Raw genomic sequence first — 56044 nt, 5'->3', positions numbered from 1 at the left:
CGGCATCTTTCGCTTCGTCAGTCAAGCCAACGAACAGATCCAAATGCTCAGTCAAGATTTTAGCGCCGAGGCTTACAGCCTCTTCCGGACGAATACTGCCATCAGTCCAAACTTCCAGCGTAAGTTTATCATAGTTAGTCACTTGACCAACACGAGTATTCTCCACACTGTAATTTACACGTGTAATTGGCGTGTAAATCGAATCAACCGGGATAACTCCAATCGGTTGATCTTCCCTTTTGTTACGGTCCGCTTGCACATATCCGCGTCCCCGATTAGCAAAAACACGCATATGGAGCCGCGCGCCGGAGGCCAAGGTGGCGATGTGAAGATCAGGGTTCAAAATCTCGACATCGCTGTCAGCACGAATATCGCCCGCCGTAACGATTCCTTCGCCTTCAGCGTCGATTTCCAAAACCTTCTCTTCATCGGAGTGGATTTTCAACGAGAGGCCCTTCAGGTTCAGAATGATTTCAGTTACGTCTTCCATCACTCCTGGAACTGTAGAGAACTCGTGAAGCACTCCGTCGATCTGAACGGAAGTAACAGCTGCACCTGGCAAAGACGACAACAAAATTCGGCGAAGCGAATTTCCAAGCGTCGTGCCATAGCCACGCTCGAGCGGCTCAACAATGAACCGTCCGTAAGTCCCATCCTCGTTCAAATCCACGGTCTCGATTTTCGGCTTTTCGATCTCAATCACTAATAGTACCCTCCTTCAAACGTCGCTCCGTTACCATACCGTATCTTAAGTCAAATCTCGTAGTATGCCAAACCTTCACAACCATTATTCACAAGTTGCTGTCATTTGATACCACAGTGGATCCAACTATACGCGACGACGTTTTGGTGGACGGCATCCGTTATGAGGCACTGGAGTAACGTCTTTAATCAGGTTAACTTCTAGACCTGCTGCTTGAAGCGAACGAATAGCTGCTTCACGACCAGCGCCTGGACCTTTAACCATAACCTCAACGGTTTTCATGCCATGTTCCATAGCTGCTTTAGCTGCAGTTTCAGCTGCCATTTGAGCTGCGAAAGGTGTGCTTTTACGCGAACCTCTGAAACCCATGTTACCGGAGCTTGCCCAAGAGATTGCATTGCCGTGAGGGTCCGTAATTGTAACAATCGTGTTATTGAATGTCGAGCGAATGTGAGCGACGCCAGACTCAATATTTTTCCGATCACGACGTTTTGTACGAACGACTTTTTTCGGTTTTGCCATTATCCTATTTCACCTCTTCTTATTTCTTTTTGTTAGCTACAGTCCGACGAGGACCTTTACGCGTACGCGCATTTGTTTTCGTGCGTTGTCCACGAACAGGCAATCCACGACGGTGACGAACACCACGGTAACATCCGATTTCAATCAGACGTTTGATGTTAAGCGAAATTTCACGACGCAAGTCGCCTTCCACTTTAACTGTTTTGTCAATTGCTTCACGAATTTTCGCAAGCTCATCTTCCGTCAAATCACGAACACGAGTGTCCGCGTTAACGCCAGTTGTGCTCAAGATTTTTTGTGAAGTCACTTTGCCAATACCGAAAATGTATGTCAGAGCGATTTCGACGCGCTTATCACGCGGCAAGTCTACACCAGCTATACGTGCCATAGGCCGTTATCCCTCCTTCTATCCTTGTTTTTGTTTGTGTTTCGGATTTTCACAAATCACCATAACGTTGCCTTTGCGACGAATGACTTTGCATTTTTCGCAAATCGGCTTAACCGAAGGTCTAACCTTCATTGTGATTACCTCCCGAATCTTTCGCTCGCAAACCGCAATGCGGCCTACTTACGATAGGTGATGCGCCCTTTTGTTAAATCATAAGGCGATAACTGTATAACCACCTTGTCTCCTGTCAGAATACGAATAAAGTGCATTCTGAGCTTACCGGAAACATGTGCGAGAATTTGATGACCGTTCTCCAGCTCCACCTTGAATGTGGCATTCGGCAACGGTTCAATCACCGTACCTTCGACCTCAATGATGTCTTCCTTAGCCAACCGTCATTCTCCTTTCGCATGTGCAAACTTCTGTATAACATAACGTAACTTGGTATTGGTCACCCTGCCTGATTCAAGCAAGCTGTTTACAACTTCGCTGCTTATCACAGGCTGTAACTCGAGATGCAGAACGTTCTTCTTCTTTGGCGAGTCGAAGCGCCGCTTATCGCCATCTACAATCATAACGAAACGTTCGTCAATGACGGATATGACCACCGCATAGCTGTCTTCATCCTTGCCCCGAAGCACTTTGACAATTTGGCCTACCTGCGGGAACTTATCCATCTCTGGCTCAGTCCGCCTGTGGCTTCGAAAGCGTCAAAATTTCAAAACCATTCTCCGTTACGGCAACCGTATGCTCAAAATGGGCACACATTGAGCCGTCTTCCGTTACGACCGTCCAATTGTCTTCAAGCGTGCGGACATATCGTTCACCGATGTTCACCATAGGTTCGATGCAAAGCACCATTCCTGGCTCTAGCTTCGGTCCGCGACCTGGCATACCATAGTTCGGAATTTGCGGCTCCTCATGAAGCTTCGCTCCAATTCCATGACCAACAAATTCGCGTACAACCGAAAAGCCAGCCGCTTCGACAACTTGTTGAACAGCATGGGATATTGTAAATAGCTTCTCATTCGGACGGATGAGATTCACGGCCGCATAAAGCGACTGCTCCGCTACATCCAGCAGCCTTTGTACTTCAGGCGTTACTGCGCCGACCGGGTAGGTCCAGGCAGAGTCGCCATGATAGCCATTGTACTGCGCTCCGATATCGATACTAATAATATCGCCTTCGTTCAACTTCCGAGGTCCTGGAAAACCATGTACCAGCTCGTCATTTACAGAAGCGCAAATGCTGGCGGGAAAACCATTGTAACCTTTAAAAGAAGGCACGGCTCCTTGACTGCGAATGTAGTCTTCAGCTAGTTGATCAAGCTCCATGGTAGTAATACCCGGCTTCACCGACCTCGCCATCAACTGATGGGCATCCGCAACAATTCTGCCTGCTTCTCTCATATAGCGCAGCTCCGATTCGGATTTGCGTATAATCATTACAATGAACCTCGCAAGATGGAAGTAATGTCGGCCGTTACCGCATCAATTTCCTTCTCGCCATCGACTTCGCGAAGAAGACCTTTATCACTGTAATAGTCAAGAAGTGGAGCAGTTTTGGAAATGTACTCATCCAGACGCGTTCCAACCTTCTCCTCCGTATCATCCGAACGCTGATACAATTCGCCGCCGTCTTTATCACAGACGCCTTCTTGCTTCGGCGGATTGAACAGAATGTGATACGTCGTTCCGCATGTTTTGCAAATGCGTCTTCCAGTTAGGCGTGCCAAGAGAAATCCACGATCAACCTTTAAATTAACGACATGGTGAATGCCTCGGTCAAGTTCCTTGAGCATGCCATCAAGCGCTTCGGCTTGTTGCAATGTCCGAGGAAAACCGTCCAGCAAAAACCCTTTATTGCAATCGTCTAGTGCAAGACGTTCTTTTACGATACCGTTCGTAATCTCATCGGGTACAAGCAGTCCTTTATCGACATACTCTTTCGCTTTGAGACCGAGCGCAGTGCCTTCTTTCATAGCAAGGCGGAATGCATCGCCTGTCGAGATGTGTGGTATACCAAACTCGGAAACGATTCGTTCAGCTTGCGTTCCTTTACCGGCTCCCGGAGGGCCCATGAATAAAATGTTCATTCGTGTTCCTCGCTTTAAACACAATAGGCTCATGCGGGTCCGTACCATCGCAAGCGACGTCACGGAAGCCCGAACAGAACCTATTGTTATTTATTGATAAACCCTTTGTAATGGCGTTTGATCAACTGGGTTTCGATTTGCTTCATCGTATCAAGCGCAACGCCGATAACGATCAGAAGCGAAGTTCCTCCAAGTTGCACCGTACGCGGCAATCCTGCAAGCGTTCCGAAGAGCACTGGCAAAATCGAGATAACCGCTAGGAAAAGCGCGCCCGTCAATGTAATACGTGACATAACGCGAGTCAGATAAGAAGAAGTTGGTTTACCCGGGCGAATACCTGGAATGTAACCACCGTTCTTTTTCATTTGATCCGCCATTTGTACCGGATTTATTTGAACGAAGGTATAGAAGAAAGTGAAACCGATAATCAACAGTACATACAAGACCATACCAAGCGGTTTGTCATAATACATATTATTGATAATCCAGTTTGCCCATGCCGATCCATTCCAGAACTGAGCAATCGTAACTGGGAACATCAGAAGCGATACCGCAAAAATAACCGGAATAACGCCTGCTCCGTTTACTTTCATCGGGATATGAGTCGATTGTCCACCGTACATTTTTCTGCCCACTACGCGTTTAGCGTATTGAACCGGAATTTTACGAATCCCTTGCTGAACAAAGATAACACCGACGATAATGGCAATGATCGCAATAAGGATCAGAACCATTTTACCGATATTCCAGAACAAAGCAGCTTCTTGACCAATAAATTGATCTTGCCAAATTGTACGGATGTGGCCTGGGATACCAGCAGCGATACCTGCGAAAATCAGGATCGAAATACCGTTACCAATACCACGCTCAGTAATTTGCTCGCCAAGCCACATCAAGAAAGCAGTACCTGCAGTCAAGATGATAGCAACAACCAAATAATCAACGAAGGTCGCTCCAGGAATCATCTCATTGCCATATTGGCGGTTGAAGCCGATTGCTGTTGCAAAACCTTGAACCAAACCAAGAATAACCGTGCCGTAACGAGTAATTTGCGCGAGCTTACGTTTGCCGTTCTCGCCTTCCTTCGCCCACTCTGCAAATTTAGGAATAACATCCATCGATAACAGCTGCACGATAATCGAAGCCGTGATATATGGCATAATCCCAATTGCAAAGATAGAGAATTTGAAAAGCGCTCCACCAGAAAACGTGTTAAGCAAGCCGAACAAATCTGCACCTGCGCGATCAACTTGTTTGAACACTTCTTTATTGATGCCCGGTACCGGAATGAAAGAACCAATCCGGTAAATGAGCAGGATGAAAAGCGTAAATAGAATGCGCGAGCGCAAATCCGCTACTTTCCAAATGTTGGACACGGTTTTGAACAATTAGATCACCTCGGTTTTACCGCCGGCAGCCTGGATTTTCTCTACCGCAGATTGAGAGAACTTGCTTGCTTTTACAGTCAGTTGGACGTTGATTTCACCGTTACCCAAAATCTTAATGCCTGCCAGTGGATTTTTAACAATCCCTTGCTCAAGAAGAACTTCTGGAGTGACTTCGGTGCCTGCTGCAAAGCTGTTCAGCTCTTCAATGTTGATTATGGCATACTCTTTACGGAAACGGTTGTTAAATCCGCGTTTCGGTACACGACGGTACAATGGGTTTTGACCACCCTCGAAACCAGGACGAACACCGCCGCCGGAGCGAGCATTTTGACCTTTGTGACCACGTCCAGCTGTTTTACCGTTACCGGTACCAATACCGCGACCTTTACGTTTTGGTGTTTGCTTGGAACCTGGTGCTGGTGCGAGTTCATGCAATTTCATCGTTCTTGCACCTCCTTGTTTATTTCTTTGTAGGAATGACTATCTTATACTTCTTCGACTTTAACCAAGTGGCTAACATGTTTAACCATGCCGCGAATAGCTACAGTATCGTTCAATTCAACGGTTTGACGGATTTTACGAAGTCCCAGCGATGCTACAGTAGCACGCTGTTTCTCGTTACGGCCGATCAAACTGCGAACGAGGGTGATTTGCAATTTTGCCATCGTATGCCCCTCCTTAACCTAACAGCTCTTCGACAGTTTTACCACGAAGCTTCGCAACATCTTCAGCACGTTTCAAACGTGAAAGACCTTCGAGCGTTGCGTTAACCATGTTCATGGAGTTCGAAGAACCGAGGGATTTCGTCAAAATATCGCCAACGCCAGCAAGTTCAAGAACTGCACGAACTGGGCCACCAGCGATAACACCTGTACCTTCGGATGCCGGCTTCAGGAGAACTTCTCCAGCGCCGAAATGTCCTAGCACAAGGTGAGGAATTGTTGTACCAACGATTGGTACATGAATCAGGTTTTTCTTAGCATCTTCGATACCTTTGCGGATTGCATCAGGTACTTCGCCTGCTTTACCGATTCCTGCGCCAACATAGCCGTTGCCGTCGCCTACTACTACCAATGCACTAAAGCTGAAGCGGCGTCCGCCTTTAACAACTTTGGCAACACGGTTGATGTTGACAACTTTTTCAGTAAGTTCTAACGTATTCGGATCTATACGCAAGTCGTTTAACCTCCTTATAAGTAAAGTCGATTAGAATTCCAGACCAGCTTCGCGAGCTGCATCAGCAAGCGCCTGAATTCTTCCGTGATACAAGTAACCACCACGATCAAATACTACTTGGTTTACACCTTTCGCTTGAGCGCGTTTTGCAAGCAATTCGCCGACTTTGCGAGCAGCTTCAACGCTGCCGCCGTTGCCGATAGCTTCAGTCAGCTCTTTGTCTTGAGTAGAAGCAGCAGCAAGTGTTACTCCTTGTACATCGTCGATCAATTGAGCATACATATGCTTAGCGGAACGAAACACAGACAGACGTGGGCGTGCAACCGTTCCATTGATTTTTTTACGAACACGCAAGTGTCTTTTCAGACGTGCCTTGTTTTTATCGCCTTTCGTAATCATTCAAGGTTCACTCCTTTCCAATTCCTCATACCGCTATGTTAAGCAGCCATGTCAGACTGCTTATTTCTTCTTACCAGCTTTACCTTCTTTGCGGATAATGCGCTCGCCTTCGTACTTGATACCTTTACCTTTATACGGCTCAGGCTCACGTACGGAACGGATTTTGGCAGCAAATGCGCCAACGAGTTCTTTATCGATTCCGCGAACAGTAATTTTCGTGTTCGCAGGAACGTCGAATTCGATTCCGCCTTCAGGAGCGATTTCCACTGGGTGAGAGTAACCAACGTTAAGAACGATTTTCTCACCATTTTTGCTTGCACGATAACCTACGCCAACGAGTTCAAGATTTTTCGAGAATCCGTCAGTAACTCCGCTCACCATGTTAGCGATGATGCTGCGAGTAGTACCGTGCAAAGAGCGATGCAATTTATTGTCAGAAGGACGTTCAATGACGATTTCAGTTTCACTCACATTGACTTTCATATCTTTGTGAAATTCACGGGAAAGCGTTCCTTTAGGTCCTTTAACAGTAATAACTGTGTTTTCCAAGTTGATTGTTACGCCGTTAGGCACTTGGATTGGTTTGCGACCAATACGGGACATCGTTACACCTCCAATCTTTGTGACTTGTTAATTACCAAACGTAGCAGACGACTTCGCCGCCAGCTTTGCCTTGACGTGCTTCTTTATCAGTCATAATCCCTTTGGACGTGGAAATAATAGCAATTCCCAGACCGCCCAGTACACGAGGGATCTCATTAGATTTTGTATAAACGCGAAGACCTGGTTTAGAAATACGTTTCAGACCAGTGATTACGCGCTCTTGGCTCGGGCCGTATTTCAAGAAAATACGGATAATCCCTTGCTTGTTATCCTCGATATATTCAGCATCGCGGATGAAACCTTCACGCTTCAGAATTTCAGCGATTTCCTTCTTCACTTTCGAAGCGGGCATTTCAACGGTTTCATGACGAACAACGTTCGCGTTGCGAATGCGTGTCAGCATATCTGCAATCGGATCAGACATAACCATTTGTGTTAACCTCCTTCCCGAACTAGGCTTATTACCAGCTTGCTTTCTTAACGCCAGGGATCTGGCCTTTGTATGCTAACTCACGGAAACAAATCCGGCAAATTTTAAACTTTTGCAAAACAGAGTGCGGACGGCCACAACGTTCACAGCGCGTGTACGCACGCACTTTAAATTTCGGTGTACGTTGTTGCTTCACTTTCATCGAAGTTTTTGCCACTGGGTATTACACCTCCTAAAAGTGGATTACTTCGCAAACGGCATACCCAATTGGGTGAGCAATTCGCGAGATTCTTCGTCCGTTTTTGCCGTCGTCACGATGACGATATCCATACCACGAACTTTATCAACTTTATCGTATTCAATCTCCGGGAAGATCAATTGCTCTTTCAAACCCAGTGTGTAGTTACCGCGACCATCGAATGCTTTCGATGATACGCCACGGAAGTCACGTACACGTGGGAGGGAGATGTTGAACAGCTTATCTAGGAAATAATACATACGCTCGCCGCGCAGTGTTACTTTAACCCCGATTGGCATGTTCTCACGAAGTTTGAAGCCGGCAATGGACTTCTTCGCGCGTGTTACAACCGGTTTTTGACCGGCGATTTGACGAAGCTCATCAACAGCAACATCAAGCACTTTCGAGTTAGCAACCGCTTCGCCGACACCCATATTGATGACGACTTTCTCGATTTTAGGCACTTGCATAACTGTTGTATAGTTAAACTTCTGCATCAGAGCAGGAGTGATCTCGTTAAGAAAACGATCCTTCATTCTTGCAGCCATGATTCATGGTCCTCCTTCCTACAGTAACGTTAGTCGATTACTTCGCCGGAACGTTTTGCGATCCGAACTTTTTTGCCGTTATCAAGCACTTTGTATCCAATGCGAGTTACTTTACCGCTCTTCGGATCAATGTGCATCACGTTCGATACGTGAATCGGCGCTTCTTGCTCGATGATACCGCCCTGCGGGTTAGCCTGCGATGGACGAGTATGCTTTTTAACCATATTGACGCCTTCTACAAGTACGCGGTTTTCACGCGGATATGCAGCGATTACACGGCCTTTTTTGCCTTTATCCTTACCGGAAATGACGATGACCGTATCATCTTTTTTAACGTGCAATTTATTGTTATGCGATTCAAGAATTTTTTTCAATCTTGGCATGAGTTACACCTCCTGCATGCTTGATGATCAAGCTATTGCAATCCCTTGGGGACTTTTATTAGATAACTTCTGGTGCAAGCGATACGATTTTCATGAAATCTTTATCGCGAAGCTCACGGGCAACTGGTCCAAAAATACGAGTACCACGTGGGCTCTTGTCTTCCTTAACGATTACAGCTGCATTTTCGTCAAACGCGATGTAGGAACCGTCTTTACGACGAACCGTACGCTTTGTACGAACGATAACTGCTTTAACAACATCACCTTTTTTGACAACGCCGCCTGGTGTTGCTTGTTTAACGGAACAAACGATCAAATCGCCGATAGCCGCTACGCGACGACCAGTTCCACCAAGTACACGGATACACATCAGTTCTTTTGCACCTGAGTTATCAGCGACACGCAAACGGGAAAATGGTTGAATCATGTCAACGTCCTCCTTTCGGACAAAACTAGATTACATTTTCAAACTTAAAGGACAATCGCTACTTCAACAATCTCCACGAGTCTGAAGCGTTTGTCTTTCGAAAGCGGACGAGTTTCCATAATTTTTACAACATCGCCGATTTTAGCTTCGTTGTTCTCATCATGGGCTTTGAACTTTTTCGTGGATTTAATGCGTTTATGGTACAGGTTGTGTTTTTTATATGTTTCAATAGCAACAACAACTGTTTTATCCATTTTGTCACTCACCACTTTACCGACTAACACTTTGCGGGCATTACGTTCGCTCATGTTCTTCCTCCTTCCTTAAACCTTGGCAATTTTTCCTTAGTTAAGGACTACTATTTAGCTGCTGATTCCGAGTTCTCTTTCACGCAAGATGGTTTTAGCACGAGCAATTTCTCTCCGTACGTCACGAATCCGTGTCGGATTGTCCAGTTGGCCAGTAGCCAATTGGAAACGAAGGTTGAATAGCTCCTCTTTAAAACCATTTACCTTTTGTTCGATCTCAGCAGAGGTTAGGTTACGAAATTCACTAGCCTTCATTTGCTTCACCACCTACTTCTTCGCGTTTCACGAACTTCGTTTTAACAGGCAGTTTGTGTGACGCAAGACGCATTGCTTCGCGAGCAACCTCTTCAGGTACTCCAGCAAGCTCAAACATAATTTTGCCTGGCTTAACTACAGCAACCCATTTCTCAACGTTACCTTTACCGCTACCCATACGAACCTCGAGAGGCTTTTGAGTGATTGGCTTAGCAGGGAAAATCTTGATCCATACTTTACCACCACGTTTGATGTAACGAGTCATAGCAATACGAGCCGATTCGATTTGACGGTTCGTAATCCATGACGGCTCAAGCGCTTGAAGACCGTATTCTCCGAAAGAAACTTCAGTACCGCCTTTAGCGCGACCTTTCATATGTCCGCGTTGTTGCTTGCGGTGTTTGACACGTTTAGGTACCAACATGATTAGTTGCCTCCTTCCTGGGGAGCTTTCTTCTTAACCGGAAGGACTTCGCCACGGTAGATCCAAACTTTTACACCGATACGACCATAAGTCGTATGCGCTTCAGCTGTACCATAATCGATATCAGCACGAAGGGTATGAAGTGGAACTGTACCTTCGCTATAGCCTTCTGAACGAGCAATTTCAGCACCACCGAGACGTCCGCTAACAGCGGTTTTGATCCCTTTAGCGCCAGCACGCATCGAACGTTGGATCGCTTGTTTCAAAGCACGACGGAAAGAAACACGACGCTCCAGCTGTTGTGCGATACTTTCTGCTACAAGAATAGCATCCATATCTGCTTGTTTAATTTCAGAAATATTGATGTGAACTTTTTTGCCTTTAGTGATCTTGCCAAGCTCCGTGCGCAGGTTCTCCACTTCAGAACCGCCTTTACCGATAACCATACCCGGCTTCGCAGTTTGAATCGTCACGTTAACACGGTTAGCCGCGCGCTCGATTTCGATGTGGGATACTGCCGCATCCTTAAGTTTGTTCTTCAGGTATTCACGAATTTTTACGTCTTCAATCAGAAGATCGCCGAAGTCTTTGCCTGCGTACCATTTGGATTCCCAATCACGGATAATCCCAACACGAAGACCGACCGGATTTACCTTTTGACCCACACGTTATCCCTCCTTATTTCTCAGATACCACCAAAGTGATGTGGCTGGTTCTTTTGTTGATTTTGCTTGCACGTCCCATTGCACGTGGGCGGAAACGTTTCATAGTTGGACCTTGGTTAACGAAAGCCTGGGAAATAACCAGCTTGTTAACGTCCAATTGATAGTTATGCTCAGCGTTAGCAATAGCAGAGTTCAGCAGCTTCTCCAAAATCGGGGAAGCAGATTTTGGCGTGTGACGCAGAATCGCGATTGCTTCGCCAACCTTCTTGCCACGAATCAAATCCGCAACGAGTTGAGCTTTACGAGGAGCAATACGTACGAATCTCAAATGCGCTTTAGCTTCAGACATGTGTGAACCTCCTTTCAATCGATAAAGATCTTATAGGCAAAATTATCTTCTGCCCGTCTTCTTATCGTCATCATGACCTTTGTACGTACGAGTTGGTGCAAACTCACCAAGCTTGTGTCCAACCATATCTTCCGTTACGTATACTGGCACGTGCTTGCGACCGTCATAAACGCCGAAAGTGTGACCAATGAATTGTGGGAAAATTGTCGAGCGACGGGACCAAGTTTTGACCACGACTTTTTTGTTTGCTTCATTCAAATCCTCGACTTTTTTGAGCAGGTAACCGTCAATAAACGGCCCTTTTTTCAAACTGCGACCCATTTGGAGTCCTCCCTTCGCGGAAACATAGCGTGACTCAAGGTCACGCAGCTTCTATTAAGCAGTTATTACTTCGTACGACGACGAATAATATATTGGCTCGAAGCTTTTTTCTTCTTGCGGGTTTTGTAACCAAGTGTTGGTTTGCCCCAAGGAGACATTGGCGATTTACGACCGATCGGAGCGCGACCTTCACCACCACCGTGTGGGTGATCGTTAGGGTTCATTACTACGCCGCGGACTTCTGGACGTCTGTTCATCCAACGGGAACGGCCGGCTTTACCGATTTTCACGAGTTCGTGATCTTCGTTACCAACAGAACCGATTGTTGCACGACAAGTTTTCAGAATGCGACGAACCTCACCGGAAGAAAGACGGATCGATACGTAAACTTCTTCTTTACCAAGAAGCTGAGCTTCTGTACCAGCAGCACGAACCAATTGTCCGCCTTTGCCTGGTTGCAATTCAATGTTGTGGATAACCGAACCAACAGGAATGTTACCAAGTGGAAGAGTGTTACCTACTTTGATATCAGCAGTAGGGCCGGACATTACTTGATCTCCAACTTTAAGACCTTTAGGAGCGATAATGTAGGCTTTCTCACCGTCAGCGTAGTGGATTAGAGCGATGTTGGAAGTACGGTTCGGATCGTATTCGATCGTTGCCACTTTACCAGCAATTCCATCCTTAAGACGCTTGAAGTCGATAATCCGATATTTACGTTTGTGTCCGCCGCCTTGATGACGAACCGTAATTTTACCTTGGTTGTTACGACCAGCTTTTTTGAAAAGTGGTGCTAGCAACGATTTCTCCGGTGTGTCTGTTGTGATCTCTTCGAAAGTCGAGACCGACATACCACGACGTGCAGGAGAGGTCGGTTTATACTTTTTAATTGGCACTTGAATTTCCTCCTTTTCTAAACAGACGTTTCAAAGAACTCAAGTTCTTTGCTATCATCGCTCAGTTGAACGATTGCTTTTTTCCATTCGGATCTATAACCGCTATATTTACCATAGCGCTTAGGTTTGCCAGCAACACGCATTGTGTTAACGCTAGTAACCTTAACTTTGAAAATTTGCTCAATAGCGTTTTTGATTTCTGTTTTGTTAGAGCGAAGATCAACTTCGAACACGTAACGTTTGGAAACCATGTATTCGCTAGTACGTTCTGTAATAACAGGACGTTTAATAATATCGCGAGGGTTTTTCATTACGCAAACACCTCCTGTACTTTCTCTACAGCATCTTTAGTGATGATGAGCTTGTCATATACAAGTACATCCAGAACATTAATGCCGTCAGCTGCGACGAATTTCACACCTGGGATGTTACGAGCAGACAATGCTACATTGTCATCATAGCTAGGCAAAACAACAAGCGCTTTACGAGCCACTTTCAGATTGTTCAGAATCGCTACGAATTCTTTCGTCTTAGGAGTCGAGAACGACAATTGATCTAGAACGATAATTTCGTTAGCGATCACCTTCGAAGATAGAGCCGATTTGATTGCCAAACGGCGAACTTTCTTAGGAAGCTTGAAACCGTAAGAGCGTGGAGTCGGTCCAAATACTGTACCGCCGCCAACCCATTGCGGGGAGCGAATGCTACCTTGACGAGCACGGCCAGTTCCTTTTTGTTTCCAAGGTTTACGACCGCCACCACGTACTTCAGAGCGTCCTTTAGTTTTGTGAGTACCTGCACGCTCAGCAGCTTGCTGAAGCGTAACAGCGCTGTGTAGAACGTGTTTGTTAGGCTCGATACCGAAAACGCTATCTGCCAATTCAACCTCGCCTACTTGCGAACCGCTCACATTGTATAATGATACTTTAGGCATTTATTGTTCCTCCTTTCTTCTAAGAATTTATTTCTTAACGGTAAGTTTAACTTTCACAAAACCGTTTTTAGGGCCTGGTACAGAACCTTTAACTAGCAACACGTTACGCTCAGCGTCTACGCGAATAACTTCAAGCTTTTGAATCGTGATAGCGTCAGTACCCATGTGACCTGGAAGGCGTTTGCCTTTCGGTACGCGGTTCGCTTGAATCGAACCCATGGAACCTGGACCGCGGTGGTAACGGGAACCGTGAGACATAGGACCCGTGCTTTGTCCCCAACGTTTAATAACGCCGGCAAAGCCTTTACCTTTAGAAATACCTGTTACGTCAACGAATTCGCCTTCTGCGAAAAGGTCAGCTTTAACCACTTGACCAACTTCGTAGTCACCCAATTGGATGCCGCGAATTTCACGAACGTAGCGCTTAGGAGTAGCTCCCGCTTTTTTAGCGTGGCCAATTTCCGGCTTAATAGTTCTGCTTTCTTTCTTGTCGGCAAAACCGAGTTGAACAGCTTCGTAACCATCAGTTTCCTGGTCTTTCTTCTGCAAAACGACACATGGTCCAGCTTCGATAACAGTAACCGGAATTACATTACCTTCAGCAGTAAACACTTGAGTCATTCCAAGTTTTTTACCTAAGATACCTTTCATGTTGACACCTCATTTCCCTTCTATATCACATATACTGGTGTTGCTTTTACAGTTTGATTTCGATATCTACACCGGATGGTAAATCCAGGCGCATCAACGCATCAACCGTTTGCGGCGTAGGGTTAACAATGTCGATCAAGCGTTTATGTGTACGCATTTCGAATTGCTCCCTCGAATCCTTGTACTTGTGCACCGCACGGAGAATGGTGATGATTTGCTTTTCCGTTGGAAGCGGAATCGGCCCGGAAACACTCGCTCCGGAACGTTTTGCAGTTTCCACAATTTTCTCTGCGGATTGATCAAGAATCCTGTGATCGTACGCTTTCAAGCGAATACGAATCTTTTGCTTTGCCATATAAGTCCCTCCTTCTATCGCCCAATTTATTATCGGACATACTCCATGAGAAAACCCGGCACATGCCCCATGGCAAAGGGGCCGGGTGTGTCGGCAACCTCTCACATCATCGCAACGTCACAGACCAACAGACATTATTATAACGAAATGAATAGGCAAATGCAAGCAGAACTTTGCTTTCATGCTATTTTCAATTAAATTAGTGGTCTTTCATCCTTTTAGGCAAGAATATAGCGCCTTTTAGGTTATTAGCTTCGACACATTGCCCGCTTCATAAACAAAACGATTGCTGTGTCTTCTATATATAATAGAAGAAACTCACCTGAATACCTTCAACTAACGGCTGCAAACCGCTAAAACAGCAGAAGATCGCTCTTCTATCCGTACATCGGCAAGCTTTCACCCATGACCCGATAGAAAAGCGATCTTCTTTGCTTTATGGACAATGTGTTACTACTACTCTACTCACTAAACTTTACTCTAAACTTATTAACCTAGCACAATCCGGTCGTCAGCCAGCTTCTTGCCGCTAATTTGCTCAAACTCGTTAAGCAGCTGCGCTACCGTGAGATCCTTTTTGCGGTGTTCATTTACATCGAGAATAATACGACCCTTGTCCATCATAATAAGACGGTTGCCTAGACGGATCGCCTGCTCCATATTATGCGTCACCATCAGCGTCGTCAGCTTCATCTCGTGTACAAGCGAATCCGTGAGCGCTGTAATCAGTTCTGCACGCGAAGGATCAAGCGCCGCCGTGTGCTCATCAAGTAGCAAAATCTGCGGCTTCGTAAAGGTCGCCATCAACAGGCTAAGCGCTTGCCGCTCTCCACCGGACAAAAGTCCAACCTTCGCGCCCAAGCGATTCTCAAGCCCAATGCCGAGCCTAGAAAGCTGCTCCTTGAAAAAAGCGCGCTTAGCTGGCGTCACACCTATCAATAGTGTACGTGGCTTGCCTCTTTTATAGGCCATAGCCAGGTTTTCCTCAATCGTCATGCGCGGCGCTGTACCCGCCATAGGATCTTGAAAGACTCTCCCAATCCACTTGCTGCGTTTAAATTCGGGCAGCAGTGTCATTTTATCCCCAGCTATTTCAACATCGCCGGCATCTGGACGCATGACTCCCGATATAATGTTCATTAAAGTAGACTTCCCTGCACCATTGCTTCCAATGACCGTTACAAAATCGCCCGGCATCAGATGCAGATTAATATTAATCAAAGCTGTCTTTTCATCAACAGTTCCTGGATTAAACAGCTTGGACACTTTTGAAATGTTCAGCATTACTGGCCACCTCCGCGTTGTACAGGATCAGTCAGCAGCTCCGCCGAGCGTTTGCGTGCCATTTTTTTCTGCTTAAACGATTTCTGAATGGTCGGAACGACAAGGGCAACAATAACGATTACCGCTGTAATCAGCTTTAAATCGGAAGCTTTGAGCCACTCAACCCGATAGGCAATCGTAATGATGATCCGATACACAATGGAACCAAGAACAACCGCCAGCGTGGCCCAAAACACCTTCCGGGCTCCGAAAATAGCCTCACCAATAATAACCGATGCCAAGCCGACGACGATAACGCCGATCCCCATAGAAATATCAGCAGCAGTTGACTGCTGTGCGAATAAGGCTCCAGACAAAGCAACAAGTGCATTGGAGAGGGAGATACCGATAATTTTAGTCGTATCCGTGTTGGAGCCAAAGCTCCGAATCATCCGCTCATTATCTCCTGTTGCACGCAAGCTTAGCCCTAAGTCCGTATGCAGAAACAAATCCAACAGCAGCTTGGTCACAATAACCACGATTACGACAATAACAAGTACGTTGCTAGTCGTAAAAATCGTATCCATCCCATATACCGACACATTCGGCTTGCCCATAATTCGCAGATTAATAGAATATAGGGCAATCATCATAATAATGCCGGAGAGCAGCCCATTTATTTTGCCTTTCGTATGCAAAAGCCCGGTAATGGCTCCCGCAGCCGCACCACCGCCAAAAGCAGCAATAGTAGCCACCCAAGGCGACATGCCATTCGTTATCAAAATCATTGCAATGCCGCCGCCTGTAGTGAAGCTGCCTTCCACGGTCAAATCGGGAAAATCTAAAATACGATACGTAATGTAGACGCCCAGCGCCATCAACGCATAAATTAAGCCAAGCTCAATTGCACCAGGCATCGATTTCAACAAACTAAGCAATAGGAAACCTCCTCATAAAAAACGGGCCAATTGTAAACGGCTACTGCCGTCTAATGGCGACAATAGCCGTTACGTTACTTTTTTTTAAAAATCCCGTTAAGTTGCGAACTATTCAATAATGTTGGAAGCAGCATCCTTGACTTGATTTTTCATCTCATCGGTTACCGTAATGCCTTGTTCCTTAGCTGCCTTCATGTTCAAAATTAGATCCAGCTTGTCCGGCACCGTTACTTTCATCTCGCCCGGCTTCTTGCCGTTTTTCAAAATATCCACAGCCATTTGGCCTACTTGGTATCCATGATCATAATATTTGAAGCCAATAGTTGCAAAGGCACCACGCTCAACCGTATCACGATCACTTGCGAAAAACGGAAGGTCATTATCATTAGCTACTTTAATCAATGTATCCAGACTGCTCACTACTGAATTATCCAATGTAATATACAGTGCATCTACTTTACCCACAAGGGAAGCAGCTGCCTGCTGTACTTCTGATGTGTTACTCACAGCTGCACGAACGAGCTTAATATCATGCTTAGCGAGCGCTTCTTCTGCAATTTTAGCCATAACCACTGCATTAGGCTCACCTTCGTTAATGACAAGGCCAACATTTTTCACTTTCGAAAAATTAGCAGCTACAAAGTCCATAAGCTCTGTAATTGCTGCTGGATTTGTATCCGACGCTCCTGAAACAAGACCACCTGGCGCATCAAGATTTGTAACGAGTTTCGAATCAATCGGATCAGTAACAGCTGCGAACAGCACAGGACGATCAGTCACTTCTTTCACAAGCGCTTGTGCTGATGGTGTAGCAATACCTAACGCCAAATCACTTTTATCAGCTGCGATCTTTTGAGCCAACGTTTGGTTGTTTGCTTGATCTGCTTGAGCTGTATTAAAATCAATGGTTAAATTCTGTCCTTCAACCAATCCCGCATCCTTCAAGGCAGCAATAAATCCTTCTCTTGTTGCATCAAGCGACGGATGCTCTACATATTGCGAGATTGAAATTTTATAATTTTCTTTCGCCCCACTGTCCGTTGCTTCAGCAGAACTGCTTGGTGCAGTTGAAGCCTGTTCCCCTGTATTGCCGTTTCCTTTGCTGCCCCCACATGCCGAAATGACCAAAACGAGGACCAGCATTAATCCTACCCACATATTTTTTCTCATCTTCTGTAAAACCTCCCCTACATAATAAGCTGCTTCTGTCTTACGTTCCCATAAGGTTTCCCTCTATCGCAGCTGTATACATCTTCTCTCATATTAAAGGCGATGCAGCAGCCCCGTCAATGACTTGTCCATGGAAAATAAAAAACCTCTCACCGAGGTGAGAGGTTTGATTCGTGCGCGGCTTAAAGCCGCACGCGATTATTTTTGGATAGTTGCTACAGCGCCAGCGCCTACAGTACGGCCGCCTTCACGGATGGAGAAACGAGTTCCCTCTTCAACCGCGATTGGAGCGATAAGCTCAACAGTAACTGTGATGTTGTCGCCAGGCATAACCATTTCAGTACCTTCTGGCAGGTTGATGATACCAGTAACGTCAGTTGTACGGAAGTAGAACTGTGGACGGTATCCAGTGAAGAAAGGCTTGTGACGGCCACCCTCTTCTTTAGTCAGAACGTAGATTTGTGCAGTGAAGTTAGTGTGTGGTTTAACCGAACCCGGTTTAGCCAATACTTGTCCACGCTCAATATCTTTACGGTCTACACCACGAAGCAATGCGCCAACGTTGTCGCCTGCTTGAGCGGAGTCAAGCAATTTACGGAACATTTCAACGCCTGTTACTACGGATTTGCGGGACTCTTCAGCAAGACCGATAATTTCGATCTCGTCGCCTACTTTGATAACGCCACGCTCAACACGGCCAGTTGCTACTGTACCACGGCCAGTGATTGTGAATACGTCCTCGACAGGCATAAGGAAAGGTTTTGCAACATCGCGCTCAGGAGTTGGGATGTAAGTATCAACTTGCTCGAAGAGCTCGATGATTTTTTCAGCCCAAGGACCATCAGGGTTTTGCAAAGCTTCACGAGCTGCACCACGGATGATTGGAGTGTCGTCGCCTGGGAACTCATACTCGGAAAGAAGGTCGCGAACTTCCATCTCAACCAGTTCAAGAAGCTCTTCGTCTTCAACCATGTCGCATTTGTTCAGGAATACAACGATGTAAGGAACGCCAACTTGCTTGGACAGCAAGATGTGCTCACGAGTTTGTGGCATAGGGCCATCAGCTGCGGAAACTACTAGGATTGCTCCGTCCATTTGTGCAGCACCAGTGATCATGTTTTTTACATAGTCGGCGTGACCTGGGCAGTCAACGTGAGCGTAGTGACGAGCTGGCGTCTCATACTCAACGTGAGCTGTCGAGATCGTGATACCACGCTCGCGCTCTTCTGGAGCTTTATCGATTTGGTCAAAAGCGATAGCAGCACCGCCGTATTTTTTGGAAAGTACAGTAGTGATTGCTGCAGTCAGAGTCGTTTTACCGTGATCGACGTGACCAATAGTACCGATATTAACGTGCGGTTTGTTACGTTCAAATTTAGCTTTTCCCATTGAACTTAATCCTCCTCAATATTTAAAAGGTTTTATATAGTGGCTGAACACTTGCTTGCTTAGCAAGCTGTAATGCCAACCGGAGTAAAAAAGACTAACCTAGACAAAGGCAAATATTATTCGCCTTTGTTTTTAGCAATAATCTCTTCAGCAATCGATTTAGGAACTTCTTCATAGTGAGAAAGCTCCATCGAGAATACACCGCGTCCTTGTGTACCAGAACGAAGTGTTGTGGAATAACCGAACATCTCGGAGAGAGGCACCTTAGCACGGATGATTTGCGCACCTGCGCGAGTATCCATACCTTCAATGCGACCACGACGGGAGTTCAACATACCCATTACATCGCCCATGTACTCTTCAGGAACAGTAACTTCAACTTTCATGATTGGCTCAAGCAGAACTGGCTTACATTTTTCTTTGGCAGCTTTAAGCGCCATCGAACCTGCAATTTTAAACGCCATCTCCGAGGAGTCAACATCATGATAAGATCCGTCGAAAACAATCGCTTTAACATCAACGAGCGGGAATCCAGCGATAACGCCGTTTTTCATCGACTCTTCGATACCAGCTTGGATTGGAGCGATAAATTCACGAGGAATCGATCCACCCACAACTTTGTTTTCGAACACGAAGCCTTCACCCGGCTCTTGTGGAACGAATTCAACCCAGCAATGGCCATATTGACCTTTACCACCGGATTGACGTACGAATTTACCTTCGACTTTTGCAGCTTGACGGAACGTCTCACGATAAGCAACTTGAGGCTTACCAACGTTTGTCTCAACCTTAAATTCACGAAGCATACGGTCAACTAGAATCTCAAGGTGAAGCTCACCCATACCAGAGATAATCGTTTGGTTTGTTTCTTCATCCGTATGCGCACGGAATGTAGGATCTTCTTCCGCAAGCTTGGAAATCGCGATACCGAGTTTGTCTTGGTCAGCTTTCGTTTTTGGTTCGATAGCAACCGAGATAACTGGCTCAGGGAAATTCATCGACTCAAGAATAATCGGATGTTTTTCATCACAAAGCGTGTCACCTGTAATGGTATCTTTCAAACCAACTGCAGCTGCGATATCTCCGGAGTAAACTTCGGAAATCTCTTGACGGCTGTTCGCATGCATTTGCAGAATCCGACCAATACGCTCACGTTTGTTCTTTGTACCATTCAGAACATACGAACCGGATTTCAGGACGCCAGAATACACACGGAAGAACGTCAATCTACCTACATAAGGATCCGTCATGATTTTGAATGCCAGAGCCGAGAACGGTTCTGAATCCGAAGATTGACGAATTTCCTCACTACCGTCATCAAGCATACCTTTAATAGCTGGTACATCAAGTGGCGATGGAAGATAGTCAACAACAGCATCCAACATCATTTGAACGCCTTTGTTACGGTACGAGGAGCCAACGATAACTGGGAAGATTTTAACTTCACAAACGCCTTTACGAAGCGCTGCTTTAATTTCTGGAATCGTAATTTCTTCGCCTTCCAGATATTTCATTGTTAATTCTTCGTCCAGCTCGGCAACTTTCTCGATCAATTCCGTACGGAGTTCTTCGACTTGGTCGGCGTACTCAGCAGGAATTTCGATTTTCTCAGGGTCTTTTCCGAGATCATCTTTGTATTTGTAAGCTACGCGTTCAACGATATCGATAACGCCTACGAAATCACTTTCAGCGCCAATCGGAATTTGAATCGCAACAGCATTTGCTTGTAGACGCTCGCGCATATCCTTGATAACGTTCAAGAAGTCTGCACCGATAATGTCCATTTTGTTGATATAAGCGATCCGAGGTACACCGTAACGGTCTGCTTGACGCCATACGGTTTCGGACTGAGGCTCAACGCCTTCTTTTGCACTGAAAACGCCAACTGCCCCGTCCAATACGCGGAGGGAACGTTCAACTTCTACTGTGAAGTCAACGTGTCCTGGGGTATCGATGATATTGATGCGGTGACCATCCCATTGAGCAGTCGTCGCGGCAGACGTAATCGTAATACCGCGCTCTTGCTCTTGTTCCATCCAGTCCATCGTAGCGGCGCCTTCATGCACCTCTCCGATTTTGTGAGTACGGCCTGTGTAGAACAAGATACGCTCAGTTGTAGTGGTTTTACCCGCATCGATATGCGCCATAATCCCGATATTCCGTGTATTTTTCAAGGAGAACTCTCTAGCCATGAACTGATCTCCTCTCATTAAATGAGATTATTTGTTGATTCAGCGTTAGCCGAATCCTACCAACGGTAGTGAGCAAACGCTCTGTTTGCTTCTGCCATTTTGTGTGTATCTTCGCGCTTCTTAACGGATGCACCAGTGTTATTGGAAGCATCAGTAATTTCAGCAGCCAAACGCTCTACCATCGTTTTCTCACCGCGGTTACGTGAGTAGTTCACGAGCCAACGGAGACCAAGCGATGTACGGCGCTCAGGTTTAACTTCGATCGGCACTTGATAGTTGGCACCGCCGACACGGCGTGCTTTAACCTCAAGTACTGGCATGATATTTTTCAAAGCTGCTTCGAACACTTCCATCGGATCTTTACCCGTGCGTTCTTGGATCAGTTTGAAGGCATCGTACAACAGCGTTTGAGCTGTTCCGCGTTTACCGTCGATCATAATGCGGTTGATGAGTCTCGTTACCAGTTTGCTATTGTAAACCGGATCCGGAAGCACATCGCGTTTTGTTACAGGACCTTTGCGTGGCATGAGAAAGTCCCCCTTTCTTGAATGATAATTTCATTAGTGGTAAAACCATTTTTATTTCTTAACTTTAGGACGTTTAGCACCGTATTTCGAACGAGCTTGGTTACGGTTGTTAACACCCGCTGTATCCAAAGCGCCGCGAACGATATGATAACGTACACCCGGAAGGTCTTTTACCCGTCCGCCACGGATCAATACGACACTGTGCTCTTGAAGGTTATGTCCGATACCCGGAATGTAAGCTGTAACCTCTACGCGGTTAGTCAAACGTACACGCGCGTATTTACGAAGTGCAGAGTTCGGTTTTTTCGGAGTCATTGTACCTACACGAGTGCACACACCGCGTTTTTGCGGAGCACTGATGTTTGTAGCTTCACGTTTCAAGGCGTTGAAACCTTTTTGCAAAGCTGGCGATTTCGATTTTACGACTTTAGCTTGGCGTCCTTTACGGACTAGCTGGTTAATTGTTGGCATGTTGCCACCCCCTTCCGTTATTCATGTCATTTAATATGGTAGACATTACACCTAATTTTAAAGCCCACAGATCCAGGTGGTTCATAAAAGAACAAATAAAAATTCTTACCAGTCCATCATCAGGTTGAAGTTGCACCAGCAAAAATGCTTTTTTCCTTTATTCATCATCGGTTACGAGCGCTGCCATAGCAGCTCCGACATCAATTCCACAGGTTTTCCCAAGGTCTTGCATCGTTTCTACCCATTTGACCGGGATACTCGACCGCTCACACAAATGAATAACTTTCTCTTTCATTCGCGGATCTGCATCTTGAGCAATGTAGACTTCGACTGCTTTATCTTGCTCAAGCATCTTCGTCGTCTGTTTCGCGCCAACTTTAAACTGCATGGAATCACCTATCCTTTAGCGGTAGAAGATCACACAATTAGGCACACTTCGATATAGTATCACCTGTACACCTAGAGTGTCAAGTAGCTTTATCAGAAAAACCGCAAATGCTAGTCTTTACCTCTTCTGAAAAGCTGCTATAGCCTCGATGTACGCATACGCAGACAGCTTCCCCTCAATTACTAGGGGAGGCCGCCGCCGCATGCATGCTTCAAGCTTTAGTCAACGGTAACTGCTTCTGATTCCAGTTCGCCTTGGTTTACAACAGTTTCCTGCTCATCCTCAAGTCCTACCAGACGGATATTGCGATAACGCGGCATACCCGTACCAGCTGGAATCAACTTACCGATAATAACATTTTCCTTCAGACCAAGCAATTGATCGACTTTGCCTTTAATAGCAGCGTCAGTCAAGACGCGAGTCGTTTCTTGGAAAGAAGCTGCCGACAAGAACGAATCCGTCTCAAGAGACGCTTTCGTAATACCGAGCAATACCGGTTTGGCTACTGCTGGCTCTTTATCAGCAAAGATCGCTTCGCGGTTGGCAGATTCATATTCATGAATGTCTACGAATGCGCCTGGCAGAAGCTTCGTTTCTCCCGCATCAACGATACGGATTTTGCGGAGCATTTGCTTAACCATGACTTCAATGTGCTTGTCATTGATTTCTACCCCTTGGTTCCGGTAGACGCGCTGTACTTCCTGCAAAATATAGTTTTGAACGCCGCGGATACCTTTAATCCGAAGCATATCTTTAGGGTCAATCGAACCATCTGTCAGCTCGTCGCCGGCTTCAAGATGCTGACCTTTTACAACACGGATACGCGAACCGTAAGTGATCGCATAAGTTTTGGATTCCGCTTCACCTTGAACTTCGATTTCACGGCGATCCTTCGCTTCACGAATTTCTTTGACCACACCATCAAGCTCGGTGATAATCGCTTGACCTTTCGGATTACGCGCCTCGAAAAGCTCCTGGATACGCGGCAAACCTTGCGTAATATCGTCTCCGGCAACACCGCCGGTATGGAATGTACGCATCGTGAGCTGTGTTCCTGGCTCACCGATGGATTGAGCGGCAATGATACCTACTGCTTCACCGATTTCAACATGCTTGCCTGTTGCCAGGTTGCGGCCATAACAAGTTTTACATACGCCATGACGAGCGCGGCAGCTAAGCACGGAACGGATTTGCAGTTTTTCAATACCCGCATCAATAATCGCATCGGCTCTGTTCGAGTCAATCAGATCATTGCGGCTGACGATAACTTCGCCAGTCTTCGGATGACGAACCGTCTCGAAAGCGTAACGGCCTTCAATACGATCGTACAGATCCTCAATAACCTCTTTACCGTCTTGAATTTTGCTCACGGAGAAGCCTTTATCGGTTCCGCAATCTTCTTCACGAACGATAACGTCTTGTGCAACGTCAACGAGCCTACGAGTCAGGTAACCGGAGTCAGCTGTACGAAGAGCTGTATCCGCGAGACCTTTCCGCGCTCCATGCGTCGAGATGAAGTACTCGAGTACCGTCAGACCTTCGCGGAAGTTCGATTTGATTGGCAACTCGATAATCCGGCCCGATGGGTTGGCCATCAGACCACGCATACCGCCCAGCTGGGTGATTTGCGATTTGTTACCCCGTGCCTTCGAATCAACCATGAGCATAATGTTGTTGTAACGATCCATGGACTTCATCAAAATTTCCGTCAGCTCGTCTTTACATTTGCTCCAAATGCTAATAATCCGGTCATAACGCTCTTCGTTCGTAATCAGACCACGACGGTACTGATTCATAACGATAGCAACCTGATCATCCGATTTTTTAAGAAGCTCTGTTTTCTCCGGCGGCACGATAACGTCCGATACGGCGATCGTAATACCTGCACGCGTGGAGTAAGTGAAGCCGAGCTGCTTGATACGGTCAAGGATGACAGCCGTCAGCGTCGTATGGTAGTTTCTGAAGCACTCAGCAATAATATTACCGAGATAATCTTTACCTACACCGCCTGCTATCGGCAATTCTTCAATGATTTTTTTCAAATCACTGCCTTTTTCGTATACAAAATATTTATCCGGCGTACCGTTCAAGAGGTTCGTTTTCGTAGCCTCGTTGATATACGGGAAATCTTCCGGGAAAATTTCGTTAAAAATAACTTTACCAACCGTCGTTGACATCAACGACTGCTGTTGTTTTTCGGTGAACACAGTCTTTTTCAAAACTTTCACCGGAATAAAGATCCGTGCATGCAGCGAAACAATACCGCGTTGGTACGCCGATACCGCTTCATTCACCGTTGCAAACACCGAACCCGTACCATGCGCTTCCTTGTTGTCCATCGTCAGATAGTAACTGCCGAGAACCATATCCTGGGAAGGCGTAACGACTGGCTTGCCGTCTTTAGGGTTCAAAATGTTGCCCGATGCAAGCATGAGCAAGCGAGCTTCCGCTTGTGCTTCTGCAGACAAAGGTACGTGAACGGCCATTTGGTCACCGTCGAAATCCGCGTTATAAGCGGTACATACGAGCGGGTGAAGCTTGATGGCGCGGCCTTCAACCAAAATCGGCTCAAATGCTTGAATACCGAGTCTGTGAAGGGTCGGGGCACGGTTAAGAAGAACCGGGTGCTCCTTAATTACTTCTTCAAGAACATCCCATACTTCAGGGCTTACACGCTCAACTTTGCGCTTCGCGCTCTTAATGTTGTGCGCAAGTCCTTTGTTGACGAGTTCTTTCATAACGAATGGCTTAAACAGCTCAAGCGCCATTTCCTTCGGAAGTCCGCATTGGAACATCTTCAGGTTCGGTCCTACTACGATAACGGAACGGCCAGAGTAATCGACACGTTTACCGAGCAAGTTTTGACGGAAACGTCCTTGCTTACCTTTAAGCATATGGCTGAGCGATTTGAGCGGACGGTTACCCGGTCCAGTCACTGGACGACCACGACGGCCGTTATCAATCAGCGCATCAACTGCTTCTTGAAGCATACGTTTCTCATTTTGCACGATAATGTCAGGAGCACCCAGATCAAGCAGGCGCTTTAGACGGTTGTTACGGTTGATTACACGACGGTACAGGTCATTAAGGTCAGACGTTGCAAAACGTCCGCCATCCAGTTGTACCATCGGGCGAAGCTCAGGAGGGATAACTGGAAGCACATCGAGAATCATCCATTCCGGCTCATTGCCAGAATTGCGGAATGCTTCGATAACTTCAAGACGCTTGATGGCACGGTTACGACGTTGGCCCTGAGCCGTACGAAGCTCTTCTTTAAGCTGTTCCAGCTCTTTCTCCACTTCAATGTCCTGCAGCAGTTTTTTGACTGCTTCAGCACCCATTCCAGCGTGGAAGCCGTAGCCATATTTCTCACGGTAGCTGCGGTATTCCTTTTCGGACAGCAGCTGCTTTTTCTCCAGCGGCGTATCACCAGGATCAGTTACAACATAAGATGCAAAGTAGATGATCTCCTCAAGCGAACGAGGCGACATATCCAATGCCAAGCCCATGCGGCTAGGAATCCCTTTGAAATACCAGATATGGGATACAGGAGCTGCAAGCTCAATATGTCCCATACGCTCACGGCGAACTTTCGCACGTGTTACTTCAACGCCACAGCGATCACAGACGACGCCTTTATAGCGAACGCGCTTGTACTTGCCGCAGTGACACTCCCAGTCTTTGGTAGGACCAAAAATTTTCTCGCAGAAGAGGCCTTCCTTCTCCGGTTTTAACGTCCTATAGTTGATCGTTTCCGGCTTTTTAACTTCTCCGCGGGACCAGGAACGAATTTTCTCAGGCGAGGCAAGCCCAATTTTCATATACTCGAAGTTGTTCACGTCCAACAAGGAGCAACCCTCCTTCGTCATGTATGGCTATTTCATGCATACTAGCGGCTGCGTATTCGCTAGAAGCGTACACGCAGCTGGGCTAGGTTTTTATTCAAGAGCGCCTACTTCAGCGCCTTCTAAATTAAGATTCAGCTTATCTCCTGCTGCGTCATCATCGTCATCCGACTCTCTCAGCTCGATCTCTTCTTCATTTTCGGTCAGGATTTTGACGTCCATACCCAAACTTTGAAGTTCTTTGATCAATACTTTGAATGACTCTGGTACGCCCGGCTCTGGTACGTTCTCGCCCTTAACAATCGACTCATACGTCTTCACGCGACCAACAACATCATCGGATTTGACTGTAAGAATTTCTTGCAAGGTGTAAGCAGCACCATATGCTTCAAGCGCCCATACTTCCATCTCACCGAAACGCTGTCCGCCGAATTGAGCTTTACCACCCAATGGCTGTTGCGTAACGAGCGAGTAAGGACCTGTGGAACGAGCATGGATTTTATCATCAACCATGTGCGCGAGTTTGATCATGTACATGACGCCAACAGTAACTTCACGTTCGAAGTTTTCACCCGTACGACCATCATAAAGTACAGTCTTACCATTACGCTGCATGCCTGCTTCTTCCATGGCATCAAAAACGTCATTCTCCCGCGCGCCGTCAAATACAGGCGTCGCAGCATGCAAGCCAAGACGTTTACAAGCGAGACCCAAGTGAACTTCCAGCGCTTGGCCGATGTTCATACGGGAAGGTACGCCCAGTGGGTTGAGAACAACTTCAACTGGTGTGCCATCTGGCAGGAACGGCATATCTTCTTCCGGCATAATGCGGGCAATAACCCCTTTATTACCGTGACGTCCGGCCATTTTATCACCCTCGGAAATTTTCCGTTTTTGAGCGATATAAGCACGAACGAGTTGATTTACACCAGGAGGCAGCTCATCGCCGTTCTCGCGGGTAAATACTTTTACGTCCACAACGATTCCGTCAGTACCATGCGGTACGCGAAGCGAAGTGTCTCTTACTTCACGAGCTTTTTCACCGAAAATCGCATGAAGAAGACGCTCTTCAGCTGTCAGCTCTGTTACACCTTTAGGTGTTACTTTACCAACGAGAATATCGCCTGCACTGATTTCTGCACCAACACGGATAATACCGCGCTCGTCGAGATTTTTCAGTGCTTCTTCGCCGACATTCGGAATGTCGCGTGTAATTTCTTCTGGTCCAAGCTTCGTATCACGGGCTTCCGACTCATATTCCTCAATGTGGATCGAGGTATATACGTCTTCTTTAACAAGCTTCTCACTAAGAAGGATAGCATCCTCATAGTTGTAGCCTTCCCATGTCATAAAGGCAACGACCACGTTGCGGCCCAGTGCCAATTCGCCTTGCTCAGTTGACGGTCCATCAGCGAGAATATCGCCTTTTTGGATAACGTCGCCTTTGTGTACAAGCGGACGCTGGTTAATGCATGTTCCTTGGTTGGAACGCGTAAACTTATGAAGCTTATGCTTAACGAGATCGCCAGTTACCGACTTGCCGTCAATTTGCTCTACACGGCGCAGCCAAATCTCATTGGCAGATACTCGTTCAATAATTCCATCATGTTTGGAGACAATACATACACCGGAGTCTTTAGCCGACTTATGCTCCATACCCGTACCGACAAGCGGTGCTTTCGGGATCAAGAGAGGTACGGCTTGCCGCTGCATGTTGGAACCCATTAGCGCACGGTTGGAGTCATCGTTTTCCAGGAACGGAATAAGCGCCGTCGCAACCGATACTACCTGTTTAGGAGAAACGTCCATGTAGTCAACGCGCTCGCTTGGCATCGTAAGGATGTTGTCAGCTTGCTTGTTGTAACGAACGATAACGCTGCTCTCTTCGAATGTTCCTTCTGGAGTCAGCTTCGCATTCGCTTGCGCGATTACATAGTTGTCTTCTTCATCTGCAGTCAAATACGAAATTTGTTCCGTTACAATTCCTGTCTTCGCATCTACCCAACGATAAGGAGCTTCAATGAAGCCATATTCGTTAATGCGGGCAAAGGAGGACAAGGAGTTGATCAGACCGATATTCGGTCCCTCTGGCGTCTCGATCGGACACATCCGCCCATAGTGGGAGTGATGGACGTCACGGACTTCAAAGCCCGCGCGCTCACGCGTCAAACCGCCGGGTCCGAGTGCAGACAGACGACGTTTGTGCGTCAGTTCAGCAAGCGGATTCGTTTGGTCCATAAACTGCGAGAGCTGTGAGGATCCAAAGAACTCTTTAATCGAAGCTATAACGGGACGAATGTTAATCAGCGCCTGCGGCGTAATCGCGTTAGCATCCTGAATCGACATCCGTTCACGCACAACTCTTTCCATACGGGACAAACCGATACGGAATTGGTTTTGCAGAAGCTCCCCTACAGAACGCAGACGACGGTTGCCCAAGTGGTCAATGTCATCCGTGCTTCCTACACCTTGAAGCAGGTTAAGGAAATAGTTAATGGAAGCAATAATATCTGCCGGCGTGACGTGCTTCACTGTTTTATCAATAATTCCGTTCGCAATGACCTTAATCACTTTGGATTCGTCAAGCGGCGAGAATACACTGATTGCTTGCAGTGGAATACTATCTGCATCAAGTACGCCATTGGCGACGTGATACGTTTTGAAGCCGACATTCGTTTCAAGCTTCTCCAAAATGTCATCCAGCAAGCGGCGGTCAATCATTTGACCTGCTTCGGCAATGATTTCACCTGTCGAAGGATCGACAAGCGTTTCAGCCAAGCGCTGGTTGAATAGACGGTTTTTGATATGAAGCTTTTTGTTAATCTTGTAACGTCCTACATTTGCTAGATCATAGCGTTTCGGATCAAAGAAGCGTGCTACGAGCAAGCTCTTCGCGTTATCAAGCGTAGGCGGCTCACCTGGACGAAGGCGCTCATAAATTTCGATCAGCGCTTTCTCGGTAGAATCCGTGTTGTCTTTATCAAGCGTATTGCGAATATACTCGTCATGGCCGAGCAATTCCAATATTTCAGCGTCAGTGCCGAAGCCTAACGAACGCAAAAGTACCGTAACCGGAATTTTCCGAGTGCGGTCGATACGAACGTAGACAATATCTTTAGCATCCGTCTCCAGCTCTAACCAAGCTCCACGATTCGGGATAACGGTCGCTGTGTAGTTTTTCTTCCCGTTTTTATCAACCTTCGTGCTGAAGTACACACTTGGGGAGCGCACCAATTGGCTGACAATAACCCGTTCCGCTCCGTTAATGATAAACGTGCCGGTCTCTGTCATCAGCGGGAAGTCACCCATGAAAACTTCCTGTTCCTTCACTTCGCCCGTCTCTTTATTAAAGAGACGCACTTTCACGCGTAGTGGAGCAGCATACGTCACATCGCGTTCTTTTGATTCATCGACCGAATATTTCGGTTCGCCCAAGCTGTAGTCGATAAACTCAAGCGATAGATTGCCCGTAAAGTCCTGAATCGGCGAAATATCTTGGAATAACTCAATTAAATCTGTTTCCAAGAATTTTTCGTACGATTTTTGTTGGATTTCAATCAGGTTCGGGACTTCCAGCACCTCGTTGATTCGGGCATAACTTCTCCGCGTGCGCCGACCATACTGAACAAGTTGTCCTGCCAACTTAACCTCACCCCTCATGTCTGTCTCACAGCAACGAAACGTACTGCGTAACTGCTTACTTATTCAAATAAAGAAAAGCCCTTATCGAATAGTTCGAAAAAAGAGCATGTTCCACGAGCCAACCATACGCAGCGCAAGCGTATAGAATCCATATCAAGTAATTTTGCCCAAAATGTAAACATTATACGTCAACTACGCATTCTATATGCATTTTGCGCTAAAAATTCGCACTTGACATTTTAGTTGACTAAAGAGATTTAGCCCAATTTAATGCTGACATTTTATAATCTTACCACATATAGAAAGTCAAGTCAAGGAATCAAATGACTCATTTAACAGCTTTGTAAATTCGATAGCCCTTATCTTTCGTCACTTCGATTACTTCACTGAACAACGTCTCAAGCTTCGCTTCCGCTGATGCGGCGCCCTGCTTTTTCTGAATGACGACCCACATCGTTCCGCCAGGAGCCAATAGCCCATAGCCTTCTTCAAAAATACGATGTACAATCTCTTTCCCAGCCCGTATAGGAGGGTTAGTGACGATCATATCAAATGTGGACTGCCGAACCGCTTCATACACGTCGCTTTGATAAACCGTTATATTCTTTATGCCGTTGTTGTGCGCGTTTTCTTTGGACAGCTCTACCGCTCTTTCATTCACATCTATCATCGTTACATGGCTTTCCGGAGCAAGCCGAGCAATGGTAAGACCGATCGGCCCGTATCCGCACCCGACATCCAATACGCTGCGTTCGCCCTTCAGCTCCAGTGCATCCAGCAGCACACGCGTGCCGTAATCGACACCCGTTTTCGAAAAAACGCCAGCATCCGTCATAAATTTCAATTCAAAACCGCGCAGCTTTTCTTCGTGAATGCGCCGGTCACTTTTCACGCCGGGGCTTGGCGAATAGTAATGGTCTGACATGCGAATCCCCCCTGACCTGATAAGGTCGAACCTTATACTTTCATAGATTCAAGCGTAAACGGCTGTTGCCGTCCTCTGGTGGCAAAGCTTCCGTTTCGCGATGAAATAAAAACATTTATAAGTGTCTAGCTTATAAATATTTTTATTTTAAACATAGAACGAACCCCTTGAAACGTAGCGTTTCAAGGGGCCCGCTATCTTCTAAAGAAGAGATATTACTTAACTTCTACAGCTGCGCCAGCTTCTTCAAGCTTAGCTTTAACTGCTTCTGCTTCTTCTTTAGCAACGTTTTCTTTGATTGCTTTAGGAGCGCTATCAACCAGATCTTTCGCTTCTTTCAGGCCAAGACCTGTGATTTCGCGAACGACTTTGATAACGTTGATTTTGGAAGCACCAGCGTTGTTAAGGATAACAGTGAACTCAGTTTGCTCAGCTTCAACAGCTGCGCCGCCGCCAACAGCAGCTACAGGAGCAGCAGCAGTAACGCCGAATTCTTCTTCGATTGCTTTAACAAGATCGTTCAGTTCAAGAACGGTCATAACTTTAATGGCTTCCAAGATTTGATCTTTAGACATGGTTATACCTCCAGAAGTGGGTTTAGTTTTTTTAAGCTGCAAGTTTAAACGAGCAGCAGATTCGATACGTGTGAAAAAAATTAAGCTTGAGCTTCTTTTTGCTCGCCAACTGCTTTAACCGCAAGCGCGAAGTTGCGCACTGGGGCTTGCAATACGCTGAGGAGCATGGAAAGCAATCCATCGCGGGACGGAAGTTCCGCCAGCGCTTTGATTTGATCCATATCAACGATTTTACCTTCAACAACGCCGCCTTTAAGTTTCAGAGCGTCGTTCTTTTTAGCGAAATCATTAAGAATTTTTGCTGGAGCAACTGCATCTTCGTTACCGAAAGCAATAGCTGTCGGTCCAGTTAGAATCTCATTCAACTCAGAAAGACCAGCTGCTTCAGTAGCACGGCGAACTAGCGAGTTTTTCAAAACTTGAAACTCGATGCCAGCCTCACGCAGTTGTTTGCGAAGTTCTGTAACTTGCGCAACGTTCAATCCGCGATAATCGGCAACGACAGTGCTGGAGCTATCACGAAGCTTTGCTGTAATAACTTCAACCGCTTGTTGTTTCTCTTGGATGATTTTTGCGTTTGCCAAACTGTACACCTCCTGTATTATTTGTACATTCCGTTATTTGACGAGTCAGATCTCTTGCCGCGATGCATGAGAAAAGCCTCCGCTATTAAGTAGCGAAGGCCATGATGGTTCGTTAGTACGACCCAAGGCCGCACACAAACGCTTTATCATAACACCTCGGTAGGAAATTAAGCCTTTCGGCACCTACTGTCTACGGTATGCGTGTTCGATTTTAGTTCCGTTCCTTGCTATTAGCGGTAGCTAGCAGCGGAGACGCGAGCGCCAGGGCCCATTGTCGAGGAAACGGCGATGTTTTTCAAGTATACACCTTTAGCTGCAGCTGGTTTAGCACGAACCAAAGCTTCTACAAGAGCGCGAAGGTTAGCATCAAGCTTATCAGCATCAAAGGATACTTTACCGATTGGAGCATGGATTTGACCAGCTTTGTCCAGACGGTATTCAATTTTACCGGCTTTAATCTCTTGCACGGCTTTAGAAACGTCAAACGTTACTGTGCCGGCTTTAGGGTTAGGCATAAGGCCTTTACCACCGAGAATACGACCAAGTTTACCAACTTCAGCCATCATATCCGGCGTTGCTACGCAAACGTCGAAATCGAACCAGCCTTGTTGGATTTTGTTAATCATGTCTGCGTCGCCGACAAAATCAGCGCCAGCAGCTTCTGCTTCCTTCGCTTTGTCGCCTTTTGCGAATACGAGGACGCGTTTAGTTTTACCAGTACCGTGCGGAAGTACAACGACGCCGCGCACTGCTTGGTCTTGTTTACGAGGGTCTACACCCAGACGTACAGCAACTTCAACGGATTCGTCGAATTTAGCTGTTGCTGCTTTTTTCACAAGCTCAATCGCTTCTAACGACTCGTAAGTCGCTTCGCTATCGATCAGCTTGGAAGCTTCTACATACTTCTTGCCATGTTTAGCCATTGTAAATATCCTCCTCAAGTGGTTATAGCGGAAAATCCTCCTAGGGAAAATCCTCCCACAGTGAAGCCTAAGCTTCACAGTCCGAGCATCCTTGTAACAGTCAGCCCTTCGTTTGTTATCCTAACGGATCAAACGCAATTAGTCAACGATTGTAACGCCCATGCTGCGTGCAGTGCCTTCGATCATAAGCATTGCTGCTTCAACGGAAGCTGCATTCAAGTCGGGCATTTTTTGTTCCGCGATTTCACGGACCTTAGCGCGATTAACGGTAGCTACTTTCTTCTTGTTCGGCTCGCCTGATCCTTTTTCGATACCTGCTGCTACGCGGAGCAATACTGCTGCCGGTGGAGTTTTAGTTTCGAATGTGAATGAACGATCCTCAAATACGGAAATAACAACCGGAATAATCAAACCTGCTTGATCTGCTGTACGAGCGTTAAACTCTTTACAGAACGCCATAATGTTAACGCCTGCTTGACCGAGCGCCGGACCGATAGGTGGAGCTGGATTCGCTTTACCTGCAGGAACTTGCAGTTTGACCATCTTGATGACTTTCTTAGCCATGACTATACACCTCCTTACCCTGGTAATCCACAACATACAACTAACGAGTTTGGTGCTTCTGCATCCCCCCAGCAAGCTGGCGTTCTACAGAAATACCGGAACTAGATCTTTTCCACTTGAGTATAATCCAACTCAACTGGCGTTTCTCTGCCAAACATGTTGACATGAACCTTGAGCTTCGCTTTGTCCAGCAAAATTTCTTCTACTGTACCAACGAAATCCGCGAACGGACCTTCCTTGACCCGTACAGTTTCCTTCAGATCGAATTCGATCTTCGGCTTCGGTTCCTCCATACCCATATGCTTCAAAATCTGTTCGACTTCGTCTGGCATAAGAGCGATCGGCTTCGAGCCTGATCCTGTCGATCCTACGAATCCTGTAACACCCGGCGTATTGCGAACAACATACCAAGAATCGTCAGTTTGAACCATTTCTACGAGAACGTAGCCTGGATAAACTTTACGTTGAACGGTTTTTTTCTTGCCGTCCTTCTCGACCACTTCTTCTTCCATCGGAACTAGTACGCGGAAGATCTTGTCTTCCATGCCCATCGATTCCAAACGGCGTTCCAAATTGGCTTTTACTTTGTTCTCATAACCGGCGTAAGTGTGTACGACATACCATCTTTTTTCCATTTCAATTCACCTTTGGACCCTTCTTAAACAATCAGTTCAACTAGAGACGAGATCCCGATGTCAAGAAGCCAAAAGTAAATCGTCACAGCCGTAATCGTCAAAACGACAACGATAGAATAGCTTGTCAACTCTTTACGGTTTGGCCAACGAACCTTTTTCAGTTCTGCCCAGCTGTCAGCAAAGAAACCAAACGTTGTTCCGAAGCTTTGCTTCACTTTAGCCAAAAATGCCACGGTCACACCTCCATTTGACTATCTCGTCTCGCGATGAGGAGTCTGCTCGTTACAAAACTTGCAAAACTTCTTCAACTCGATGCGGTCGGGGTGATTGCGTTTGTTCTTGCTGCTCGCATAGTTTCTCTGTTTGCAGTTTGTGCATGCCAACGTGATAATAACCCGCATTGAATTACACCTCCCGAACTGCTACTAAATACCTGTTCACCCTGAAACATGCAGTACCTCAAGATGAAATGAAGGCCAACACGAAAAAAAACCTCATATTTAGGCCTACCCGAACACTTTATCACACGACATACTGGATGTCAATGTAAAAGATAGAATGCGAGCTTGTACAAAAGCTGGAAACAAGGCGGCATCGGGTCCGCCCTGTTTCTACAAGTATAGGCAGCATTTTCCGATTTAAAACGGAAATGAAGCCATCCTCTTCTACAATTACAGAGAAAAGGACAGCTTCTGCATTCTCACTTAAGCTATAAGTATGATGACACTGTTACCCGCTTATGTCCCGGACTTCCAAATAACGTTCAAGCTTCCGCTTCACGCGCTGTAGTGCATTATCAATAGACTTCACATGACGATCCAGATCAACTGCTATTTCCTGATAGGACCTTCCATCCAAATAAAGCATGAGCACCTTGCGTTCAAGATCACTCAAAATTTCGGACATTTTGTCTTCCAGACCGCTAAACTCTTCCTGGTTAATGATCAACTCTTCCGGATCTGATACCCGGGTCCCGCATATGACATCAAGCAAAGTACGATCGGAGTCTTCATCGTAAATGGGCTTATCGAGCGAGACATAGGAATTGAGCGGGATATGCTTCTGCCTGGTGGCCGTCTTAATCGCCGTTATAATCTGCCGCGTAATGCACAGCTCTGCAAATGCTTTAAAGCTTGCGAGCTTGTCCCCTTTAAAGTCGCGAATAGACTTATACAGTCCGATCATGCCTTCCTGCACAATATCTTCCCGGTCCGCACCGATAAGAAAATAAGAGCGTGCTTTAGCTCGAACGAAATTCTTATATTTGTTAATCAAATATTCGAGCGCCAGACTGTCGCCATTGCGAACCGCTTCTACGATTTCCTCGTCCGTACTGCAGTCATATTCGAGCGTACTCCATTCTTTGAGGTCGATGCTCACAAACTATCCCTCCGGCCTGCAAGGCGTACGCCGCTAGATTCATAGCCAGCAAATATAGAGCCAGTATACATTATGTAACCTGACAACGTCAACCGATTTAGACCCCGAATCGATAACAAAACCTATTCAAAGTGTCGAAAATTTTACAGATACATCCAGAAATAATTCACCGCAGCCTTAGGGCGCACTGTTATTTCTTGCCTCGCCTAAGCCTTTCCAGCTGCATGCGAATTTCAAGGCTAAGACTGTTGTCCACCGTATTGCGGCGGCTCTTCGTTTCTTCCCTCAGCGTAAGCTCAATTTGCTTGCGGTTCTGCTCAATTTCAATTAACAGCTCTCGTGCCGAGAGGCGAAGCGCCCCATGGGCGAAAGCGACATGCTGTTCTACGAGATCAGAAGTAGCGACATACAAATGGCGTCTTTTTTGAAACAGCTCAACTACCATGCGCTCAATGCATTCATCCGCTGTTTCCTTTTCCTTCGTATACACAATTGTCAGCTTGTGGTGCTTGAAGGTCGCTCCAAGCCCAGGCACCTGATGCGCATCGAAAATGACATAGACCGCCATGCCGGTAAACCCCTGATAATCCGCGAGCATATCAAGCAGCTTGTCCCTTGCTTCCTCGAGATCGATGGCTTTCAGCTTTTCCAGCACGGGCCAGGCCCCAATCATGTTGTAGCCATCCACTAGCAAAATATCGTCACGCCGTTTCATGCTTTAAACGCTCCGGCGCTGTCTAACCACTTCGTACATGAACACGCCCGCAGCAACGGAGGCATTCAGCGAATTAAGCTGGCCCTGCATCGGAAGCTTCACCAGAAAATCGCATTTTTCTTTGATGAGGCGGCCAATCCCTTTGCCTTCATTGCCGATGACGACAGCAAGCGGCATGTCGAATTTCATCGAATAAATTTCCTGCTTGGCACTGACATCCGTACCTGCTATCCATATGCCTTCTTCCTTGAGCCGATCGATCGTTTGCGCCAGGTTTGTCACGCGGGCAACGGGCACATATTCCGCCGCTCCCGCCGACGTTTTGGAGACGGTAGCCGTTAATCCGACCGCGCGGCGCTTCGGAATAATAACGCCATGAACGCCGGTGCATTCCGCGGTCCGCAGAATTGAGCCCAAATTATGAGGGTCCTCAATTTCATCCAGCAGCAAAATAAAAGGCGTCTCATTGCGGCTGCGCGCCGCTTCTAATATTTCTTCAATCTCGGCGTAGCGAAAAGCAGCCGCCTGCGCAATAACGCCTTGATGCTGAACGCCCTCGGCCATGCCATCAAGCTTCCTTTTATCGACAAATTGCACGATAATTCCGCTTTTTTTCGCCTCTGCCGTAATCGGCTGTGTCATGCTCTTCTGGGCGCCTTCGGCGATCCAAATTTTATTGATTTCACGCCCGGAACGAAGCGCCTCCAGTACGGGATGCTTGCCAGCAATAATTTCATCTTGCGGGGTAGTCTCAGTCATTATTCGCCCTCCTTTGTTTTCTTGGCTGCGGTGGAAGGGGCGGCTGGCTGTGCCGGCCGTTCCTCTCCGTCTTCTCTTGCTGCAATCGCACAGGCGAATAACTCATGCAAGCGCTGAATGCGGCCTTCATAATATAAATACCCAACGAGACATTCAAGCGCGGTTGCTTGACGATAATCGGCGGGGTCAGCATTTTTAGGCGGCGCACCTGACTTCGTATTGCGTCCGCGCCGCACCACATCTGCCTCTTCCTCCGTCAGCAGCGGCTGCCAGTGCTCCAGCAAAATCCGCCGCTGCGCCTTGGCCGAGACGATGCCCGTCGCTTCGCGGTGCAGGTGATGCGGCTTATGGTTCGGCAGGGACACCAAGTATTGGCGGACCAGCAGCTCGAACACACTGTCGCCCACATAGGCGAGCACGACGGGATTCAGCAGATTTGTTTTTTTCGAAGGCGAGTAAAACAATAAATCGTTCGCTAGCGCCTCGCTGTTATGCGGTTCACTCATAGGCGGCGCCAACGGATGCCTTGCGGCGTATCCTCAAGAGCGATGCCTTTCTCTGTCAGCAAATCGCGAATTTCGTCTGCTCTAGCCCAGTTTTTCGACTGGCGCGCTTCCGTTCTTTCGACAATCAGCTGCTCAATTTCCTCATCAAGCAGATCCGCTTCGGCCGACTGTGGCGGAATTAAGCCAAGCACCTCGTCCATTTGCTCCAGCACATCCAGAAAAGCCTGCACGCCCTCGGCACTCACATCTGCGCGATTCAAATATTGATTCGCTTCGCCAACCAGATCAAAGACCGCGGTAATCGCATCCGGCGTATTGAAGTCATCGTCCATTTTCGCTTCAAATACGCTCATAATTTCCGCCAAGCGAGTATCAAGCTCGAACGCCGCAACCGCAGCTCCCGTCTGCTCCTCGCTCTCCAGCACTTGCAGGCGATGGCGCAAATTGGACACGCTGTTCGCGATGCGCTCCACGCTGTTTGCCGCTTGCTTTAGCGCTTCTTCGTTGAAGTTAAGCGGACTGCGATAATGTCCAGACAAAATAAAATAACGAATCGCTTGCGGCTTCACCTGCTTCACCAGCTCATGCACCGCAATACCATTGCCCAGCGATTTGGAAATTTTCACATTATCAATGTTAATATAGCCGTTATGCATCCAATAATTCGCCAGCGGTTTGCCCGTCAATGCTTCCGACTGTGCGACCTCGCACTCATGATGCGGGAACTGCAGGTCCTGTCCGCCGCCATGAATATCGAGCGTGTCCCCGAGATGCTTGCGCGCCATTGCCGAGCATTCGATATGCCAGCCTGGACGGCCCGGTCCCCACGGCGTTTCCCAGAAAATCTCGCCCGGCTTTGCGCCTTTCCACAGCACAAAATCCTTAGGACTCTCCTTGCGATCGCCTACTTCAATCCGGATGCCGAATTGCAGCTCCTCCAGATTTTGATGAGACAGCTTGCCGTATTCCTCGAACCTCGCGGTGCGGAAATAAATATCGCCTTCGCTCTCATAAGCAATGTCCTTGTCCAGCAGGCCTTGAATAAAATCGACGATTTCCGTAATATGCTCCGTTACGCGTGGGTTCAGTGTTGCCTTATGCACGGCAAGCGCTTCGAGATCCGCATTGAATGCCGCGATAAATGTCTCCGCCACTTCTGGAACCGTAGATCCCAGCTCCTCCGCTTTGCGGATCATCTTATCATCCACGTCCGTAAAGTTGACGACATAATTCACCTCATAGCCTGTGCTCTCCAAATACCGCCGAACGACATCGAAGAAAATAAACGGCCTTGCATTTCCAACGTGAATATAATCGTATACCGTCGGCCCGCATACGTACATTTTAACTTTCCCTGGCTCCTGCGATTCAAAAGCTTCCTTCGTGCGGGTCAATGTATTATACAGATGTAGCGTCATTTTCGTAAATCCCCTCCAGTTACAGGCTCCCTGAGCTCTTTCAACTCTGTTTTCAAACGATCAATTTCTTTTTGCATATCACGCAGCATTTCGATAACCGGGTCAGGCAGCTGGTTGTGCTCCAGTCTGTCCTTCACCCGTTCGCCATTTCGTTTCACCACTCTGCCGGGGTTGCCTACAACGGTACAATTAGGCGGCACCTCGCGCAGCACAACCGCATTCGAGCCTACATTTGAATTATCGCCAATTTTGAACGATCCCAGCACCTTCGAGCCCGAGCCAATAACGACATTGTTGCCGATGGTCGGATGGCGCTTGCCCTTCTCCTTGCCCGTACCGCCAAGCGTAACCCCTTGATAAATGACGACATCATTGCCAATTTCGCATGTTTCGCCGATGACAATGCCCATACCGTGGTCAATAAACAGCCGCTCGCCGATCGTGGCCCCTGGATGAATTTCAATGCCCGTCATAAAACGGCTGAATTGAGATATGATACGCGCAACCGTAAACCATTTGTGACGAAAAAAATAATGCGCTGCCCGATGCGCCCAAATCGCATGCAGGCCGGAATAAGTGAAGACGACCTCAAAGCGACTTCTGGCGGCCGGATCATTTTCGAATACCGCTTCAATATCTGAACGTATATGGCGAAACATCAGCTTATCTCCTCTCAAGCCAGCAGGCCGCTGCCCCTCTTAGAGACTGCGACGAAATGAAGTACCGCTAATTTCCTCGCAGCTCCTTAGTCCTGCCTAGCTGGCCGCCGCATATCCATATAAAAAAGCCCCCACAGCATTTGCATGCTGCAGAGGCGTGTGTTCAATCGCGGTCCCACTCTGCTTGAATAGCCTGACAACATATCTGCGCCGCTCGCAGCAAGCTTCGGCATGTCTGCCTTCGCCCACTTCAACCTATGGCTGCCAGATAGCTCAGCTGCTATCCATCTCAAAGCCTTTAACGCAGGCTTACGTTGCCGCCTACCCCACAAGCGCCGCCGACGCAGCATGCGAACGAAACTTCTCTCGTTCCATGACAGCTGTTCGGGCCTCTGGCTCGGAACAAAGCTCCCAGGTGCAATTTTCCGCCCGCCGAATTAGACAACTTGCAGCTACATTGTCCAATAGCCGCGGGTAACCCGGCCTGGATGCAATGACGGTTGTCCTCTCTGCAAATCCAGCAAAACGTACTTTTCCTGTTCATAGCTTGTTAATTGTAAACTTCCTAATAGTAGCCCTAGTATACCCAATCCACCCTTATGTGACAAGAGGCATTGTGTCCGGGCGTAATCGTACGGTGAAAAAGAGCACGCCCAGCGCGAATACTCGCGCCACGGCCCTCTCCCCATGCAGCAAGCCTAGCGGCCCAACCGCTCGTTCAGTCTCGCGATGACTTTCGCTTGGCCAAGCAGCACGATGGATTGGTTCAAGTCCGGTCCATGCGTCTGTCCGGTCAACGCGGCACGGATAGGCATAAACAGCTGTTTGCCTTTGAAGCCGGTATCCTTTTGCACTGTTTTAATGGAAGCCTTCACGCTACCTTCATCAAATGCCTCGGCTGGTGTTGCTTCTACTTGTGCGAGGAAAGCCGCAAGCACGACAGGCACCTGCTCTTCTGCAAGCACAGTTGTCGCTTCTTCTTCATCTTGGGCAGCCTCTTGGAAGAAAATCTCGGTATGCGGTACGATTTCCGCTGCATAACGCAGCTTGTCCTGGTACAACGCCACGAGACTGCTCACCCATGCGCGGCCAGCTTCATCCAATGGCTCAGATACGCGGCCAGCTTTAACCAAATGCGGCAGGCACATCTCGACGACGCGCGCCAGATCTGTTTTTTTCAAATATTCATTGTTCATCCAGCTCAGCTTCTGCGTATCGAATACGGCCGGGCTTTTGCTGAGGCGCTCAGCATTGAATACTTCAATCAATTGCTCACGGGTGAAAATCTCCTGCTCGCCTTCCGGCGACCAGCCGAGCAGCGTAATAAAGTTGAACATCGCCTCTGGCAAATAGCCTAGCGAATCGTATTGCTCAATGAATTGGATAATCGACTCATCGCGCTTGCTGAGCTTTTTGCGAGTTTCGTTTACGATCAGCGTCATATGACCAAAGCGAGGCGGCTCCCAGCCAAATGCTTCATAAATCATCAATTGGCGCGGCGTGTTGGAAATATGGTCTTCGCCCCGCAGCACGTGGCTAATTTTCATCAGGTGGTCATCCAGCGCAACGGCAAAATTGTACGTCGGGATGCCATCTTTTTTCACAATGACAAAATCGCCTGTTTCCGCTGTATCAAAGCTGATTTCACCTTTTACGACATCGTCAAATTTGTAGGTGCGGCCTTCCGGCACGCGGAAACGAATGCTTGGCACGCGGCCTTCTGCCTCAAATGCCGTGCGCTGCTCATCTGTCAGATTGCGATGCAGTCCGGAATAACGCGGCGTTTCGCCCCGGGCTGTCTGCTCCTCGCGCTCACGCTCCAGCTCCTCTTCGGTGCAGTAGCAGCGGTAAGCTAGGCCGCGATCCAGCAAATCCTGCCAATATTTTTCGTAAATATCAAGACGCTCCGTCTGACGGTAAGGACCGTAGTCGCCGCCAACGTCGATGCTTTCATCCCAGTCAATGCCGAGCCATTTCAAATAAGTGAGCTGGCTTTCTTCTCCGCCGGCAATATTGCGCTTCACATCCGTATCCTCGATGCGGATAATAAACTTTCCGCCCAAATTGCGGGCATACAAATAATTAAATAAGGCCGTTCTTGCATTGCCAATATGCAGATGCCCCGTCGGCGACGGTGCGTATCGTACGCGAATTTCTTGTGTCATTGGTAAATCGCCCCTCCCTAGTCGCTTGCAGCCTTGCGCTTTTAGTACTGCCAAACTCGTAAGATAAGTAAGGTGAAAAAGAGTCTGCGCTGTGCGAAAAGAGCTTGCTTCCGATCGCCATTACCCCTGAGTTTCCTTGAATTAACCGGCTAGGCCGTTGAAACTTAAGGGTAAAAGCATAAGCTTACGATGCTGCTTTCCTACGGAAAGCTTTAAACGAACGCTATCGCTTCTCCAGCAACCCCTTTTCTCTCCACTACGACTTTTTCACCCTACTTCTTACATCCTTGCAGTAAATCAGCTATTACTAAGCTTTCCTTAAAAAAACCTGCTGCGTTTCCTAAATATAACCTTCGCCTTGCCTTGAACAAAATGCTTTTGCTATATCTTTAGCAAAATACTTTAGGACATGTATGCCAACGTAAACAAGCCACATAATAATCTTGATTGATTATAGCATCAAACATGAACAGGAGCCTGCGTATCGAAAGTCAGCTTCATGCCATAGGCTTTAGGCGGACACAGCAGCCGCTATTACAGCCGAAACACGGGTTATGGCAGAGGACCCGGACTCAGAAGACGCTAATGTGCTTCCGATCGTTATTTTGAAGGGAAAATCAAGCACATAACGGATTTCCTGTCCGCCCAAGACCTCAAACCCTCTCAAAAGCCAGAATAGCGGAACCTCAGTCATCAAGGTGAAACGGCTTTCGCTGTCATTTGGCGGCGTGGCGCGTTTCATTCCGAGAAATAGAGAGAAAGTATGGCAAAATCATATACTTTCCTATATTTCAAGCGTAACGGCTGTCGCCAGCCTCTGGCGGCAAAGCTACCTATGCATGAGTATCCGGATTCTGGTTTGCATACACACCCTAGATAAACCAATAGCGTGAAGAAGTCTTTTTCCCATCCCAGCGCTCAAAAATTATTGCGATTATATCACATCTTTAATCAGGCAAACAACGGATTGTGCCGCAATTCCTTCGCCACGTCCAGTGAAGCCGAGCTGCTCCGTCGTCGTTGCCTTCACATTCACCTGGGACACATCTGCCTCCAAGGCGCCTGCGATAATTTCCGCCATTTGCGGAATAAAGGGCAGCATCTTGGGACGCTGTGCAATAATGGTCGAGTCAATGTTTCCCAGCTTATAGCCGCGCTCCTTGACGAGTCCCCAAATATGTACAAGCAGCTTCAAGCTGTCCGCATCCTTGAACTCAGGGTCCGTATCGGGAAAATGCTTCCCGATATCGCCCAGCGCCAATGCGCCCAAAATCGCATCGGTAATCGCATGCAGCAGCACGTCGGCATCGGAATGCCCTAGCAGCCCTTTTTCATATGGAATGGTTACACCGCCGATAATGCACGGCCTTCCTTCTACCAATTGATGAACGTCAAAGCCTTGTCCTACACGAATCATAGTCAGCGTTCCCCTCTCTCCCGCTTTGCGAGCAAAAACTCCGCCCATGGCAAGTCCTCAGGCGTCGTAATTTTTATATTTGTATAATCGCCTTCCGCAACGGCAACCGGTGCGCCCATTCGCTCGACAACCATCGCGTCGTCCGTCCCCAGAAAACCCTCTGCATGGGCCTGCTCATGCGCACGCACAAGCAGTTCACGACGAAAAGCCTGCGGCGTTTGAATCGCCCACAAGCTTCGGCGGTCAGGCGTCGATACGATCAAGCCGTTATCGCCCACCTGTTTAATCGTATCCTTCACTGGTACTGCCAGCACAGCCGCGCCTTCACGCTCCGCCACAGAGCAGCAGGCGCCGACCGCAGCTGCCGTCACAAGCGGCCGCACGCCATCATGCACCATGACCCACTCTATAGCAGGCGAAAGCGCCTGAATGCCGCTATACACCGAATGCTGCCTTTCGCTGCCGCCTGCAACAACTGCCTTCACCTTGGCAATGCCAAAGCGGTTGACCAGCTCTTCCACGCGCCCCACATCATCAGCGCCGACAACGACGATAATTTCAGCAAGGTTATCAAGCGAAGCAAACAGCTCAAGCGTATGTACAACAATCGGCTTGCCCTGCATTTCCAGGTACTGCTTGCTTTCTTTTGTCCCCATTCGCGAACCGCGTCCGGCCGCGACGACGACAACTCCCCATTTTGCCCCCATGTCGTATTCCCCTCAAATCTGTGTGCCGGTATTGTATCCCCTCTATCATACCTTTTTTACTGTGCTTTTTCCAACAGCTTTGGCTTGGCGAAAATCATCCGTCCCGCAGATGTTTGCAGCACGCTCGTTACAAGCACTTCCATCGTTGTGCCGATATATTCGCGTCCGCCTTCTACTACGATCATCGTGCCATCGTCGAGATAAGCGACACCCTGTCCATGCTCCTTGCCGTCCTTAATGACCTGCACAATAATTTCTTCACCCGGCAGCACAACTGGCTTCACCGCATTCGCCAAATCGTTAATGTTGAGTACAGATACGCCTTGCAGCTCGCACACCTTATTCAGGTTAAAATCATTCGTTACCACTTTGCCATGCAGCGCCTTGGCCAGCTTCACCAGCTTGCTGTCCACCTCGCTGATTTCCTCGAAATCTCCTTCATAGATAAGCACGCGCACATCAAGCTCTTTCTGGATTTTGTTCAAAATATCCAGCCCCCGGCGGCCGCGGTTGCGCTTGAGCAAGTCCGAAGAATCGGCAATATGCTGCAGCTCCTCCAGCACAAATTCAGGAATAACCAGCGTTCCCTCAATAAAGCCGGTTTTGCAAATGTCGGCGATCCGCCCATCAATAATAACGCTCGTATCCAAAATCTTATGCTCCTCGAACCCGCTAGTCTCATCGATAGCAGGGGCCGCTTTGCGCTGGTTCCACAGCTCAATCAGCTTTTCCGTCAGCTCATCCCGCTTGTTCCAAGCAATGCGCACGCCCAGATAGCCGAAGAACAGCGCCATAATGGCCGGCAGCATAACACCTACGCCTCCAATGTCCGACACCGCCGGGTACAACAGCACCGACAGCAGCAGCCCTACGAACAATCCTGCTGCACTAGCAAGCAAATCCTTGACCGGCATAGCCGAAGTCTGCTCCGCTCCACGCTGCATTAAACGAATGAGCGGATTTGCTGCCAAGGTCGCGAGAATGACCCCGCACAATGCACCGATTCCGACATTCATGTAATAAGTGCCGGAATGCTCAAGCATCCCAATAGATGGCTCAGCCCATAATCCCGATAAACTGGTCATGCTGTGAAGCTCGCGTCCTGCCATTGCACCTAACATTATTCCAATTAATTGAATGATACGTCTTACCATATTCATCCACCTCCATTACAATTATGTTCCAATTGGGAACACTCTAACCGTCAAAGGTGAATGATTTTTCATTTTGAAATGCGGACCAAGTAAGCTTATAATGGAAACAAGATCAGAAGTTGCTAAAGTTGATGAAAGAGGTGTAACCGATGAGCGCACCAACATTGGATCAATTTCAACAGCAAGTATCCGAGTTACTGCTAAGGCATCGGAGCCTGCTAGATGTGATGTCAAAGTTTGGGCAGGCTGGAACGTCCGTCAATCGTGCGGTAACGAAAGCCGTGACCGACTGCGGCTGCATTGAGCTTGCTGCCCGCAAGCAGCATTATTCCGATGAGCCGAATCTTACCAACGCGAAAGAAACGCTGCAAAGCCACCTTTCTGGCGAGCTGTGCGAGAACTGCCGCGATGTGCTTAAGGCCGACCTCGGACGCAATCTGTTCTACATGACCGCGATGTGCAATCTGCTGGATATCCAGCTGGACGAAGTCATCGCCGATGAGTATGACAAATGCTCAACGCTCGGCCTATTTAATTTAACGTAAAGCGAATGCCTGCAAAGCCATTGCTACCTCAACATAATGATGCAAGATGCACAAGGTGAAATGGCTGTCGCCATCCTTTGGCGGCGCGGCGCATTTCAGTCCGAGAAATATAGAGAAAGTACGGGGAAATCATATACTTTCCTATATTTCAAGCGTAAACGGCTGTAGCCACCCTCTGGCGGCAAAGCCATTTCAAAAAAAAAAAGCTGCAAACCACGTTTACATGGTTTACAGCTTTTTTGATGTTTCCTGTTTACTTATGAAAAATGCTTCTGAGCTAGCTGCATACTAGGCAATCGTCTCCGACTGCACCTGCTCTTCACTCAGCTCTACATGCTTGTTTTTACGTCTGCGCGGCTTAATGCGCCGATCAACGTTTTTTTTTAAGCCCCACAGCGCATATAGCAAAAGCGGGATGAAAATCAGCTTCGACAAATATTGATTGAACCAAATACCGATTACGAGCGAGAATACGACGATAATCGGCACGACCCAAATCGCACTCTTCGGAATGCCAATTTTCTTGAAGTTCGGGTAACGAACCGTGCTCACCATAAGAATGGAAAGAACGAGCGTGCTGATTAACAGCACAATAACCGAAATATCATTTTTGAAAAGAGCTAGCGTTGCCAAAACACCACCAGCTGCTGGAATCGGCAGCCCGATGAAATAACCGCTCGGCGTCTTCGTTACGACATTAAATCTCGCCAGGCGCAAAGCTCCGCAAATCGGAAATAACGCGGTAATAATCCAAGCCACTGCTGTATTTAAATCCTGAAAAGCGACGACATACATAATGAACGCTGGAGCGACTCCGAAGGAAATGACATCGGATAACGAATCGAGCTCCTTGCCGAATTCGCTCTGTGCATTAAGCGCACGTGCCACTCTGCCATCTACGCCATCAAGCAGCATTGCGATAATAACCATCATCGCTGCAATTTCAGGTTTCTCATTAAACACCATAATAATGGCGATTACGCCAAGAAACAAATTCCCCACCGTGAAAAGGCTCGGTATTGACTTTATAATCATCTGTTCCACCTCTTCTCTACTATGCCCTAAGACCAAATACTAATGTATGATGATCGGGCCGTTCACATTCCATCAATTGTATGGGATTTAGATTTGCCTGTCAATGAACATTTGATCCTGAATCCGTTTCAAACCTTCCTTGATCGCCCTCGCCCGAACTTCCCCAATTCCGTCAACATCATCCAATTCGCCGATGGTCGCCATCATAATATGCGGCAGTCTGGCGAAGCGCTCAATCAAATTATTCATAATAATGAGCGGCAAACGCGGGATTTTGTTCAACAAGCGGAAGCCGCGCGGGGAAATAGCTTCTTCTGCCATGGAACCGGTATGCGGGTAGCCAAGAAGCCGGATAATCGGCGAAGCGTCCAGCAGCTCATCCGAGCTCAGTTTTTTCATCGCGAGCCGGATTTCCCGGATTTTCTCATCTGAATTATCTTTCGCATAATCCTTAAGCAAATACCAAGCATCCTCATCTACACCGTCGACCAGCTCTTCCAGCTGCATCGCAATGAGGCGTCCTTCCGTTCCTAGCTCGGTTACATAACGCTTGATTTCCATTTTGACACGCAGCACCATCTCTACCCGCTGCACGACATGGGCAACCTCTTGCAAGGTGACCAGCTCTTCGAACTCAAGCACAGACAAATTTTTGAACGATTGGCCCAGCACCGCCTTATATTTTTCCAGCGTCTGAATCGCCTGATTCGCTTTTGTCAAAATGTTGCCCATTTCCTTGAGCGCATACCGCAAATTGCCTTGATACAGCGTAATAATATTGCGGCGCTGCGATATGGATACGACGAGCTTGCCCGTCTGCTTGCCGACCCGCTCCGCGGTACGGTGGCGGATTCCCGTCTCAATCGACGGAATGGAGCTGTTCGGAATAAGCTGCGTGTTGGCATACAAAATCCGCCGCATATCCTCGCTCAAAATAATTGCGCCATCCATCTTTGCAAGCTCATACAAATAGTTGGGCGAGAAATCGCAATTGATGGAAAAACCTCCATCTACAACTTCCATTACCTCAGGACTGTATCCGACAACGATTAATGCTCCAGTCTTCGCCCGCAGCACGTTCTCTAAGCCGTCACGGAACGGGGTACCGGGCGCGACTAGCTGCAAAAGCTGGTTCATCGTTTCTAGCTGGCTCTGTTCCTTCATCATCTTCCCCCTATCCTAGTGCTGCCGAGAGCGCTTCCGCTACGGTGTTTACACCAATAATCTCAATGGATGCCGGAGGCTTCCAGCCCTTCAGGCTTTTCTCCGGCATAATAACACGTTTGAAGCCCAGCTTCTCGGCTTCCTTTACCCGCTGCTCAGCCCGCGAGACAGCACGTACCTCGCCCGTCAATCCAACTTCCCCGAACACAACATCGTAAGGTCTCGTTGGCGCATCCCGAAAGCTCGAAGCGAGACATACCGCTGCTGCTAAATCAACGGCTGGCTCATCGAGCTTAATGCCGCCTGCGACATTTAAATAAGCATCCTGCGTCTGGAGAAACATGCCGTTGCGCTTCTCAAGCACTGCAATGATCAGCGCCATGCGATGATGGTCAAGCCCGGCCGTCATACGGCGCGGCGAAGGGAAATTAGTCGTCGCCACCAGCGCCTGCAATTCCACCAATACAGGACGGGTTCCCTCCATGCTTGCTACAACAATAGAACCTGCTACGCCAAGCGGGCGCTCTGATAAAAACAGCTCAGAAGGATTCAGCACCTCACGCAAGCCTTCCTCGCCCATTTCAAAAATTCCGATCTCATTCGTCGACCCAAACCGGTTTTTAACCGCGCGCAGCAGCCTGTAGGTATGATGGCGCTCACCTTCAAAATACAATACGCAATCGACCATATGCTCCAGCATCCGTGGTCCGGCGATGGCGCCTTCCTTCGTCACATGCCCGACCAGCACCGTTGCAATCCCTTTGATTTTGGCGACTCGCATGAAATGCGCGGTGCATTCCCGAACCTGAGATACGCTGCCCGGCGCTGATTGCACACCCGGATCATAAACCGTCTGGATGGAGTCAATAACGAGAAAATCGGGGTCCACCGATTCAATCGCCTCGTTAATATGATCCATGTTCGTTTCGCAAAGCACATACAAGGACTCCGTCAGCGCACCAAGCCGATCCGCTCTTAATCTTGTCTGCCGCACCGATTCCTCACCTGAAATATAGAGAACCTTCAATCCCTTCGTTGCCAGTGCATGCGAGGTTTGCAGCAGCAGCGTGGATTTTCCGATACCGGGGTCGCCCCCTACCAGCAAAAGGGAGCCCGGCACAACGCCCCCGCCAAGTACGCGGTTCAGCTCCTTCAAGCTCGTTTCAATGCGCGGTTCCTTCCCGCTCTCTATATGTATGATCGACTGTGGCTTTTCTTTCGTTTGCGCAACACGCAAACCGACTCCCTGCGTCTTGACAACGGTTTCCTTCTCTTCAATCATGGAATTCCATGACTGGCACCCTGGGCATTTGCCCATCCACTTAGGCGACTCTGTTCCACATTCATTGCATACGAATTTCGTTTTTATTTTTGCCATGTCCGGCTCCTTTTACTAAAAACACTATCATTAAAAGTTTACCATTTAATGTGGATTGTATAAACCCCTACTTCCTTATACAGCAAGAAAGTTCCCTGTCATCCACAAGAGGAAGAAGGGAACTTTCTGAAAAAGATAACCTATACACGCTATCGTTTAAGCTTGGATAGCCGCTTGCCGCGCCACAATAACCCGGTGCGTTGAAAGCTGGGAGCCTAGCATAATGACTTCATTTTGCTGACTTTTGCAGCCTTCGCCTGCTTTTGTTTGACGATGCGCATGTGCCTGACGGAAGGAGTCGCTGTTGACCCAGCCTTCAAACGACGCTTTATTTTCCCATGTTGTGCCGACTCTCAGCTCATCATAGTCCACCAAGTTTTCCATAAGCAGCACTTCCATCCGGATAAAGCCGGGAGAAAGCTCAATTCCCTTCGTATGCTGGAACCGCTCGGCTACAGCTTCACCGTGCCCTTTTTTCACTTTAATGGTGTTCGTGACCACGATCATGATGTTACTCCTCCTATCAAGCCTGAAGGCTTTCCAAATAAGCATAAACCAAGCGCGATTCCTCGCCACCCATCTTGGCGTGAACGATGAGTGGAATTCCATGCGGGCCAATGGCATCTTTCGCCGCGGGGTCGTCTCTTAAAATCGCATGAACCACTTCCAGCTTGCCTAACATCGCAGCAGCAAAAAGATCCAGCCTTGCTCCACGCTCCAGCAAATACAGCGCAATATCCCTGCGCCCGACATGAGCGGCTGCGCCTAGCGCATTTTCCCAATCGCCATCGCCCCAGTCACAGGAAGCGTGCAGCAGCTCGGGCTCTTCACTCAGCATTTGCTTTACCTTGTCAAAATCCATGTGTGCAGCTCTAACGAACTGCTTAATATAATCATTTGATAAATATGACGCCTCTTCAGCCGTTATTCTGGCAGCATGCAAACCCATCCTTATTACCGCCTTCCGTCATCTGTTCCGGTCTTCGCCATTGTATATGAAAGAGTGTATGTTCAAAGTAATGTCTACTCTTATAAGATACACGATAATGATTCTCATTGTCAAATAAAAATGAATGAAGATTGTCTGTTTAAGGCATAAAAAAAGCTTCCAGAATCCGTCAAGTTCACGGGTTCTGGAAGCTTTCTATTTTTGTGCCTAGCTGCATAAAGCTAGCTCGCCGGATGCGCGGATAAGCTGTAATCAGCTGTGCAGCATCCTCACTTTTTGATTATGATTTAGCTGCCGGCTCTTCGGACGCTTTCTCCAAATCAAGAGGCTCCGATTTGGTTACCGTCAACGCGCCATCCTTCTCATCAATCGTGAAGCGGTCGCCTTTTTGAATGTTGCCAACGAGCAATTCCTCGGACAAACGGTCTTCGATATGCTTCTGAATCGCACGGCGCAATGGACGAGCACCATACTGCGGATCGAAGCCTTCTTTCGCGAGGAACGCCTTCGCCGTATCGGTCAGCAAGAAGTCTACATCTTGCTCACGCAGACGTTTGCGCAAATCGTCGGACATCAAAGTGACGATTTCGGCGATATGCTCCTGCTCCAGCGAGTGGAACACGATCGTTTCGTCGATCCGGTTCAGAAACTCCGGACGGAAACTCTTTTTGAGCTCAGCCATTACTTTATCCTTCATTTGAATGAAGTCACGGCCAGCGTCATGAACAGCTGTGAAGCCCAGCGAAGAATTCCGTTTAATTTGATCCGCGCCCACGTTCGACGTCATAATGATCAGCGTATTGCGGAAATCGACTACACGTCCTTTAGAATCAGTCAGACGGCCATCTTCGAGCACTTGCAGCAAAATGTTGAATACTTCTGGATGGGCTTTCTCAATCTCATCGAGCAATACAACCGAATATGGCTTACGGCGTACTTTCTCGGTCAATTGACCGCCTTCCTCATAACCAACATATCCCGGAGGCGCCCCAACGAGACGGGAAGTCGAATGCTTCTCCATATATTCCGACATATCGATGCGGATAATCGCATTTTCATCGCCGAACATCGCTTCTGCAAGCGCACGTGCAAGCTCGGTTTTACCTACACCAGTTGGACCGAGGAAAATGAATGAACCCATCGGACGCTTCGGATCCTTCAGGCCAGCACGAGCACGGCGCATAGCGCGCGATACCGCTTTGACTGCTTCTTCCTGGCCGATGACACGGCCGTGAAGAATGGATTCCATTTTCAGCAGACGCTCGGTTTCTTCCTCTGCCAGCTTGCTTACCGGAATGCCGGTCCAGCTCGCTACTACCTGTGCAATATCCTCAGGTGTCACTTCGGAATCGGTACGTCCTTGTTTTTCTTTCCATTGATTTTTCGTGATATCGAGCTCTTCACGCATCTTCTGCTCGGTATCGCGAAGCGCAGCCGCTTTCTCAAACTCCTGGCTTTGAACAGCGGAGTCTTTCTCCTTGCGGATATCCTCCAGACGGTTTTCCAGCTGCTTGAGGTTCGGCGGAATCGTATATGAGTTGAGGCGAACTTTCGAGCCCGCTTCATCAATTAGGTCAATCGCTTTATCCGGCAGGAAACGATCCGTAATGTAGCGGTCGGACAGCTTAACAGCTTGAACAATCGCTTCATCCGTAATTTTCACCCGGTGATGGGCTTCATAACGATCGCGCAGGCCGTACAAAATTTGTACCGCTTCTTCCGGCGAAGGCTGATCTACCGTAATCGGTTGGAAACGGCGCTCCAGCGCAGCATCCTTCTCGATGTATTTGCGGTATTCATCCAGCGTAGTCGCACCGATACATTGCAACTCTCCCCGTGCTAGCGCCGGCTTCAAAATATTCGAAGCATCAATCGCTCCCTCAGCCCCACCTGCACCGATCAGCGTATGCAGCTCATCGATGAAGAGGATGATATTGCCGGCCTGGCGGATTTCATCCATAATTTTTTTCAAGCGGTCCTCAAACTCACCGCGGTATTTCGTACCAGCTACGACAGAGCCCATATCGAGCGTCATTACGCGTTTGTCGCGCAGCGTTTCTGGAATTTCGTTTGCAATAATTTTTTGCGCCAGTCCTTCGGCTATCGCCGTTTTACCAACGCCGGGTTCCCCGATGAGAACCGGATTGTTTTTCGTCCGGCGGCTAAGCACCTGAATAACGCGCTCGATTTCTTTACTGCGGCCAATAACCGGATCGAGATTGCCTTCTTTAGCGAAGGAGGTCAAATCGCGGGCAAGTCCGTCCAGCGTTGGCGTGCTCACATTTGATGGAGCGCCATGGTTGCTGGAGATGGCTTCGCTACTGCCAAGCAATTGCAGCACTTGCTGACGCGCTTTATTCAAGCTGATGCCGAGATTGTTCAGCACGCGGGCTGCAACCCCTTCGCCTTCACGAATGAGTCCGAGCAAAATATGCTCCGTACCCACATACGTATGGCCCAGCTTTCTCGCTTCATCCATAGAGAGCTCAATGACCTTTTTCGCACGTGGCGTATAGGCAATATTCGTCGGTTGCTCCTGACCTCTTCCGATCAAAGCTTCAACCTCATCCTGGATTTTCTCTAGGCCCAGGCCAAGTCCAATCAGCGCTTTCGCGGCGATGCCTTCCCCTTCACGAATCAATCCAAGTAAAATATGCTCTGTACCAATATTGTTATGTCCAAGACGAACTGCTTCTTCCTGCGCCAATGCAAGCACCTTCTGTGCCCGTTCCGTAAATCTTCCGAACATCATCGTTACGCACCCCCATGTTCCATTTGACTTCGCAACTGCTTGCGAATAAGTTCTGCCCGGCGATAATCCCGCTGCTCCGCATTCATCGTTTCCTTAAATACTTGCTGCAAGAAGCCAGGCTGCGTCATAATCATTAATTCATTCATGACTTGAGGCGTTATATTATCCAGCAATCCCAAATCAACGCCCAACCTTACATCTGAAAGCCGCTGTGCTGCTTCCTTCGTATCCATAATAGCCGCATAGGATAAAATCCCATAAGACCGCTTTACTCTATCTTCAATGCGTAGCTTAGACTCAGCTAGGAGCCTTATTCGAGCTGCTTTCTCATGCTCAATAATTTGTTTAGCTACGCTGTACAAGTTCTCAATAATCTCCGGTTCAGATTGACCGAGTGTAATTTGGTTCGAGATTTGAAACACATTGCCTAGCGCTTCGCTGCCTTCCCCATACAATCCGCGAACCGCGAGCCCTACCTGCGTGACCGCCTGCAAAATCCGATTGATTTGCGATGATAGCACGAGTGCCGGCAAATGCACCATAATGGATACGCGAATGCCTGTTCCAACGTTGGTCGGGCATGTCGTTAAATAACCGCGTTTCTCATCAAAAGCATATTCGGTCTCCGCCTCAAAAATATCATCGATCCGATTCGCCAGCGTCCAAGCTTCCTGAATTTGAAAACCCGGATACAGACATTGAATTCGCAGATGGTCTTCTTCATTAATCATAATGCTCACCGATTCATTATCGCTGAGGATGAAGGCTCCGCCTCGAGATTCATTAGCCAGATTAGGGCTGATCAAATGCTTTTCAACCAATACACGCTTCTCCAGCTCCGTAAGATCGGATAACACGATCGTATCAAAATGGCCGATAGGCTCAAGCTTTCCAGATGCCCCGATAGCAGCCAGCTGCTCCATAACCTCAAGCGACTGCTCCTTCGTAGCCAGCAACGGAAACGGATGATGGTTTAAATTTCTGGCAATGCGTATTCGGCTGCTGATGACGATATCTGACTCGGGACCATCCCCTTTCATCCAATCGCTTAACGCTTGCTCAGAAAAACGACGACTCTTCAAGAGGTATCCTCCTTACTTCACGACTTACAGCTCTGCTATTTTACGCTCAAGCTCACGAATACGATCCCTGATTTGAGCCGCACTTTCAAATTCTTCTTGCTCAATACGATCATACAGCTCGCGTCTGAGCTGATCAAGTTCTCGTTTATTTTGCAATTGCCCTCCGGAGCGTTTCGGAATTTTCCCCGTATGCACCGTACTACCATGTACCCTTTTGAGCAGCGGATCTAACTTATCTGAAAAATGTTTGTAGCAGGCGCTGCAGCCAAAGCGTCCGATCTTGCTGAACTGTGCATAAGTGAATCCGCATTCGTCACAGCGTATGACCGGGCAAGGCTTCGTCCCTGCTGAACCCGATGTTCCAGATGGATCAAAATCAAGCAGACCCGACAGCAAGCTGTGGATAGAGAAGCCATTCGCCGTTCCCGGAATGCCTTCACCCCGTTCACGCGCACAAGCTTCACAAATGTGAAACTCTGTCTTCTCTCCACCGACAATCTTCGTAAAATGAAGCGTTGCCGGCTTCTTGCCGCATTCCTGACAAATCAAGACAAATCACCCCTTTCCATGCACTTACGCACGGTAAAGTTATTTAACTAGAAGCGATATAAGCATCGCTCTTAGCAAACGGGCCCTTACCTCATCACGCAGCGGGAGCTTGACCGCAATCGTTTCCCGATCAATCGCTGCCCGCAGCAGCTGTGCTTCGCGCTTCGTCACCAACAGCGCTTCTTCAAGCTGATAAATCAGCCCTTCCGCCACGCTCTGCTCCACGCAATCTCCAATCGTCTGCCGAATATGAAATTGAATCGTCTGCAAGGCTGGCAGCTCTACCCGTTGAATCCGGACATAACCTCCGCCTCCACGCTTCGATTCAACCATGTAACCCTTCTCCAGCGTAAAACGTGTACTAATAACGTAATTAATCTGGGAAGGGACGCACGAGAACTTCTCAGCCAGCTCATTGCGCTGTATTTCTACCGAGCCTTCCGTGCTTTCCTGCAGCATATTCTTTAAATACTGTTCAATGAGATCGGAAATGTTTCGCATATCACCAACCTCCCTGGTACTGCATGGAGCACAAGCTTACGCTTATTCATATGCAGTTCCAACTGACTTTGACTTTCTTTGACTTTAACTTTATTATACGCAAAATTTAAGAAAGGTCAAGAGATGGAATCTTAATTTTCTGACTATTCATCCACAAGCATTTATACACAAGGCTACTACTTAGCATGATGCGAAAAAGCACTATTTATACCCAACCAGCGTAGATCGGACCTATTTATAAACAGGCTGTGCATAAAAAGTGAACGAATGTGCATAATTCGTGTTTACATTATGTTCATATAAGGCTAATTAAACTTACGCACATGTGAACAACCTTGCGAATAGGTACTTATTCTTTCCACAAAAAAATACTATGCCCCTCATCCACGGCTGTAGATAAGTTGTGCACAGCATTTTCGCTATATGATTATGTATCAGTTTATAGGACAACAAAAAACCTGCCGCAATGATTGCGGCAGGCTTCTCGTGCTTGGCGACGTCCTACTCTCCCAGGACCCTGCGGTCCAAGTACCATYGGCGCTGGAGGGCTTAACGGTCGTGTTCGGGATGGGAACGCGTGGTTCCCCTCCGCCATCGCCACCAAACGGATATGTATCATTGATTTTCTTCTCGAATCAGCTTCGAAAAGATCCAACGATCATCAAAGTATTGCTACCCTGAAAACTGGATGCGAAAGACAAAGTCWAGAAACTTTAGCG

At 47.8% G+C, this 56044-nt stretch carries 68 protein-coding genes, 1 rRNA gene and 1 other annotated feature (1 of these 70 cut by a window edge); of the genes, 1 reads left to right on the top strand and 68 read right to left on the bottom strand.

Going from position 1 to position 56044, the window contains the following annotated elements:
* From ASF12_RS14415 to ASF12_RS14135, 58 genes are all read right to left on the bottom strand, one after another.
* Positions 1-703, bottom strand: partial view of a DNA-directed RNA polymerase subunit alpha gene (locus ASF12_RS14415; RefSeq protein WP_046234251.1) — the 5' portion only. 242 nt of this gene lie to the left of the window's left edge; the window shows 703 of its 945 coding nt (coding positions 1-703); the start codon lies at positions 701-703; its stop codon lies beyond the left edge, outside the window.
* A 126-nt stretch (positions 704-829) separates the two neighbouring features.
* Positions 830-1225 carry a 30S ribosomal protein S11 gene (rpsK, locus tag ASF12_RS14410; protein WP_046234250.1) on the bottom strand — a complete coding sequence of 132 codons (396 nt, stop codon included), beginning with the start codon at positions 1223-1225 and terminating at the stop codon, positions 830-832.
* A 19-nt stretch (positions 1226-1244) separates the two neighbouring features.
* Positions 1245-1613 carry a 30S ribosomal protein S13 gene (gene rpsM / locus ASF12_RS14405; protein ID WP_046234249.1) on the bottom strand — a complete coding sequence of 123 codons (369 nt, stop codon included), beginning with the start codon at positions 1611-1613 and terminating at the stop codon, positions 1245-1247.
* Between the two features lie 18 nt (positions 1614-1631).
* Positions 1632-1745 (bottom strand): 50S ribosomal protein L36, encoded by a 114-nt coding sequence (rpmJ, locus tag ASF12_RS14400; RefSeq protein ID WP_003333770.1) that lies wholly within the window; start codon positions 1743-1745, stop codon positions 1632-1634.
* 44 nt (positions 1746-1789) lie between these two features.
* On the bottom strand, positions 1790-2005 hold the full coding sequence (gene infA / locus ASF12_RS14395) for a translation initiation factor IF-1 (protein WP_046234248.1): 216 nt from the start codon (positions 2003-2005) through the stop codon (positions 1790-1792).
* A gap of 3 nt (positions 2006-2008) precedes the next feature.
* The gene (locus ASF12_RS14390) at positions 2009-2290 is read right to left on the bottom strand and encodes a KOW domain-containing RNA-binding protein (protein ID WP_056035813.1); all 282 of its coding nucleotides are present in this window, start codon (positions 2288-2290) and stop codon (positions 2009-2011) included.
* 7 nt (positions 2291-2297) lie between these two features.
* Entirely contained in the window at positions 2298-3059 is a 762-nt protein-coding gene (gene map, locus ASF12_RS14385) for a type I methionyl aminopeptidase (protein ID WP_056035809.1), read from the bottom strand.
* The gene (locus ASF12_RS14380) at positions 3059-3709 is read right to left on the bottom strand and encodes an adenylate kinase (protein WP_056035806.1); all 651 of its coding nucleotides are present in this window, start codon (positions 3707-3709) and stop codon (positions 3059-3061) included. The genes map and ASF12_RS14380 overlap by 1 nt, the downstream gene beginning before the upstream one ends.
* A gap of 86 nt (positions 3710-3795) precedes the next feature.
* A complete protein-coding gene (gene secY / locus ASF12_RS14375; protein WP_056035803.1) occupies positions 3796-5097 on the bottom strand; it encodes a preprotein translocase subunit SecY in 1302 nt (433 codons plus the stop codon).
* Complete coding sequence (gene rplO, locus ASF12_RS14370; RefSeq protein WP_046234243.1) at positions 5098-5538, bottom strand: 50S ribosomal protein L15; 441 nt, start codon at positions 5536-5538, stop codon at positions 5098-5100. It lies immediately after the preceding gene.
* A 44-nt stretch (positions 5539-5582) separates the two neighbouring features.
* A complete protein-coding gene (rpmD, locus tag ASF12_RS14365) occupies positions 5583-5762 on the bottom strand; it encodes a 50S ribosomal protein L30 (RefSeq protein ID WP_046234242.1) in 180 nt (59 codons plus the stop codon).
* Positions 5763-5775: 13 nt separating this feature from the next.
* A complete protein-coding gene (rpsE, locus tag ASF12_RS14360; protein ID WP_046234241.1) occupies positions 5776-6273 on the bottom strand; it encodes a 30S ribosomal protein S5 in 498 nt (165 codons plus the stop codon).
* Positions 6274-6303: 30 nt separating this feature from the next.
* Positions 6304-6672 carry a 50S ribosomal protein L18 gene (rplR, locus tag ASF12_RS14355; protein WP_046234240.1) on the bottom strand — a complete coding sequence of 123 codons (369 nt, stop codon included), beginning with the start codon at positions 6670-6672 and terminating at the stop codon, positions 6304-6306.
* Between the two features lie 60 nt (positions 6673-6732).
* Entirely contained in the window at positions 6733-7275 is a 543-nt protein-coding gene (gene rplF / locus ASF12_RS14350; protein WP_046234239.1) for a 50S ribosomal protein L6, read from the bottom strand.
* Positions 7276-7306: 31 nt separating this feature from the next.
* Positions 7307-7705: a 30S ribosomal protein S8 gene (rpsH, locus tag ASF12_RS14345; protein WP_046234238.1), complete on the bottom strand. Its 399-nt coding sequence runs from the start codon at positions 7703-7705 to the stop codon at positions 7307-7309.
* A 31-nt stretch (positions 7706-7736) separates the two neighbouring features.
* Complete coding sequence (locus ASF12_RS33725) at positions 7737-7922, bottom strand: type Z 30S ribosomal protein S14 (protein WP_013312154.1); 186 nt, start codon at positions 7920-7922, stop codon at positions 7737-7739.
* Positions 7923-7948: 26 nt separating this feature from the next.
* Positions 7949-8491, bottom strand: coding sequence for a 50S ribosomal protein L5 (gene rplE / locus ASF12_RS14340; protein WP_046234237.1), 543 nt, complete (start codon positions 8489-8491; stop codon positions 7949-7951).
* A gap of 29 nt (positions 8492-8520) precedes the next feature.
* On the bottom strand, positions 8521-8874 hold the full coding sequence (gene rplX, locus ASF12_RS14335) for a 50S ribosomal protein L24 (protein ID WP_074905002.1): 354 nt from the start codon (positions 8872-8874) through the stop codon (positions 8521-8523).
* Positions 8875-8932: 58 nt separating this feature from the next.
* The gene (gene rplN / locus ASF12_RS14330) at positions 8933-9301 is read right to left on the bottom strand and encodes a 50S ribosomal protein L14 (RefSeq protein WP_046234236.1); all 369 of its coding nucleotides are present in this window, start codon (positions 9299-9301) and stop codon (positions 8933-8935) included.
* 44 nt (positions 9302-9345) lie between these two features.
* Positions 9346-9609 (bottom strand): 30S ribosomal protein S17, encoded by a 264-nt coding sequence (rpsQ, locus tag ASF12_RS14325; protein WP_056035800.1) that lies wholly within the window; start codon positions 9607-9609, stop codon positions 9346-9348.
* 54 nt (positions 9610-9663) lie between these two features.
* Positions 9664-9864 (bottom strand): 50S ribosomal protein L29, encoded by a 201-nt coding sequence (rpmC, locus tag ASF12_RS14320; RefSeq protein ID WP_046234234.1) that lies wholly within the window; start codon positions 9862-9864, stop codon positions 9664-9666.
* On the bottom strand, positions 9854-10288 hold the full coding sequence (gene rplP, locus ASF12_RS14315) for a 50S ribosomal protein L16 (protein WP_046234233.1): 435 nt from the start codon (positions 10286-10288) through the stop codon (positions 9854-9856). Before rplP ends, rpmC begins: the two co-directional genes overlap by 11 nt.
* 2 nt (positions 10289-10290) lie before the next feature.
* On the bottom strand, positions 10291-10953 hold the full coding sequence (gene rpsC, locus ASF12_RS14310) for a 30S ribosomal protein S3 (RefSeq protein WP_046234232.1): 663 nt from the start codon (positions 10951-10953) through the stop codon (positions 10291-10293).
* A 13-nt stretch (positions 10954-10966) separates the two neighbouring features.
* Positions 10967-11302, bottom strand: a complete 336-nt coding sequence (rplV, locus tag ASF12_RS14305) for a 50S ribosomal protein L22 (protein WP_046234231.1) — start codon at positions 11300-11302, stop codon at positions 10967-10969.
* Between the two features lie 42 nt (positions 11303-11344).
* The gene (rpsS, locus tag ASF12_RS14300) at positions 11345-11623 is read right to left on the bottom strand and encodes a 30S ribosomal protein S19 (RefSeq protein WP_046234230.1); all 279 of its coding nucleotides are present in this window, start codon (positions 11621-11623) and stop codon (positions 11345-11347) included.
* A gap of 65 nt (positions 11624-11688) precedes the next feature.
* Positions 11689-12519 (bottom strand): 50S ribosomal protein L2, encoded by an 831-nt coding sequence (rplB, locus tag ASF12_RS14295; protein WP_056035796.1) that lies wholly within the window; start codon positions 12517-12519, stop codon positions 11689-11691.
* Positions 12520-12536: 17 nt separating this feature from the next.
* On the bottom strand, positions 12537-12830 hold the full coding sequence (gene rplW / locus ASF12_RS14290) for a 50S ribosomal protein L23 (protein WP_046234228.1): 294 nt from the start codon (positions 12828-12830) through the stop codon (positions 12537-12539).
* Entirely contained in the window at positions 12830-13453 is a 624-nt protein-coding gene (gene rplD, locus ASF12_RS14285) for a 50S ribosomal protein L4 (protein ID WP_056035794.1), read from the bottom strand. The genes rplW and rplD overlap by 1 nt, the downstream gene beginning before the upstream one ends.
* 27 nt (positions 13454-13480) lie before the next feature.
* The gene (gene rplC, locus ASF12_RS14280) at positions 13481-14104 is read right to left on the bottom strand and encodes a 50S ribosomal protein L3 (protein ID WP_056035792.1); all 624 of its coding nucleotides are present in this window, start codon (positions 14102-14104) and stop codon (positions 13481-13483) included.
* Between the two features lie 46 nt (positions 14105-14150).
* Entirely contained in the window at positions 14151-14459 is a 309-nt protein-coding gene (rpsJ, locus tag ASF12_RS14275; protein WP_046234225.1) for a 30S ribosomal protein S10, read from the bottom strand.
* Positions 14460-14948: 489 nt separating this feature from the next.
* Positions 14949-15743, bottom strand: a complete 795-nt coding sequence (locus tag ASF12_RS14270; RefSeq protein WP_056035789.1) for an ABC transporter ATP-binding protein — start codon at positions 15741-15743, stop codon at positions 14949-14951.
* Positions 15743-16660 (bottom strand): ABC transporter permease, encoded by a 918-nt coding sequence (locus ASF12_RS14265; RefSeq protein WP_056035785.1) that lies wholly within the window; start codon positions 16658-16660, stop codon positions 15743-15745. Before ASF12_RS14265 ends, ASF12_RS14270 begins: the two co-directional genes overlap by 1 nt.
* A gap of 108 nt (positions 16661-16768) precedes the next feature.
* The gene (locus tag ASF12_RS14260; protein ID WP_056035783.1) at positions 16769-17830 is read right to left on the bottom strand and encodes an ABC transporter substrate-binding protein; all 1062 of its coding nucleotides are present in this window, start codon (positions 17828-17830) and stop codon (positions 16769-16771) included.
* Between the two features lie 198 nt (positions 17831-18028).
* Positions 18029-19219, bottom strand: coding sequence for an elongation factor Tu (tuf, locus tag ASF12_RS14255; RefSeq protein WP_056035781.1), 1191 nt, complete (start codon positions 19217-19219; stop codon positions 18029-18031).
* Between the two features lie 116 nt (positions 19220-19335).
* Positions 19336-21411 carry an elongation factor G gene (fusA, locus tag ASF12_RS14250; RefSeq protein WP_056035778.1) on the bottom strand — a complete coding sequence of 692 codons (2076 nt, stop codon included), beginning with the start codon at positions 21409-21411 and terminating at the stop codon, positions 19336-19338.
* 56 nt (positions 21412-21467) lie between these two features.
* Positions 21468-21938: a 30S ribosomal protein S7 gene (rpsG, locus tag ASF12_RS14245; RefSeq protein ID WP_046234219.1), complete on the bottom strand. Its 471-nt coding sequence runs from the start codon at positions 21936-21938 to the stop codon at positions 21468-21470.
* A 51-nt stretch (positions 21939-21989) separates the two neighbouring features.
* Positions 21990-22409, bottom strand: coding sequence for a 30S ribosomal protein S12 (gene rpsL / locus ASF12_RS14240; RefSeq protein ID WP_046234218.1), 420 nt, complete (start codon positions 22407-22409; stop codon positions 21990-21992).
* A 157-nt stretch (positions 22410-22566) separates the two neighbouring features.
* Positions 22567-22797 carry a ribosomal L7Ae/L30e/S12e/Gadd45 family protein gene (locus ASF12_RS14235; protein WP_056035776.1) on the bottom strand — a complete coding sequence of 77 codons (231 nt, stop codon included), beginning with the start codon at positions 22795-22797 and terminating at the stop codon, positions 22567-22569.
* 218 nt (positions 22798-23015) lie between these two features.
* Positions 23016-26618: a DNA-directed RNA polymerase subunit beta' gene (rpoC, locus tag ASF12_RS14230; RefSeq protein WP_414812582.1), complete on the bottom strand. Its 3603-nt coding sequence runs from the start codon at positions 26616-26618 to the stop codon at positions 23016-23018.
* Positions 26619-26735: 117 nt separating this feature from the next.
* Positions 26736-30302 (bottom strand): DNA-directed RNA polymerase subunit beta, encoded by a 3567-nt coding sequence (gene rpoB / locus ASF12_RS14225; RefSeq protein ID WP_056035773.1) that lies wholly within the window; start codon positions 30300-30302, stop codon positions 26736-26738.
* A gap of 310 nt (positions 30303-30612) precedes the next feature.
* A complete protein-coding gene (locus ASF12_RS14220) occupies positions 30613-31209 on the bottom strand; it encodes a class I SAM-dependent methyltransferase (RefSeq protein ID WP_056035770.1) in 597 nt (198 codons plus the stop codon).
* A 215-nt stretch (positions 31210-31424) separates the two neighbouring features.
* Positions 31425-31784, bottom strand: a complete 360-nt coding sequence (gene rplL / locus ASF12_RS14215) for a 50S ribosomal protein L7/L12 (protein ID WP_046234213.1) — start codon at positions 31782-31784, stop codon at positions 31425-31427.
* 80 nt (positions 31785-31864) lie between these two features.
* Entirely contained in the window at positions 31865-32368 is a 504-nt protein-coding gene (rplJ, locus tag ASF12_RS14210) for a 50S ribosomal protein L10 (protein ID WP_056035766.1), read from the bottom strand.
* 60 nt (positions 32369-32428) lie between these two features.
* Positions 32429-32582 (bottom strand) — a sequence feature (ribosomal protein L10 leader region).
* 16 nt (positions 32583-32598) lie between these two features.
* Positions 32599-33291, bottom strand: a complete 693-nt coding sequence (gene rplA, locus ASF12_RS14205) for a 50S ribosomal protein L1 (RefSeq protein WP_056035763.1) — start codon at positions 33289-33291, stop codon at positions 32599-32601.
* Positions 33292-33429: 138 nt separating this feature from the next.
* On the bottom strand, positions 33430-33855 hold the full coding sequence (gene rplK, locus ASF12_RS14200) for a 50S ribosomal protein L11 (protein ID WP_046234210.1): 426 nt from the start codon (positions 33853-33855) through the stop codon (positions 33430-33432).
* 101 nt (positions 33856-33956) lie between these two features.
* Positions 33957-34490 carry a transcription termination/antitermination protein NusG gene (gene nusG / locus ASF12_RS14195; protein WP_046234209.1) on the bottom strand — a complete coding sequence of 178 codons (534 nt, stop codon included), beginning with the start codon at positions 34488-34490 and terminating at the stop codon, positions 33957-33959.
* A gap of 23 nt (positions 34491-34513) precedes the next feature.
* Positions 34514-34723 carry a preprotein translocase subunit SecE gene (secE, locus tag ASF12_RS14190; RefSeq protein ID WP_046234208.1) on the bottom strand — a complete coding sequence of 70 codons (210 nt, stop codon included), beginning with the start codon at positions 34721-34723 and terminating at the stop codon, positions 34514-34516.
* A gap of 18 nt (positions 34724-34741) precedes the next feature.
* Positions 34742-34891, bottom strand: a complete 150-nt coding sequence (gene rpmG / locus ASF12_RS33720) for a 50S ribosomal protein L33 (protein WP_015847242.1) — start codon at positions 34889-34891, stop codon at positions 34742-34744.
* A gap of 328 nt (positions 34892-35219) precedes the next feature.
* Positions 35220-35870, bottom strand: coding sequence for an RNA polymerase sporulation sigma factor SigH (gene sigH, locus ASF12_RS14185; protein WP_056035760.1), 651 nt, complete (start codon positions 35868-35870; stop codon positions 35220-35222).
* A gap of 190 nt (positions 35871-36060) precedes the next feature.
* Positions 36061-36585: an NYN domain-containing protein gene (locus tag ASF12_RS14180; RefSeq protein WP_056035757.1), complete on the bottom strand. Its 525-nt coding sequence runs from the start codon at positions 36583-36585 to the stop codon at positions 36061-36063.
* Positions 36586-36588: 3 nt separating this feature from the next.
* Positions 36589-37344, bottom strand: coding sequence for a 23S rRNA (guanosine(2251)-2'-O)-methyltransferase RlmB (gene rlmB / locus ASF12_RS14175; RefSeq protein WP_056035755.1), 756 nt, complete (start codon positions 37342-37344; stop codon positions 36589-36591).
* A complete protein-coding gene (locus ASF12_RS14170; protein ID WP_056035752.1) occupies positions 37344-37850 on the bottom strand; it encodes a Mini-ribonuclease 3 in 507 nt (168 codons plus the stop codon). The genes rlmB and ASF12_RS14170 overlap by 1 nt, the downstream gene beginning before the upstream one ends.
* Positions 37847-39268 (bottom strand): cysteine--tRNA ligase, encoded by a 1422-nt coding sequence (gene cysS / locus ASF12_RS14165; protein WP_056035749.1) that lies wholly within the window; start codon positions 39266-39268, stop codon positions 37847-37849. Before cysS ends, ASF12_RS14170 begins: the two co-directional genes overlap by 4 nt.
* Positions 39265-39927 carry a serine O-acetyltransferase gene (gene cysE / locus ASF12_RS14160; protein WP_056035746.1) on the bottom strand — a complete coding sequence of 221 codons (663 nt, stop codon included), beginning with the start codon at positions 39925-39927 and terminating at the stop codon, positions 39265-39267. Before cysE ends, cysS begins: the two co-directional genes overlap by 4 nt.
* A gap of 698 nt (positions 39928-40625) precedes the next feature.
* A complete protein-coding gene (gene gltX, locus ASF12_RS14150; protein ID WP_056035741.1) occupies positions 40626-42092 on the bottom strand; it encodes a glutamate--tRNA ligase in 1467 nt (488 codons plus the stop codon).
* A 934-nt stretch (positions 42093-43026) separates the two neighbouring features.
* Positions 43027-43509 (bottom strand): 2-C-methyl-D-erythritol 2,4-cyclodiphosphate synthase, encoded by a 483-nt coding sequence (ispF, locus tag ASF12_RS14145; RefSeq protein WP_056035738.1) that lies wholly within the window; start codon positions 43507-43509, stop codon positions 43027-43029.
* Positions 43510-43511: 2 nt separating this feature from the next.
* Positions 43512-44216: a 2-C-methyl-D-erythritol 4-phosphate cytidylyltransferase gene (gene ispD, locus ASF12_RS14140; protein WP_056035734.1), complete on the bottom strand. Its 705-nt coding sequence runs from the start codon at positions 44214-44216 to the stop codon at positions 43512-43514.
* A 56-nt stretch (positions 44217-44272) separates the two neighbouring features.
* Positions 44273-45370, bottom strand: coding sequence for a PIN/TRAM domain-containing protein (locus ASF12_RS14135; protein WP_056035730.1), 1098 nt, complete (start codon positions 45368-45370; stop codon positions 44273-44275).
* 149 nt (positions 45371-45519) lie between these two features.
* Between ASF12_RS14135 and ASF12_RS14130 the strand changes: the two genes are divergently transcribed.
* Positions 45520-45915 (top strand): hypothetical protein, encoded by a 396-nt coding sequence (locus tag ASF12_RS14130; protein WP_056035726.1) that lies wholly within the window; start codon positions 45520-45522, stop codon positions 45913-45915.
* 288 nt (positions 45916-46203) lie between these two features.
* Here ASF12_RS14130 and pssA read toward each other — a convergent pair whose 3' ends face one another.
* From pssA to rrf, 10 genes are all read right to left on the bottom strand, one after another.
* Positions 46204-46950 carry a CDP-diacylglycerol--serine O-phosphatidyltransferase gene (gene pssA, locus ASF12_RS14125; protein WP_056035722.1) on the bottom strand — a complete coding sequence of 249 codons (747 nt, stop codon included), beginning with the start codon at positions 46948-46950 and terminating at the stop codon, positions 46204-46206.
* Between the two features lie 87 nt (positions 46951-47037).
* A complete protein-coding gene (gene disA / locus ASF12_RS14120; RefSeq protein WP_056035719.1) occupies positions 47038-48114 on the bottom strand; it encodes a DNA integrity scanning diadenylate cyclase DisA in 1077 nt (358 codons plus the stop codon).
* Between the two features lie 10 nt (positions 48115-48124).
* Positions 48125-49492 carry a DNA repair protein RadA gene (gene radA / locus ASF12_RS14115; protein WP_046234195.1) on the bottom strand — a complete coding sequence of 456 codons (1368 nt, stop codon included), beginning with the start codon at positions 49490-49492 and terminating at the stop codon, positions 48125-48127.
* 156 nt (positions 49493-49648) lie between these two features.
* Complete coding sequence (locus tag ASF12_RS14110) at positions 49649-49999, bottom strand: antibiotic biosynthesis monooxygenase (RefSeq protein WP_056035716.1); 351 nt, start codon at positions 49997-49999, stop codon at positions 49649-49651.
* A gap of 16 nt (positions 50000-50015) precedes the next feature.
* A complete protein-coding gene (locus ASF12_RS14105) occupies positions 50016-50441 on the bottom strand; it encodes a hypothetical protein (RefSeq protein WP_056035714.1) in 426 nt (141 codons plus the stop codon).
* A gap of 280 nt (positions 50442-50721) precedes the next feature.
* The gene (gene clpC / locus ASF12_RS14100; RefSeq protein ID WP_056035710.1) at positions 50722-53193 is read right to left on the bottom strand and encodes an ATP-dependent protease ATP-binding subunit ClpC; all 2472 of its coding nucleotides are present in this window, start codon (positions 53191-53193) and stop codon (positions 50722-50724) included.
* Between the two features lie 2 nt (positions 53194-53195).
* Positions 53196-54275, bottom strand: a complete 1080-nt coding sequence (locus ASF12_RS14095; protein ID WP_081418818.1) for a protein arginine kinase — start codon at positions 54273-54275, stop codon at positions 53196-53198.
* Between the two features lie 24 nt (positions 54276-54299).
* Positions 54300-54824, bottom strand: coding sequence for a UvrB/UvrC motif-containing protein (locus tag ASF12_RS14090; RefSeq protein WP_046234191.1), 525 nt, complete (start codon positions 54822-54824; stop codon positions 54300-54302).
* A 39-nt stretch (positions 54825-54863) separates the two neighbouring features.
* Positions 54864-55325, bottom strand: a complete 462-nt coding sequence (locus ASF12_RS14085) for a CtsR family transcriptional regulator (protein WP_056035708.1) — start codon at positions 55323-55325, stop codon at positions 54864-54866.
* Positions 55326-55813: 488 nt separating this feature from the next.
* Positions 55814-55930: ribosomal RNA gene (gene rrf, locus ASF12_RS14080) — 5S ribosomal RNA — on the bottom strand.
* Positions 55931-56044 lie beyond the last annotated feature (114 nt).

It is taken from the genome of Paenibacillus sp. Leaf72 (assembly GCF_001422685.1).
In the GTDB taxonomy this organism is placed as follows: Bacteria; Bacillota; Bacilli; order Paenibacillales; family Paenibacillaceae; genus Pristimantibacillus.
This window is presented reverse-complemented; position numbering and strand designations above follow the sequence as displayed.

What these genes read in the sequence shown, in the direction of transcription:
- rplL (WP_046234213.1), bottom strand. Translation starts at nt 31,784, where the DNA reads ATGTCTAAAGATCAAATCTTGGAAGCCATTAAAGTTATGACCGTTCTT.
- rpmC (WP_046234234.1), bottom strand. Translation starts at nt 9,864, where the DNA reads ATGAAGGCTAGTGAATTTCGTAACCTAACCTCTGCTGAGATCGAACAA.
- fusA (WP_056035778.1), bottom strand. Translation starts at nt 21,411, where the DNA reads ATGGCTAGAGAGTTCTCCTTGAAAAATACACGGAATATCGGGATTATG.
- gltX (WP_056035741.1), bottom strand. Translation starts at nt 42,092, where the DNA reads ATGACACAAGAAATTCGCGTACGATACGCACCGTCGCCGACGGGGCAT.
- rpsQ (WP_056035800.1), bottom strand. Translation starts at nt 9,609, where the DNA reads ATGAGCGAACGTAATGCCCGCAAAGTGTTAGTCGGTAAAGTGGTGAGT.
- rplX (WP_074905002.1), bottom strand. Translation starts at nt 8,874, where the DNA reads ATGCCAAGATTGAAAAAAATTCTTGAATCGCATAACAATAAATTGCAC.
- ASF12_RS14380 (WP_056035806.1), bottom strand. Translation starts at nt 3,709, where the DNA reads ATGAACATTTTATTCATGGGCCCTCCGGGAGCCGGTAAAGGAACGCAA.
- rpoC (WP_414812582.1), bottom strand. Translation starts at nt 26,618, where the DNA reads ATGAAAATTGGGCTTGCCTCGCCTGAGAAAATTCGTTCCTGGTCCCGC.
- rplN (WP_046234236.1), bottom strand. Translation starts at nt 9,301, where the DNA reads ATGATTCAACCATTTTCCCGTTTGCGTGTCGCTGATAACTCAGGTGCA.
- rpsK (WP_046234250.1), bottom strand. Translation starts at nt 1,225, where the DNA reads ATGGCAAAACCGAAAAAAGTCGTTCGTACAAAACGTCGTGATCGGAAA.
- rplO (WP_046234243.1), bottom strand. Translation starts at nt 5,538, where the DNA reads ATGAAATTGCATGAACTCGCACCAGCACCAGGTTCCAAGCAAACACCA.
- rpmD (WP_046234242.1), bottom strand. Translation starts at nt 5,762, where the DNA reads ATGGCAAAATTGCAAATCACCCTCGTTCGCAGTTTGATCGGCCGTAAC.
- rplF (WP_046234239.1), bottom strand. Translation starts at nt 7,275, where the DNA reads ATGTCCCGTATTGGTCGCAAACCAATCCAAGTGCCTAACGGCGTAACA.
- rplD (WP_056035794.1), bottom strand. Translation starts at nt 13,453, where the DNA reads ATGCCTAAAGTATCATTATACAATGTGAGCGGTTCGCAAGTAGGCGAG.
- cysS (WP_056035749.1), bottom strand. Translation starts at nt 39,268, where the DNA reads ATGACGCTACATCTGTATAATACATTGACCCGCACGAAGGAAGCTTTT.
- rpsM (WP_046234249.1), bottom strand. Translation starts at nt 1,613, where the DNA reads ATGGCACGTATAGCTGGTGTAGACTTGCCGCGTGATAAGCGCGTCGAA.
- rplV (WP_046234231.1), bottom strand. Translation starts at nt 11,302, where the DNA reads ATGTCTGAAGCTAAAGCGCATTTGAGATTCGTACGTATTGCTCCTCGT.
- ASF12_RS14180 (WP_056035757.1), bottom strand. Translation starts at nt 36,585, where the DNA reads ATGAAACGGCGTGACGATATTTTGCTAGTGGATGGCTACAACATGATT.
- rpmJ (WP_003333770.1), bottom strand. Translation starts at nt 1,745, where the DNA reads ATGAAGGTTAGACCTTCGGTTAAGCCGATTTGCGAAAAATGCAAAGTC.
- map (WP_056035809.1), bottom strand. Translation starts at nt 3,059, where the DNA reads ATGATTATACGCAAATCCGAATCGGAGCTGCGCTATATGAGAGAAGCA.
- rpmG (WP_015847242.1), bottom strand. Translation starts at nt 34,891, where the DNA reads ATGCGGGTTATTATCACGTTGGCATGCACAAACTGCAAACAGAGAAAC.
- rplP (WP_046234233.1), bottom strand. Translation starts at nt 10,288, where the DNA reads ATGTTGGTACCTAAACGTGTCAAACACCGCAAGCAACAACGCGGACAT.
- clpC (WP_056035710.1), bottom strand. Translation starts at nt 53,193, where the DNA reads ATGATGTTCGGAAGATTTACGGAACGGGCACAGAAGGTGCTTGCATTG.
- ispD (WP_056035734.1), bottom strand. Translation starts at nt 44,216, where the DNA reads ATGGGGGCAAAATGGGGAGTTGTCGTCGTCGCGGCCGGACGCGGTTCG.
- rplR (WP_046234240.1), bottom strand. Translation starts at nt 6,672, where the DNA reads ATGATTACGAAAGGCGATAAAAACAAGGCACGTCTGAAAAGACACTTG.
- rplA (WP_056035763.1), bottom strand. Translation starts at nt 33,291, where the DNA reads ATGGCTAAACATGGCAAGAAGTATGTAGAAGCTTCCAAGCTGATCGAT.
- rpsL (WP_046234218.1), bottom strand. Translation starts at nt 22,409, where the DNA reads ATGCCAACAATTAACCAGCTAGTCCGTAAAGGACGCCAAGCTAAAGTC.
- rpsG (WP_046234219.1), bottom strand. Translation starts at nt 21,938, where the DNA reads ATGCCACGCAAAGGTCCTGTAACAAAACGCGATGTGCTTCCGGATCCG.
- pssA (WP_056035722.1), bottom strand. Translation starts at nt 46,950, where the DNA reads ATGATTATAAAGTCAATACCGAGCCTTTTCACGGTGGGGAATTTGTTT.
- ASF12_RS14130 (WP_056035726.1), top strand. Translation starts at nt 45,520, where the DNA reads ATGAGCGCACCAACATTGGATCAATTTCAACAGCAAGTATCCGAGTTA.
- cysE (WP_056035746.1), bottom strand. Translation starts at nt 39,927, where the DNA reads ATGTTTCGCCATATACGTTCAGATATTGAAGCGGTATTCGAAAATGAT.
- rpsS (WP_046234230.1), bottom strand. Translation starts at nt 11,623, where the DNA reads ATGGGTCGCAGTTTGAAAAAAGGGCCGTTTATTGACGGTTACCTGCTC.
- ispF (WP_056035738.1), bottom strand. Translation starts at nt 43,509, where the DNA reads ATGATTCGTGTAGGACAAGGCTTTGACGTTCATCAATTGGTAGAAGGA.
- rpoB (WP_056035773.1), bottom strand. Translation starts at nt 30,302, where the DNA reads ATGAGGGGTGAGGTTAAGTTGGCAGGACAACTTGTTCAGTATGGTCGG.
- ASF12_RS14105 (WP_056035714.1), bottom strand. Translation starts at nt 50,441, where the DNA reads ATGGGTTTGCATGCTGCCAGAATAACGGCTGAAGAGGCGTCATATTTA.
- ASF12_RS14270 (WP_056035789.1), bottom strand. Translation starts at nt 15,743, where the DNA reads ATGCTGAACATTTCAAAAGTGTCCAAGCTGTTTAATCCAGGAACTGTT.
- rplE (WP_046234237.1), bottom strand. Translation starts at nt 8,491, where the DNA reads ATGGCTGCAAGAATGAAGGATCGTTTTCTTAACGAGATCACTCCTGCT.
- rlmB (WP_056035755.1), bottom strand. Translation starts at nt 37,344, where the DNA reads ATGACTGAGACTACCCCGCAAGATGAAATTATTGCTGGCAAGCATCCC.
- tuf (WP_056035781.1), bottom strand. Translation starts at nt 19,219, where the DNA reads ATGGGAAAAGCTAAATTTGAACGTAACAAACCGCACGTTAATATCGGT.
- radA (WP_046234195.1), bottom strand. Translation starts at nt 49,492, where the DNA reads ATGGCAAAAATAAAAACGAAATTCGTATGCAATGAATGTGGAACAGAG.
- rpsH (WP_046234238.1), bottom strand. Translation starts at nt 7,705, where the DNA reads ATGGTTATGTCTGATCCGATTGCAGATATGCTGACACGCATTCGCAAC.
- nusG (WP_046234209.1), bottom strand. Translation starts at nt 34,490, where the DNA reads ATGGAAAAAAGATGGTATGTCGTACACACTTACGCCGGTTATGAGAAC.
- rplW (WP_046234228.1), bottom strand. Translation starts at nt 12,830, where the DNA reads ATGAAAAACCCTCGCGATATTATTAAACGTCCTGTTATTACAGAACGT.
- ASF12_RS14390 (WP_056035813.1), bottom strand. Translation starts at nt 2,290, where the DNA reads ATGGATAAGTTCCCGCAGGTAGGCCAAATTGTCAAAGTGCTTCGGGGC.
- rpsJ (WP_046234225.1), bottom strand. Translation starts at nt 14,459, where the DNA reads ATGGCAAAGCAAAAGATTCGTATTCGCTTGAAAGCGTACGATCACAGG.
- ASF12_RS14260 (WP_056035783.1), bottom strand. Translation starts at nt 17,830, where the DNA reads ATGAGAAAAAATATGTGGGTAGGATTAATGCTGGTCCTCGTTTTGGTC.
- ASF12_RS14135 (WP_056035730.1), bottom strand. Translation starts at nt 45,370, where the DNA reads ATGGTAAGACGTATCATTCAATTAATTGGAATAATGTTAGGTGCAATG.
- rplC (WP_056035792.1), bottom strand. Translation starts at nt 14,104, where the DNA reads ATGAAAGGTATCTTAGGTAAAAAACTTGGAATGACTCAAGTGTTTACT.
- ASF12_RS14220 (WP_056035770.1), bottom strand. Translation starts at nt 31,209, where the DNA reads ATGTCAGACCATTACTATTCGCCAAGCCCCGGCGTGAAAAGTGACCGG.
- ASF12_RS14085 (WP_056035708.1), bottom strand. Translation starts at nt 55,325, where the DNA reads ATGCGAAACATTTCCGATCTCATTGAACAGTATTTAAAGAATATGCTG.
- rplK (WP_046234210.1), bottom strand. Translation starts at nt 33,855, where the DNA reads ATGGCTAAGAAAGTCATCAAGATGGTCAAACTGCAAGTTCCTGCAGGT.
- ASF12_RS14170 (WP_056035752.1), bottom strand. Translation starts at nt 37,850, where the DNA reads ATGAGTGAACCGCATAACAGCGAGGCGCTAGCGAACGATTTATTGTTT.
- ASF12_RS14110 (WP_056035716.1), bottom strand. Translation starts at nt 49,999, where the DNA reads ATGATCGTGGTCACGAACACCATTAAAGTGAAAAAAGGGCACGGTGAA.
- disA (WP_056035719.1), bottom strand. Translation starts at nt 48,114, where the DNA reads ATGAAGGAACAGAGCCAGCTAGAAACGATGAACCAGCTTTTGCAGCTA.
- ASF12_RS14235 (WP_056035776.1), bottom strand. Translation starts at nt 22,797, where the DNA reads ATGCAGTTTAAAGTTGGCGCGAAACAGACGACGAAGATGCTTGAGCAA.